43 protein-coding genes, 15 tRNA genes and 2 rRNA genes (2 of these 60 running past the window's edge) are annotated in these 57,671 nt (G+C 43.9%); 19 read left to right on the forward strand and 41 right to left on the reverse strand.

Translation table 11 applies throughout. The features are described 5' to 3' along the window. Positions 1-558: the 5' end (the start) of an arabinosylfuranosidase ArfA gene (gene arfA / locus MKY52_RS04895; RefSeq protein ID WP_445670979.1), read on the reverse strand. The gene continues 957 nt to the left of window position 1, outside the view; 558 of the gene's 1,515 nt are visible here — the first part of the coding sequence; its start codon is at positions 556-558; its stop codon lies off the left edge, out of view. A gap of 225 nt (positions 559-783) precedes the next feature. On the opposite strand from arfA, the gene MKY52_RS04900 reads away from it, so the two are divergent. After that, on the forward strand, positions 784-1,542 hold the full coding sequence (locus MKY52_RS04900; RefSeq protein WP_341050172.1) for a hypothetical protein: 759 nt from the start codon (positions 784-786) through the stop codon (positions 1,540-1,542). Positions 1,543-1,640: 98 nt separating this feature from the next. Here MKY52_RS04900 and MKY52_RS04905 read toward each other — a convergent pair whose 3' ends face one another. From MKY52_RS04905 to MKY52_RS04945, 9 genes are all read right to left on the reverse strand, one after another. After that, a complete protein-coding gene (locus MKY52_RS04905; RefSeq protein ID WP_341050174.1) occupies positions 1,641-3,710 on the reverse strand; it encodes a class I SAM-dependent methyltransferase in 2,070 nt (689 codons plus the stop codon). A 127-nt stretch (positions 3,711-3,837) separates the two neighbouring features. Then, positions 3,838-4,713 (reverse strand): radical SAM/SPASM domain-containing protein, encoded by an 876-nt coding sequence (locus MKY52_RS04910; RefSeq protein ID WP_341050176.1) that lies wholly within the window; start codon positions 4,711-4,713, stop codon positions 3,838-3,840. Between the two features lie 19 nt (positions 4,714-4,732). After that, complete coding sequence (locus tag MKY52_RS04915) at positions 4,733-5,719, reverse strand: Gfo/Idh/MocA family protein (protein ID WP_076299094.1); 987 nt, start codon at positions 5,717-5,719, stop codon at positions 4,733-4,735. A 337-nt stretch (positions 5,720-6,056) separates the two neighbouring features. Beyond that, positions 6,057-7,445 carry a threonine synthase gene (thrC, locus tag MKY52_RS04920; RefSeq protein WP_341050178.1) on the reverse strand — a complete coding sequence of 463 codons (1,389 nt, stop codon included), beginning with the start codon at positions 7,443-7,445 and terminating at the stop codon, positions 6,057-6,059. Positions 7,446-7,548: 103 nt separating this feature from the next. Continuing rightward, a complete protein-coding gene (locus tag MKY52_RS04925; RefSeq protein WP_341050179.1) occupies positions 7,549-8,052 on the reverse strand; it encodes a CYTH domain-containing protein in 504 nt (167 codons plus the stop codon). Positions 8,053-8,282: 230 nt separating this feature from the next. Then, the gene (locus MKY52_RS04930; protein WP_341050181.1) at positions 8,283-9,269 is read right to left on the reverse strand and encodes a phosphotransferase; all 987 of its coding nucleotides are present in this window, start codon (positions 9,267-9,269) and stop codon (positions 8,283-8,285) included. 104 nt (positions 9,270-9,373) lie between these two features. Further along, positions 9,374-9,922 (reverse strand): GNAT family N-acetyltransferase, encoded by a 549-nt coding sequence (locus tag MKY52_RS04935; protein ID WP_341050183.1) that lies wholly within the window; start codon positions 9,920-9,922, stop codon positions 9,374-9,376. Between the two features lie 90 nt (positions 9,923-10,012). After that, positions 10,013-10,987 (reverse strand): phosphotransferase enzyme family protein, encoded by a 975-nt coding sequence (locus tag MKY52_RS04940; RefSeq protein WP_341050186.1) that lies wholly within the window; start codon positions 10,985-10,987, stop codon positions 10,013-10,015. A 183-nt stretch (positions 10,988-11,170) separates the two neighbouring features. After that, entirely contained in the window at positions 11,171-13,222 is a 2,052-nt protein-coding gene (locus MKY52_RS04945; RefSeq protein WP_341050188.1) for a beta-galactosidase, read from the reverse strand. Positions 13,223-13,392: 170 nt separating this feature from the next. Between MKY52_RS04945 and MKY52_RS04950 the strand changes: the two genes are divergently transcribed. Next, the gene (locus MKY52_RS04950) at positions 13,393-14,226 is read left to right on the forward strand and encodes a helix-turn-helix transcriptional regulator (protein WP_076283833.1); all 834 of its coding nucleotides are present in this window, start codon (positions 13,393-13,395) and stop codon (positions 14,224-14,226) included. A 77-nt stretch (positions 14,227-14,303) separates the two neighbouring features. Here the strand turns inward: MKY52_RS04950 and MKY52_RS04955 are convergent, their stop codons facing one another. Together MKY52_RS04955 and MKY52_RS04960 are read right to left on the reverse strand one after the other, a co-directional pair. Further along, on the reverse strand, positions 14,304-15,287 hold the full coding sequence (locus tag MKY52_RS04955) for an alpha/beta fold hydrolase (RefSeq protein WP_445670980.1): 984 nt from the start codon (positions 15,285-15,287) through the stop codon (positions 14,304-14,306). A 679-nt stretch (positions 15,288-15,966) separates the two neighbouring features. Further along, on the reverse strand, positions 15,967-18,519 hold the full coding sequence (locus tag MKY52_RS04960; RefSeq protein WP_341050190.1) for a beta-mannosidase: 2,553 nt from the start codon (positions 18,517-18,519) through the stop codon (positions 15,967-15,969). A gap of 320 nt (positions 18,520-18,839) precedes the next feature. Here MKY52_RS04960 and MKY52_RS04965 point away from each other — a divergent pair, with 320 nt between their 5' ends. The 6 genes from MKY52_RS04965 (at position 18,840) to MKY52_RS04990 (ending at position 26,164) form a co-directional block, all read left to right on the forward strand. Continuing rightward, entirely contained in the window at positions 18,840-20,192 is a 1,353-nt protein-coding gene (locus MKY52_RS04965) for an ABC transporter substrate-binding protein (protein WP_341050191.1), read from the forward strand. Between the two features lie 107 nt (positions 20,193-20,299). After that, positions 20,300-21,193, forward strand: a complete 894-nt coding sequence (locus MKY52_RS04970) for a carbohydrate ABC transporter permease (RefSeq protein WP_042185025.1) — start codon at positions 20,300-20,302, stop codon at positions 21,191-21,193. Positions 21,194-21,195: 2 nt separating this feature from the next. Further along, positions 21,196-22,029: a carbohydrate ABC transporter permease gene (locus MKY52_RS04975; protein WP_042185023.1), complete on the forward strand. Its 834-nt coding sequence runs from the start codon at positions 21,196-21,198 to the stop codon at positions 22,027-22,029. Between the two features lie 30 nt (positions 22,030-22,059). After that, complete coding sequence (locus MKY52_RS04980; protein ID WP_341050192.1) at positions 22,060-23,913, forward strand: cache domain-containing sensor histidine kinase; 1,854 nt, start codon at positions 22,060-22,062, stop codon at positions 23,911-23,913. Next, positions 23,914-25,413: a response regulator transcription factor gene (locus MKY52_RS04985; RefSeq protein WP_341050193.1), complete on the forward strand. Its 1,500-nt coding sequence runs from the start codon at positions 23,914-23,916 to the stop codon at positions 25,411-25,413. Further along, entirely contained in the window at positions 25,385-26,164 is a 780-nt protein-coding gene (locus MKY52_RS04990) for a spermidine synthase (protein WP_445670981.1), read from the forward strand. Before MKY52_RS04985 ends, MKY52_RS04990 begins: the two co-directional genes overlap by 29 nt. Before the next feature lie 83 nt (positions 26,165-26,247). On the opposite strand, the gene MKY52_RS04995 is transcribed toward MKY52_RS04990, so the two are convergent. The 5 genes from MKY52_RS04995 to MKY52_RS05015 form a co-directional block, all read right to left on the reverse strand. Beyond that, a complete protein-coding gene (locus tag MKY52_RS04995; protein WP_076299082.1) occupies positions 26,248-27,135 on the reverse strand; it encodes a sugar phosphate isomerase/epimerase family protein in 888 nt (295 codons plus the stop codon). 37 nt (positions 27,136-27,172) lie between these two features. Continuing rightward, entirely contained in the window at positions 27,173-28,201 is a 1,029-nt protein-coding gene (locus MKY52_RS05000) for a LacI family DNA-binding transcriptional regulator (RefSeq protein ID WP_341050196.1), read from the reverse strand. A gap of 68 nt (positions 28,202-28,269) precedes the next feature. Then, on the reverse strand, positions 28,270-29,850 hold the full coding sequence (locus MKY52_RS05005) for a DUF3502 domain-containing protein (protein WP_341050197.1): 1,581 nt from the start codon (positions 29,848-29,850) through the stop codon (positions 28,270-28,272). Positions 29,851-29,927: 77 nt separating this feature from the next. Beyond that, a complete protein-coding gene (locus MKY52_RS05010; RefSeq protein ID WP_341050199.1) occupies positions 29,928-30,824 on the reverse strand; it encodes a carbohydrate ABC transporter permease in 897 nt (298 codons plus the stop codon). 28 nt (positions 30,825-30,852) lie between these two features. After that, a complete protein-coding gene (locus MKY52_RS05015) occupies positions 30,853-31,788 on the reverse strand; it encodes an ABC transporter permease (RefSeq protein WP_256716269.1) in 936 nt (311 codons plus the stop codon). 535 nt (positions 31,789-32,323) lie between these two features. Between MKY52_RS05015 and bglX the strand changes: the two genes are divergently transcribed. From bglX to MKY52_RS05030, 3 genes are all read left to right on the forward strand, one after another. Further along, complete coding sequence (gene bglX, locus MKY52_RS05020; protein WP_341050200.1) at positions 32,324-34,483, forward strand: beta-glucosidase BglX; 2,160 nt, start codon at positions 32,324-32,326, stop codon at positions 34,481-34,483. A gap of 30 nt (positions 34,484-34,513) precedes the next feature. Continuing rightward, positions 34,514-35,482, forward strand: coding sequence for a metallophosphoesterase family protein (locus tag MKY52_RS05025; RefSeq protein WP_341050202.1), 969 nt, complete (start codon positions 34,514-34,516; stop codon positions 35,480-35,482). Between the two features lie 194 nt (positions 35,483-35,676). Beyond that, on the forward strand, positions 35,677-36,438 hold the full coding sequence (locus tag MKY52_RS05030; RefSeq protein ID WP_341050204.1) for a 3'-5' exonuclease: 762 nt from the start codon (positions 35,677-35,679) through the stop codon (positions 36,436-36,438). A gap of 108 nt (positions 36,439-36,546) precedes the next feature. Here the strand turns inward: MKY52_RS05030 and MKY52_RS05035 are convergent, their stop codons facing one another. Further along, the gene (locus tag MKY52_RS05035) at positions 36,547-37,866 is read right to left on the reverse strand and encodes a 6-phospho-beta-glucosidase (protein WP_076283820.1); all 1,320 of its coding nucleotides are present in this window, start codon (positions 37,864-37,866) and stop codon (positions 36,547-36,549) included. A gap of 237 nt (positions 37,867-38,103) precedes the next feature. Here MKY52_RS05035 and MKY52_RS05040 point away from each other — a divergent pair, with 237 nt between their 5' ends. Further along, on the forward strand, positions 38,104-38,817 hold the full coding sequence (locus tag MKY52_RS05040; RefSeq protein WP_076283819.1) for a GntR family transcriptional regulator: 714 nt from the start codon (positions 38,104-38,106) through the stop codon (positions 38,815-38,817). Between the two features lie 88 nt (positions 38,818-38,905). Here MKY52_RS05040 and MKY52_RS05045 read toward each other — a convergent pair whose 3' ends face one another. Together MKY52_RS05045 and MKY52_RS05050 are read right to left on the reverse strand one after the other, a co-directional pair. After that, positions 38,906-41,458 carry a hypothetical protein gene (locus tag MKY52_RS05045; protein ID WP_341050206.1) on the reverse strand — a complete coding sequence of 851 codons (2,553 nt, stop codon included), beginning with the start codon at positions 41,456-41,458 and terminating at the stop codon, positions 38,906-38,908. 18 nt (positions 41,459-41,476) lie between these two features. Beyond that, on the reverse strand, positions 41,477-43,321 hold the full coding sequence (locus MKY52_RS05050; protein ID WP_341050210.1) for an S-layer homology domain-containing protein: 1,845 nt from the start codon (positions 43,319-43,321) through the stop codon (positions 41,477-41,479). A 548-nt stretch (positions 43,322-43,869) separates the two neighbouring features. Here MKY52_RS05050 and MKY52_RS05055 point away from each other — a divergent pair. From MKY52_RS05055 to MKY52_RS05070, 4 genes are all read left to right on the forward strand, one after another. Beyond that, positions 43,870-45,168: an ABC transporter substrate-binding protein gene (locus MKY52_RS05055; RefSeq protein ID WP_179085735.1), complete on the forward strand. Its 1,299-nt coding sequence runs from the start codon at positions 43,870-43,872 to the stop codon at positions 45,166-45,168. Positions 45,169-45,261: 93 nt separating this feature from the next. Further along, positions 45,262-46,146, forward strand: coding sequence for a carbohydrate ABC transporter permease (locus MKY52_RS05060; protein WP_076283815.1), 885 nt, complete (start codon positions 45,262-45,264; stop codon positions 46,144-46,146). 16 nt (positions 46,147-46,162) lie between these two features. Then, positions 46,163-47,050, forward strand: a complete 888-nt coding sequence (locus MKY52_RS05065; protein ID WP_081382815.1) for a carbohydrate ABC transporter permease — start codon at positions 46,163-46,165, stop codon at positions 47,048-47,050. 138 nt (positions 47,051-47,188) lie between these two features. Beyond that, positions 47,189-47,965 (forward strand): MerR family transcriptional regulator, encoded by a 777-nt coding sequence (locus MKY52_RS05070; RefSeq protein ID WP_076283814.1) that lies wholly within the window; start codon positions 47,189-47,191, stop codon positions 47,963-47,965. A 70-nt stretch (positions 47,966-48,035) separates the two neighbouring features. Here MKY52_RS05070 and aroD read toward each other — a convergent pair whose 3' ends face one another. Continuing rightward, positions 48,036-48,800: a type I 3-dehydroquinate dehydratase gene (aroD, locus tag MKY52_RS05075; protein ID WP_076283813.1), complete on the reverse strand. Its 765-nt coding sequence runs from the start codon at positions 48,798-48,800 to the stop codon at positions 48,036-48,038. Next, positions 48,797-49,747, reverse strand: coding sequence for a ribokinase (rbsK, locus tag MKY52_RS05080; protein ID WP_341053342.1), 951 nt, complete (start codon positions 49,745-49,747; stop codon positions 48,797-48,799). The genes aroD and rbsK overlap by 4 nt, the downstream gene beginning before the upstream one ends. Positions 49,748-50,000: 253 nt before the next feature. Here rbsK and glgP point away from each other — a divergent pair, with 253 nt between their 5' ends. Continuing rightward, the gene (gene glgP, locus MKY52_RS05085; RefSeq protein WP_341050213.1) at positions 50,001-51,617 is read left to right on the forward strand and encodes an alpha-glucan family phosphorylase; all 1,617 of its coding nucleotides are present in this window, start codon (positions 50,001-50,003) and stop codon (positions 51,615-51,617) included. Between the two features lie 250 nt (positions 51,618-51,867). Beyond that, entirely contained in the window at positions 51,868-53,325 is a 1,458-nt protein-coding gene (gene katA / locus MKY52_RS05090) for a catalase KatA (RefSeq protein WP_341050214.1), read from the forward strand. Between the two features lie 156 nt (positions 53,326-53,481). Here the strand turns inward: katA and MKY52_RS05095 are convergent, their stop codons facing one another. After that, positions 53,482-53,676 carry a sporulation protein Cse60 gene (locus MKY52_RS05095; protein ID WP_042184993.1) on the reverse strand — a complete coding sequence of 65 codons (195 nt, stop codon included), beginning with the start codon at positions 53,674-53,676 and terminating at the stop codon, positions 53,482-53,484. A 394-nt stretch (positions 53,677-54,070) separates the two neighbouring features. Between MKY52_RS05095 and MKY52_RS05100 the strand changes: the two genes are divergently transcribed. Beyond that, positions 54,071-54,526: a GreA/GreB family elongation factor gene (locus tag MKY52_RS05100; protein WP_060625163.1), complete on the forward strand. Its 456-nt coding sequence runs from the start codon at positions 54,071-54,073 to the stop codon at positions 54,524-54,526. 101 nt (positions 54,527-54,627) lie between these two features. Here the strand turns inward: MKY52_RS05100 and MKY52_RS05105 are convergent, their stop codons facing one another. The 18 genes from MKY52_RS05105 to MKY52_RS05190 all read right to left on the reverse strand — a co-directional run. Next, the gene (locus tag MKY52_RS05105; protein WP_341050217.1) at positions 54,628-55,092 is read right to left on the reverse strand and encodes a YdeI/OmpD-associated family protein; all 465 of its coding nucleotides are present in this window, start codon (positions 55,090-55,092) and stop codon (positions 54,628-54,630) included. A gap of 101 nt (positions 55,093-55,193) precedes the next feature. Further along, positions 55,194-55,264: transfer RNA gene (locus MKY52_RS05110), tRNA-Gly, on the reverse strand. A 12-nt stretch (positions 55,265-55,276) separates the two neighbouring features. Continuing rightward, a tRNA-Pro gene (locus MKY52_RS05115) sits at positions 55,277-55,350 on the reverse strand. A 30-nt stretch (positions 55,351-55,380) separates the two neighbouring features. Further along, positions 55,381-55,457 (reverse strand) — tRNA-Arg (locus MKY52_RS05120). A gap of 8 nt (positions 55,458-55,465) precedes the next feature. Continuing rightward, positions 55,466-55,540 (reverse strand) — tRNA-Gly (locus tag MKY52_RS05125). A gap of 6 nt (positions 55,541-55,546) precedes the next feature. Next, a tRNA-Leu gene (locus tag MKY52_RS05130) sits at positions 55,547-55,630 on the reverse strand. Positions 55,631-55,645: 15 nt separating this feature from the next. Then, positions 55,646-55,721 (reverse strand) — tRNA-Lys (locus tag MKY52_RS05135). 7 nt (positions 55,722-55,728) lie between these two features. Continuing rightward, positions 55,729-55,803, reverse strand: a tRNA-Gln gene (locus tag MKY52_RS05140). A 16-nt stretch (positions 55,804-55,819) separates the two neighbouring features. Continuing rightward, positions 55,820-55,897 (reverse strand) — tRNA-Asp (locus MKY52_RS05145). A 25-nt stretch (positions 55,898-55,922) separates the two neighbouring features. Beyond that, positions 55,923-55,999, reverse strand: a tRNA-Met gene (locus MKY52_RS05150). 72 nt (positions 56,000-56,071) lie between these two features. Continuing rightward, positions 56,072-56,148, reverse strand: a tRNA-Met gene (locus MKY52_RS05155). Positions 56,149-56,163: 15 nt separating this feature from the next. Continuing rightward, positions 56,164-56,239: transfer RNA gene (locus tag MKY52_RS05160), tRNA-Val, on the reverse strand. 6 nt (positions 56,240-56,245) lie between these two features. Continuing rightward, positions 56,246-56,317, reverse strand: a tRNA-Glu gene (locus tag MKY52_RS05165). 16 nt (positions 56,318-56,333) lie between these two features. Next, positions 56,334-56,426 (reverse strand) — tRNA-Ser (locus tag MKY52_RS05170). A 5-nt stretch (positions 56,427-56,431) separates the two neighbouring features. Continuing rightward, positions 56,432-56,507, reverse strand: a tRNA-Asn gene (locus MKY52_RS05175). Positions 56,508-56,510: 3 nt separating this feature from the next. Then, a tRNA-Ile gene (locus MKY52_RS05180) sits at positions 56,511-56,587 on the reverse strand. Positions 56,588-56,645: 58 nt separating this feature from the next. Further along, a 5S ribosomal RNA gene (gene rrf / locus MKY52_RS05185) occupies positions 56,646-56,762 on the reverse strand. A 73-nt stretch (positions 56,763-56,835) separates the two neighbouring features. Further along, positions 56,836-57,671, reverse strand: a 23S ribosomal RNA gene (locus MKY52_RS05190); it runs 2,091 nt beyond the window's last position.

The raw sequence follows: 57,671 nt of genomic DNA on the forward strand, positions 1-57,671 counted from the left end.
CTTCTGGCCAATTTGCCAAGGACCGTCCATCTCGTTGCCAAGACACCAAGTCTTAATGCCATGCGGCTCCTCGAAGCCATGAGATCTTCTCAAATCGCTATAATAAGAGCCAGAGGGATGATTGCAATATTCAAGCAGATTTCGTGCCGCATCTACGCCTCTCGTCCCTAGATTGACCGCCATCATAACATCCGAACGGATTCCTTTTGCCCAGCGAATAAATTCATTCGTGCCTACTTCATTGGGTTCTGTCGTTCGCCATGCTAATTCCAGTCTTCGAGGACGATCTGCTACTGGTCCTACTCCATCCTCCCAATTGTAACCGGATACAAAATTACCTCCAGGATAACGAATCATCGGCACACCAATCTCTCCGATCATTGAAGCTACATCTTGCCGAAATCCGTGTTCATCTGCTGAAGGATGGCCCGGATCATATATCCCTCCATATACCGCACGTCCCAAATGCTCAATGAACGAGCTATAAATTCTAGGATCTACCTCAGCCAGTTTGAATTCCTTTTCTATGGTCATCTTGGCCTTTTTCGACATGGTCATCACTCTCTCTCGTCTTCAGTTATGTTGATTAGTTCCACTACTTAAACAATTACAACCTACAAGTAAGCGTTATATTACTAATACTAACAACATCAGAGTGGAATGAATATCAAGATATTGAACTACTTTTTTAAAATTTCCAACCACTATTTCTTTATTAATTCTTCCTGTTCATCTACCGATATATTATAGATAGATCTTATCGTCGTAGGAGGAGAATGAGCTATGAATATAACGAATATGACCTCTGCTATGGGAACGAGACTTAATGTAGCTGTTAGTCACCAAACTAACGATAAAACCATAAATTCAAACAGCAAGACAAGTGGTAGCGGAGACCACTTATCGATAAGCAAATCTGCAAAAGCAGCTTTTCAAAATCAATCAAAAATGAGCGGAATGGTTGATTCTCTACTTAAACAAAAACAGAGTATCATCGATAGCAAGAACAGCCTAATTGAAAGAACCACCAAAAACTCACATAACCTTGATTCTATTCAAGATCAACTTAAGGAATTCGATAAACAGCTCCAAACCATTGACCAACAAATTGCGAAGTACACCTTTGAAGAGCAACAAAAGAACTTAGAAAAAGCTCAAAAAGAAGATCTATCGGATGAACCTAAAACCGAGCAAGAGATACAAAACGAAAGATTGAATACGATTGTTGCTATAAGCCAAAATGTTTCACAAATGGAGGTAGTTTCTTCTACCCATTCTAAGATGCATGGCGAGGCAAGAGTTCTGACCAAGGAAATCGAATCGGATGAAGCTCGTTCTACTCATTCTGCAACAGCCAAACGTGAGCAGCTATCCAAAATCGAAGATAGAATATCGGAAATGAATGAAACGTTAGGCGATACCATAAAAGACACCGGAGATAAAATTAAAGATCAGGAACGGACTGAGAAATTAGCCACCTACCAAGAAATTCAGCGTTTAGCCGAAGATTCTGATAAGTCGCAGCTAGAAATACTAATCTAACAAAGACAAAATCTCTATATAGAAAAAGCAATCGGACCCCTACCACATCAAAGGGGTTGCCGATTGCTTTTTTATATGCAGATGATGTTATCTTTCAACTATTCCTTCCGAATCACGATAAAGCAGGTGCTGTCTGGCAAGGCCACTTCCTGTCCGCTCTCATCCATGAACCTTACTCTATCGCGCAGCGCTTCGGTATAACCTTCTTGCAAGTAATGCCGGAAGACTTCAATCTTCGCCTGCTTTCCTAAAGTCTGTTCAATAAATGAGGCAAACTCCGTAGGGGTAAAGTAACCAAACTGTTCTTGGACCTCATGAATGTAAGCCTCCTCGCCCCAGGTATACGTATATAAAAATTCCATGGCATCATTAACAGGCATGAGTACTTCTTCTTCCCCTAATCTCTGATACTGAAGCTGACGTCCGGCAAAATCCTTCGCATAACGCTCCAGCCACGCCATACCGTCCTCCTCCAGAAAACGAACTTTCCGCAGCAATGCTGTGGGTTCAGTCATAATCCCATCACGGATAATGATAACCCCGCCCACTGACAATACATCAAAAGCACTTCGCAGGGCGGCCGAGACGGTGTCATGATTGAACTTTTTACCATTAAGCGGCACATAAGAATATAGCTCATGCAAAATCGAAGAAAAGATTACCGTACCCACCGTTCCAGCCTCTACGAAATCTTCAAGGTTCAACGCATCTCCCTGCAGGACCTCCCACTGACGACCTTCCCGTTGCTTGCGCTGCCGCAGAGCTTCCACTACATTGCTCGATATATCAATGCCGATAGGGGTAACCTCTGGCATCCGCTCTTCCAGCAAATCCAGCAGCACACCGCCGCCAGGGCCGATATCCAGCACTTTTTTCCCAATGACATGCTCCAGAATCACCGCCTTATAATCTGCGGTATTATTCATTTGACTTAAGTAGGTATCTTCATTATGAAAACGGTCGAAGGCGTCTCTGCGTAGCTCGAACAAGTCGAATAACAGCAACACAGCACGTTCATACAAGGGCGATTTTTCAGCTTCCATACAGAATTCGATCAGCTTCTCTGCCGCTGCCGAGAATTGGAACTGAAAAAACACCGTGTCTGGCAGATGCTCCTTAGCATATGGACGAAGCATTAGATGAGGATTCTCATCAGGTAAAATCCCTTTTTCGATATCCTCCCATGTAAGCTCTGATAAATATTTTTCTATAATCCGCTTCTTATAAACATTGATCTTCTTAACACCCTTGTAGTCATAGTAAATGCTGTTCATAACCTGCTCGAAGCTGATATGGCCTAGGGGTTCATTCTGAGCCCTTTGAGCTGCAAGCGACATCACCTTCAGAAATTGCTCTAACGAGAAGGTCTGCATTGCAGATTCCACATACCAGAAGATAGTGTTACTTAAAGACTCCAACCGTTCCGCATGGAAGCCTTCCTGTGTCAGCTTTGCCCATTCGGTAGTGAAATCCTCTCCTCTAGAGATCGGACCTAGCCGCATTCTGCGCAGTCTTTCTTTCATCGGCATTGGACTAGCAAGTTCACCGGATGCAATCAGAGTGATAAGCTGTTTCACTTCATGCTCTACATTCAGCCATAGCTCGGGAGATACAGCTCCGATGATGCAATGATTGAGTACGGTTAGCAAGCGTTCAAGTTCCTCGGCAGTCAGTAACTGTTCCTCCACAAGATCACGAAGCGGCTTATTTACTTCCGGAGGCACCTCCCCACGGATTTGCTGTCCTATCAGTCCATGGGTTTCAATAAGCCGATGAACCAGTGAACTTTTGTCAGAGACCGTACCGCTCAAATGTTTCCCGTATAACTGTGCGGAGCCAATGTTATGTACAAAACAGTTAATGCCTTCCTCCTGCCAAAGTAACCGCTCCTTCAATGTGCCACCCTTAGCTGCTTCTGACCAGATTAATGTTTCTTCCACAAGCTCTTTGATCCAAATCGAACGGGGAAGCTGGTCTAGCAGCTGCAAACTGCGTTCCACATAATCCAGCACGGGATTCCTGTGGTCCAACTCCTCCAGAGATTCCACACGCTCCAAATTTACAATCTGCTCCTCGGCTTGGACAATAAGCTTCAGCCAGAGGTTATCCTCCAAATGATCTTGTATTCCTTCACGGTATAAAGTGATGGCTTCCAACGATTTCAGCATATACTCCTCCTTCGCTCCAAAGTGGAGACTAAAAAGACTTATTATTATATATACACTCCCGTTAATTAAAAAACAGAACCAGGATTCATGAAATTGCCATGTCCCGATTCTGTTTATATTCCAATCCTCAAGTTCCGAACCGTTGCCGATATCCGCACTTGCGGCACAGCTCTTCTACTGCCTCTCTACGAGAGAACCCGTAAAACAGATTGTTCGCTCGCTCACCCTCTACGATTTCTGAGAAAGGAGTCTCATGAATGTTGCCGAGGTTAATGACTCCTTCACCATCCAGACAGCACGGTACAACGGTACCATCCACAAGGATTGCCGCTTGGCTGCGTAGTGCATGACAGAACCCTTTTCCGTCATCTTCCGGCTCGTTCAGTGCAGGCCAACGGAACTCATGGTCCTGATTGAGATATACCCGTGGGGCAACCTTGACGCCGCTGCCAGGTACAACCTTTTCTTCGATCTTGAAATCAAGGTTAAAGGCTTCCTCCAGCACAGCAAGAGTCTCACGGTTCCGATTCTTCTCCAGATTGGTCAGATTATCCTCTGTCAAATTCCACAGCCGGAAGGAAATAATGACCCCTTGCGCGGAGGCTTCCCGTACAAAAGAAATAATCTCCGACAAATACCCTTCGCGGTTCTCAGATCCTTCATGCCCATCAAAGCTATGCAGAGAGAAGTTCATCTGTCGAAGTGCAGGTTTGCCGAGAATCTTAGGGCCAGCCTTATGAATTAACGTACCATTGGTAGTAATATTGACCTTGAACCCTTTGGCATGTGCCGCATCCAGCAGCTCACCAATCTTGGGATGCAGCAATGGTTCACCTTTTACGTGAAGGTAAATATAATTACTATGTGGCTTAATTTCATCTAATATCGTATTAAAAGTATCGAGCTTCATAAAGTTCTTCGTTCGGGCGGTTGGTGGACAAAAGCTGCAGGATAGGTTGCAGACGCTTGTTATCTCAATGTATACCTTTTTAAAAGTCTTCAAGTGCTGCTCCCCATTCTATTTATAGATCTGCGGCATAGCGAAGGCCGATCTGTGCTCTGGCTTCCTCCATAACTTCTGCTACTGCCAAGGAATTCGCATGTGTATTAACTCTGCTTTCCCGTTCACCATTCTTAATTAAGTTGATAAATTCCTCAACCTCATAATACATAGACTCGAATACTTGAGGCTGCGTAAGCTCCTCGACGGTTCCATCGCGATAATGAATCTTCACTTGGTAGGGTTGGTTGATCTTATCGATCACCATTGTACCACTTTCCCCTTGAATCTCGGCTGGCAAATAGGAATCAGCGATCTTGGAATGCATCACAACTGCATCCATATCATCATATTGCATGACAATACTTCCTTCTCCATCCACTCCAGAAGAGAGCATTAGACCCACGGCCTTTACAGACTTCGGTTTCCCGAACAACACTACCATAGGATACAGGCAGTAAACGCCAAGATCCATCAACGAGCCATTAGAGAAGGCTGGGTTAAAAGCATTTAATACCGTTCCCTGTCTATAGGCGTCATATCTCGATGAGTATTGACAATAGCTCGCAAAATAACGACGTACTTGACCAATCTTATACAAATTGTCTCTGATCACTCCGAAATTCGGCATGAAGGTCGATTTCATTGCTTCTACCAACAACACATCATTGTTCTGAGCGGCTTCAATCATTGCTCTAAGCTCCGCACTGTTTGAGGCAGCTGGTTTCTCACAGAGCACATGTTTGCCATGATTTAAGCACATAATCGCCTGCTCAGCATGCATGGAGTTCGGGCTTGCAATGTAAATAGCATCGACATCTTTACTGGAAACCATATCTTCCAAATTCGTATAAATTGTAGCTCCAGCATATTTAGCAGCAAAGGCCTGACCTTTCTCCATTGTGCGGGAGTACACGGCTGTCAGGATAAAGTCCTCATTCTCCAAGCCGGCTTGCACGAAGCGGTCTGTAATAAAGTTTGTTCCAATGACCCCGAAACGAATTGTCATGATAATCCCGTCCTTTTTAGTTCTTACTAAAGCTCTATATGCTATTTTCTCACTCTCAGGGTAGTCATGTCTACTTTTCAGGACAAATTTCCGACAAATTCCGATAGATCCACCTTGTGAAAAAAAGCACCACTCCTTCATCTTTTGTCGATATCAAACTATTCATAGTAAACAGCGACACTTTTTGTCGAAGGATGCAGTAAAACATCCCCACAAAGTGGACCTTTGCTTCGATGCATAATCAGGTACTTTGCGGGGACCCCAAATATAAACGTTAAAAAAGGCTCCCATTCTTAACTTAAGAACAGGAGCCTGCTGAGCCATATGGATTTACAACTTATTTATAAAAAGCCTGCAATTGACGCACAATTTCATCCTTGTCATGATCCACTACGGTTTGGTGTTGTGGCATCTCGAACAACGCTTTAATTTGTGCCGGGAATTCCTGCTTAATGTCAATCAGAGTAATCGCCTCATCAAACTTAGCTGGATGTGCGGTCGCGAAGGTAATCCCAATCTCATCCGAGCCATTAAAAGCTTCGTAAGCTGCGATTCCACATGCAGTATGCGGATCAAGTAGGTAGCTATATTCTTTTTGATACTTAGCAATTGTATTCAAGCATTGATCATTCTTCACGCCAAGCGCTGCAAAATCCTTCTGCACCTGCTGAAGCGCCTCGCCTTCAACCGTAATCTTGCCCTCGGTTTGCAGCTTGGACATATACGCGGATAGTTTCTCGGAATCCTCGCCTACCAAATAATATAGATAACGCTCAAAATTGCTCGCCACTTGGATATCCATCGAAGGACTGTATGTGCTTGTGAAGCTGCCCGGTTTGTATTCACCCGTGTTCACGAAACGCTCCAAGATGTTATTTTCATTTGTAGCAATAATCAGTTTGTTAATTGGTAATCCCATTTGCTTCGCCAGATATCCGGAGAAAATATTACCGAAGTTGCCGGAAGGCACGCTGATGTTAATCTTCTTCTCGTTGCTGCCATCGACATGCAAATACGCATAGAAATAATAGACAGTCTGCGCCAGAATACGTACAAAGTTAATGGAGTTGATCGCACGCAGATGATAACGGCTCTTAAAGTCGAGATCCGCGAACAGATCCTTAATCACCTTTTGGCAATCATCAAAGTTACCATGAACAGATAGGTTCAGTACATTGCTGTCATCAACTGTAGTCATCTGCAGCTCCTGCACTTTACTAACCTTACCATGCGGATGAAGAATACAGATCTTGATTCCTTCTTTGCCGCGGACACCCTGAATCGCAGCCGCCCCAGTATCCCCCGAGGTTGCTCCGAGGATGTGGATGATCTTGTTCTGCTTTTTGGAAATATACGAGTACAGCTCACCCATAAACTGCAGTGCTACATCTTTGAAGGCAAAAGTAGGGCCATGGAACAATTCTAATACATACAGGGAATCATTCACTTGGTGAATAGGCGTTACTTCCGGCGTGCGGAAATTGCCATAACTAGTATTGACCATTTCCTGCAAATCTTCTAAAGGAATCTCATCATTAGTGTAATAGGCGAAAATCTTCAGGAACAATTCCTGGTAGCTAAGACTTCTCCACTCTTCTAAAGTAGCTGCTGAAACGACAGGAATCTCGGAAGGAACCATCAATCCGCCGTCATCGGCAAGTCCCATCAACACCGTATCGATAAAGCCTTTAGGTTCCACATTGCCTCTTGTGCTTATATACTTCATGCTCATCCTCCTGAACCCCTCTATATACTATATATAAATATAAGTTTCACTTTATCGTTGCCTGTTTTCCCTATATACTACCACGTTTACGCGCTAAAGTCCGTTAATTCTTTGTCTTATTTTGCAGCTCTTTCCAGACGGTTTTGTTGCTGTACTGCCGTTCCGTGCTGACATCCTTGCCGAACCATTCCGGCGCCTTGAAGCTTTCCGCTTCCTCCAAAGATTCAAATTCAACCTCCAGAACGGACAATTTCAGCTGAGAATAGACGTCGATCTCAACCGTTGTGTCATTCCACACCGCCGTAATCCGCTCTTTGACCAAGGCTACCGCATTTACTGCCTCAATCATCTGATTATATAAACCCTCCGAGATAAAATATTCGATCTCTTCGCGTTTGATCCCTTTGCCATCCTTAAACGTGTGTGTATACGTTACCTCACCTGAGTCCAGATCCGTAATTTTACGCACACGCAGCTCTTGTCCGCCGTCTATCGCCAGATACGTCTGATCGATATTATGCCGGGTCACAATCTTCAATTCGCCTTCTTGAATAAGCTGCTCCGGAAATTCCGGCAGCAGAAACTTGCGTTCGATCTCCAAAGCCATGATGTTTCGCTCCTCTTCGTGCCATTTATTTTATATTAATAATCATCATAGGGGTGAGACAAACCCAAGTCAATGTAGATTATGGGGAAAAAGGTCTTGTTCTTTTCGAATTACCTCAATAATAGAAACAGCGGCAGTCATGGACGTGGAGACAAAGCCTTAGACTGTCGCTGTTTAGTTGAGCTATAGTTACCCGTTAGCTTAACGAATAGTGGTTAATTTTACGTTATCTAAAGATTTCCTAACAAAGCGGACATATTTTTTTGATTTTCCGCAAGCCAAATCATTTCCTTCGCAAAGCGAGCTGGCGGTACACTATGTTGATCCATGTTAGCATTAATCCACCATGTGCTTTCCATATACCACAACAACTGTAATGAATGTGTTAAATAGCCCTCTACCACGTCGCGTTCCTCACTGTACCCTTCCATAAACGCCGAAGCCAGGGAGACATCTAAATTATCATCTAAGGCACATGACATCACAGCACGAGCTACATCAAGCTGCGGATAGTCATATTTTAGTCGATCAAAATCTAGAATTGCAGATAATCCGTTATCATTAAATAAAAGATTATCTACCCAAAGGTCACGATGTGCCCAGCCTGTTTGAAGTAATTCGAGTAGTTCTATATTCATTTCTTCAGTAGCTTTAAATTGAGTTTCTATATCAGCAAGCAGCTGAGGTTTACCAAGTTCCTTAGTCTTTTCCCAAACGGAGTTCCAATGTGCTAAACGCTCCTCACGACTTGGAGGAATAAATTGTGGACTATTTTTAATGCCAAGTGTCCCGTCATTTAACAATCGATGCATTTTTCCTGTTGCTCGACCTAAATCATATATTTGATGGACATTGATTTTACCTGGTGAAATTAGTTTCCCCCGGCAATACTCCATCACCAGGAAGCGTTCTCCATTATCAGATTCAAGCAAAATACTTTCATTCTGTGATAGCACTTTGGGGCAAGCTAGACCTTGGTCATACAATCTAATCTGTTGAGAGAGTGCTAACAATATCTCCTCTGACTTATATAATTTATATCTTTCTTTATTGTATTGTTTAAGTAACAATTCCCCTGCATCCGTCGTAACTTTCCACTTTAAGTTTAACCAGCCTCGTTTTATCGAAGTAGTTTCAATTACATTCATACCGAATAAACGATGAAATGTTTTTAGTAGGTCATCCAAGATCATTTCCTCTGTTAATATTGTCTCCATCTGGTCAACTCCTATATTTATAGTGTATAAGTTTTTATTCCTTATGGAGACCTATATAACCTCTGGGATAAATCTAAGTTTTTGCGTTAAACTGCCTTTAATAATCAATCTGTTATTAATTTTGAATACATATTGAGATCTATAAACTTCCCGTTTACTCTTTCATACCTTCTTAAGGTTCCCTCAAACATAAAGTTCAGTTTTCGCAAGACTTTTAATGAATTCACGTTTTCGGGTTCCACTTTTGCTTCGATTCGATTCAGCTTCAAAGTTGAGAATGCGTAATCTAACAAAGCACTTATAGCTTCTGAAGCATAGCCTCTTCCCCAAAATGCTCTAGCAATGTCATATCCAATCTCCGCTTTCTCATTTTCAAAGTCTAAGGAATTAAAACCACAAGAACCTATGATTTCATTGGATTCCATTTCAATTATAGAGAAACGAATAGCTTTGTTATCTAGAGAAAATTCATCAAGAAGTTTTATCATATCTTTTGCCTGATTTTCATCAGTAAAACTATCAATATTCATGAACTTGGTAACCTCTGGATCAGACCAAATTTTAAACAAACTTGGCGAATCCAATACCTTCATTTTTCTTAAATGTAATCGTTCTGTGTGTAACTCTGTAGTTAACATTATTTTTACCTCCATTAAATTTTAATAGTTGGTTTAAAAATAATGATCTCTGCGCATAGTTCAGTCCCTTCATTTTTCATTCCCCATTAGAATATCACACCATCGTTAAAACGAATAATATACCTCTTTTCCCTCAAGAAAATCGAGGCATAACGTGCTGCATATTTTGGAGGCGTGCTCTTTTATCCAACCGTTCCTCTCAGAGTCATGAATAAAAAATACGTAACTAATAAAAATATCCATAAATATTTGTCCTTCAATGTACCGAATCTCATCAAGCGAAAAGCTTGATATAGAAGCATAACCCTCCAAAAGCGTTTTGCGGAGCTCACTTTTCAACATGGAAGATGCAGAGCCCAAATCAAACAGGTAGTAACCATAACCAAATAAACAATAATCTATTAAGATAGGATTTTGTTCTGACACAACGACATTGCCCAGTTGAAAATCAGCATGAATGAATCCCCATGAGTTGTCCCTAGCGTCTAGCTCTGCTAATTGTTCTTTTACTACGAGTAGAACGCTACTAATAACTTCGTAATCCTCCTGAATAAGGGCTCCATTGTCTGTTCCCTTTCCAAGTTCTATTAAAGTTTCATCAATCTTTGTGACATTGTATACAGGTCTATGTAACTCCAAGGGCATTAGCGTTCGCGAGAATTCATGTAAACTGGCAAGATTTCTACCTAATCTATAAACAATCTGTTCAATGTTATCTTCATCTTGGGTTAGCGTGGAGCCTTCGATCCATTCTAAAAGAGTGGCCAAACTAGTACCCAATTGCTCTGAACTATATTCAGTAACCAGTTCCCCTTTTTGATTTAGAACAGGTCTTTGAACTTTTAGTATGTTCTTCTGATCGATTTCTCGCAGAAAAAACATTTCTGCCTGTAATCCATCTCGAGTATGTTGTAAGCCTGAGAACCCTTCAGATATTGGTTTATGTATACGTAACAAATAATTCTTGTTATCCGTTTTGTCGGTCACTTTAAATGTAATATTCTCATTATGTCTAATGAATTCAATGATGGGATCGATGAACGAATACTGCAACAATACTTTCTCAGCTTCAATGATCATAAGACTTCCCTCCTTCAAATCTAGAATATTCTTTATATTGTACCTGTTGCTCGTTGTATTTTGTTGGAATTAATAACTATATTTAAAAAGTATCCTGTTGAATAGCTCCTATAACAAAATAGAGTTACATATTAGATCTCTAATACGTAACTCTACTTATTTCATTAGCTTTTATTCATTCCATTAATGTAATACCAATACACCGAAGCCTTCCAGAGTAACCTCACCCGATAATGTTGTTCCGCTCAGTAAATCTGTTTTGGTCTCATGCAGATGTATGGAGGCAGGCAATTCACTATAATTAAGTAAAAAAGTGTAACTGGAAGAAGTCCCGTTACGAACTTGCAGCTCTACATCTTCAGGGAGCACCAGCCAATCTACTGGCGGCTGCAGACCGATTTGTTCTATGATTATGGACGCTGCTTGTTCATTAAAGACTGCTCCGTAATACCAAACCTCGCCTTTGCCGCGACGATTTCTTGTAACCGCCGGTTTTCCCGCGTAATAGTCCGAGGCATAGACTGCCATGACTTCGACCGAATCATCCCCAATCCGGAGAATATCATTAAAATCATCTGCCCCAGTAGCCCCTTCTGCCGCACCCGACCAGCTAATCGTCGTTGGCTGACGACTACCTTTAACCATGGTGAATTCTTCGACTGTGATCCCGCATAGATCCCTAGCAGCACCTGGGAATGGTCGCATATAACATTGACCACGTTCATCCTTATAACCGGTTCTACATCCGAAGATCAGTTTTCCACCTTGCTTAACGTATTCATCCAAAAGCGATGCTGTCTCATCTGTCATGATCGCCGGGTGAGGATAGATAAGCACGTCATACCGTGCGAGCTCTTCCAGCGTTGTCTTTTTGCGTAAATAGAGTACGTCATTCGGGATATGCTTCCGCTGAAGCGCCTTGTACCACTCCTTATTGCTCTTCCACATAAATGGGCCATGCCAAACATCGTATTCTCCATCCCACTCATTAGCATAATCACGAACAATAGCAACGTTAGCCTGATTACGGGTGCCGATAAGTGCTTGCCCTGCCCCCGCCAGCTCTTGACCGATCTGTCCCGCTTCCCGTACTCTTCGGTTCGGCTGGTTATGGTAGTCGTTAATGCCATGCCAATAAATTTCATTGCCCATCGTGGCTGTCCGCCAGCGGAAATACAGCACCATATCTGCGCCATGAGCGATCGATTGATAGGTCCATAACCGCATCTGTCCCGGCTTCGGAGATGGCATATCCATCCGGTTCACCCAGCCACCCGGTCCCGACTGCTGCTCCATAATACAGAAATTAGGGGAAATAGAACGGACAACAGATAATGAAAGTCCCCAGCCTCTGTCATTCAGCGGATTCCGCTCATTCGGATCATAAAAAATAGTCGAGAACTGCGGATAGGAATCATAGCTGAAGAAATCCAGTAATTCATCCGTCAATTCATGGCTGTCGAGATGCCCGAACAGACCGTTCGTTGTTACCCACTGCTTAGGGGCAAGTTTACGGATGATGTCCGCTTGGTTTTTGGCAAAAGAAATCGTATTATCCGATATAAACCGCTTTTCATCCAAAGCCTGATGGGGATTGGGCTGCTTGGGTGACGGGGTAGGACGCGGAAGATACACCTGAGACCAATCACTATAACTCTGATTCCAAAAAACAGCCCCCCAAGCCTCGTTTAGCCGCTCAAGCGTGACATATTTCTGCTGCAGCCATTCCCGGAAAGCCTTATGGTCACTCTCTGAATAAAATTCACTGATCTCGCAGTTGAGCTCATTATCAATTTGCCAACCGACCACACCTGGATGATTGCCATAATGTTCAGCCATCTGTTCTGTAATCCGAGCACACAGCTCACGATATTTGGGGCTACTGTAATTATAATGACGGCGCATGCCATGCTGTAGGGTAACACCTTCATACGTCACGTTTAATACTTCTGGATACTTATGGGTCAGCCAAGCTGGAGGTGTTGCCGTCGGCGTACCGAGCACAACCTGAAGACCATGTTTATGAGCTAAATCAATCGCCCGATCAAAGAGCCCAAACTGAAATTCACCCTGGACTGGTTCAAAAATAGACCAAGCAAACTCCCCAATCCGAATGATTGTAAAGCCTAGTTCCCGCATCCGGCGATAATCGTCCTCCCACATGCTTTCCGGCCAGTGTTCCGGATAATAACAGACGCCAAGCTCGAATTTTTCTGTTGCGACAGGTTTCTTCATGATTACCTCCAAAGTATTAAAAATATGCTTTCAGTATTTTATAATTCTATTGTAGTATCAGTATTAATAAGGCTTATATAACAAAATATTGCGATCATATAACTATCTTGCGTTAATTACCTTAATCCAACTAGCGCACTGATGCGCGACAGAAATGAGTGCCATATAACATGAAGAAACAATGGTATTTGCCGACACCAGCTTTTTCAAAATATGTCTGTTATCCTGAATTTTTGGGACATTACAGTCACTTTCCACAGCATACCGAGAGAAGAAGTGAAGGATTCCTGGGAAGCTATAACCTGCATTTAATCTTTGGTGGGGAGGGTTATGTATTCCATGAGGGCGAACGTATTCCAATGAGCAGAGGACGTGGGTTTCTTTACCCTAAAGGCGCCTACCAGCAGTACGGCTCTGATCCCGGAGAGCCTTGGGATGTTCGTTGGGTTCATTTTAGCACTCAAATTGTACTCCCCTTATTAGAAGAAGTGGACCAGTCTAGTGCATACCTGTTCACTTTTGATTTGGACGCTAAGCTGGATGAGCTATTCGAGGAAATGTATTTGCTGAGCGCTTCCTATGTAACACGTAGTGAACCAAGACTATCCGCGCTTCTGTACGAGCTTCTAGTGAAATTGCTGCAGAACTCCGAACCGCTTCACGGCTCAGTACCGCACGAGGTCAGGCAGTCTATCCGCAGTGCCGCAGATATCATTCATGTCGAATGTGCCCGTCCTTGGTCACTGGAGTCGATGGCAAGACTAACCGGGTACAGCAGCTATCATTTTCTACGGCTGTTCCGAATGGTTATGGGCAAAACACCAAACCGTTATTTAACGGATTGTCGACTGGCCAGAGCCAAGCTTCTACTGGTTTCTACTGGACTCTCCATTGCTCAGGTTGCGACTCAGTCCGGTTTTGCCCAGTCCAGCTATTTCATTAAAGTGTTCAGAACGTTCGAGGGGATGTCCCCCGTAAAGTACCGTCAGGCTTTTGGATCATAATTCCTTACACGTTGAACGAGAAAAAACCGAACGACAATCAGAGAAAACCCTGAAGTTCGTTCGGCTCAACGGCAAACTTATTTTATTTCTTTCATAAATGCCTGAAAATCTTCTACGATTTCTTTTGCTTTAGTGCGATATAAATAATGTCCCTCTTCAAACTTCACTATTTTTCCATGTACAGAGTCCTTGATTTGCTTTTCATGCTCTGGTATCCATCTATCCGTTGCTGGTTGATTCGCTTGTATAAAGAAAATAAGAGGAAGATTTTTAGGAAATGTTAAACTTTCAGCTGATTTAAAATTTGAATACATCATTCCAGCTTCATTTAATTGGGTGGGATTAAATATGTTTTTGCGATTGATCAATCTCATTTGTTCTTTTGTTTTTTCATCAAATGGTAGTTCAGCAATGGGGTCAGCACTAAGTTTCATTTGCAATCTGATTAGACCTGATTTTTTGAGCAGATTTATAGTTCTTAATTCCGAAGCTTCGATCTTCCTCTCGCTTATCGATGGAACACTACTATCAAGCCCGACAAATGCACTTACTTCATTTTCATATTTGTTAACATAATCAAGTCCGTAAATGCCTGAAATGGAGTGGCCCATTAGAATATAACGGTCAATATTAAGACCCTGTAAAGCTTCATGAATTTCACTTACAATATTCTCTGTGCTGCGCTCCTTTTTGGTCAGATCACTTAATCCATACCCAAAAGGCTCAATCATGACAACTTTGTAAAACGGCGACAGTTCATCTATTAATGCTTTAAAATCAAGAGCTGGCGCTGCTGTGCCATAACCCGGTAGTAGCACGACTGTTTCTTCACCTTTTCCTTGAATATAAACATTCATGTTTTTCCCATCTACGGGTACTAACTGACCATAGGGTTCTATTTTATTTTGTTCCGATTTATTGCTGATCAAATTAACTGTATAGACAATAGCGAGAAAAAGCATGATTGCGATGAGTATTGCGCCTATGGTTTTCAATAAAATGTTTAGTATTCTACTCGTTCTCGTGCCCGCCTTCACACTCATTACCTCTCTTAGTTTCACTCACATCTTCTCCTGTCATCCTCTGTCTATTGGACCACCATAACCGACTGCTACAGTAAGGTTAACCAATGAAGATGTACTCCTCATGTCTTCAATATGAACGGAATATGAATTAACGAAAAAACGATACAGCATCATACTTTTATGAGTCCTCGAATCACTCACACAATGAAAATATAACGTGCTCTAAATCATCCATATCCATGCCCTCCGCAGGACTAGAGACTGGAGACTAGAGACCAGAGGCCAGAAAAATCCTGCAATAATACAGTTTTTTGTTAAGAAATCCTGATCACTATGTCCAAAAGCTGCGAAAATACAGGAATATCCCTACATATGGCTCGAGGGCTTTTTCTAGAGCAAGAATAACTGCAGATTTGCAGGAATATATTACTTTTGCCAACTTAGTACCATTAAAAACTGTACTTTTGCAGGATTATACCCTTGACCAGTCCTTGCATCTACATTAAAAAGCCAAGAGCCGGGCTCTTGGCTTGCTTTTTATTGAAAAAATAAAATATCTATTGCCGCATCTTCAATTTAAAGCATCCGCTAACATAATCCTGCTGGACATCTGGCAGTGCCAGTCCTACCTGCCTTAGACCGTCACCGCCGAAGAAATAATCCCTCATCTTCCTGAATTGAAATCCCCATGCGATAGTCCTTCTCTCCTTAAGATTTACAGTAAATCTTCGCTCACAAAATCAACCATCGATTGAACCTTCAGCCCCTTAGGAGTGCCTGGAATCCAGTCCCTTCCATCGTTCCCGCGTTTCGAGAACGTTATCGTCTTGGGCTGCCCTGGGAGAAGATCAAAGTAATTGTCAGAGAATATCCCTTCATCTTCTGAGGTCAGGTATACGCCTCTAGCTAATACATCGCTTGTCACAGTGAAGCTTAGACCTCCGCTATCTGGAGTTTCCGTTATATTAATTACTGAACGCTGCAACCGAATTTCTTTTTCTGGGATAAAATAGTGCACCTTACGATCTATCATCTCGCCATTAGCCTGCAAGCTGATCTCAAGCAATACATCGTTCGATCCATGACCTTCTAACAATTCCGCCACTGGAGACGAGAATACGATAGCCGCTGAATCGGCTCCCAGCTCAACAGGATATGTCCACTCTCGCAGTACCGAACCGTTAAACTGATACAATTTAAGCCCCAAATCAGCGGTGACTGCTGTTCTTAAATCAGATACGACATGAACGTCTATCCGCTCGTGGTCGGTACCATCAATAGACAACAGAACATCTTGAAAGCTTGAGCGCACGGTATATTGCAATGCTTTCCAGCGTCCGTTGTAATCCATCCCCGCCCAAGAAGCGACTGGCCAGCAATCATTCATCTGCCAGTATAAAGTACCCATACAATAAGGTTTATTTCTTCTGTGACTTTCAATCGCGATTCGAATCGCTTCGGCCTGGAGGATTTGACTCATATACAGAAATGATTTAAAATCCTTCGGTTGCGGCAGATACATATCCATGTATTCCTTGATCAGCAAATTTCCGCGTCCATTCTTCTGATGAGCCAGCATCACCTCTGAGGTAAGCTCCAAATCCTGCTCTTCAGCATAGCTCATTACGGTCTTTAGTTCCGGGAACGACTGGAATCCGTATTCACTCATAAAGCGGCCAACCTTGGTATTATAATTCTCAAAAGGCTCAATTCCGTGCCACACGCCCCAGTAATGCACATCCCCATCGCCCACAATCCGCGTCGCGTGTTGATTCATATCTCCAGTCAAATTCCGCATCGGTGAAGACGGCCAATAGTCCACACCTGGATGGAACGCGGCTACAGCCTCCGGTAGAATCCGGTGGAATATTTCCTCATAATCAGCCCACATTGTAGCTCTTTGCTCCGCGCTGAGTTTTTCTTTCCAGCCCCAGCCCATATTTTCCTCGAACTGTGACCAGGCCGAATCAATTTCGTTATTGCCACACCATAGGGCGATGCAGGGATGATTGCGCAATCTTTTGACGTTATACTCAGCTTCTTTCTTCACATTCGCAAGAAACGCTTCATCCCCCGGATACATGCTGCAAGCGAACATGAAGTCCTGCCAGACCAACAGCCCGTATTCATCACAGAGCTTGTAAAATATCTCCTCTTCATAAAAACCGCCGCCCCACACTCGCAGCATATTCATGTTTGATTCTGCGGCCGTGGCAATTTCATGCCGATACCGCTCCTCAGTTACTTCTGTGATGAAGCTATCATTCGGAATATGATTGGCACCTTTGGCGAAGACCGACACACCATTCAGTACAAAAGAAAATGAAGTCCCTTTCGCATCCCGCTCCCGAATCAATTGAATGCTGCGGAGACCGGTTCTTACACTTTTGCTAACTTCAACTTCCTTACCTTTCACCAAATCCGCTTGGAATGTATATAAATGTGGCTCGCCCAGCCCTCTACACCACCAGAGCTGCGGCTGATCTACCACGATATCCATCTCTATTTGTTGCTTGCCACTCTTTAAGGAAACCGCTTGTATCGACTCTAAACCATCAGCACTCATTCGCAGCATTCCCTGCCATGCCGCAGGAGCATCTACTTCAATAATTGCGGTTAATTGAGCCTCTTCCTTTGTGATCACATTTTGGCGGATATAGAGATCTATGATTTGAACTGAATCACGTCCCTTAAGGGCCGCTTTACGCCATATTCCACTAGTCAAGAAACGCGGACCCCAATCCCAGCCGTAATGATAAGGTGCTTTGCGGGCAAAAACACTAATCCGCTGTTCCTCTAGTCCCCCAAGCTCGGATTGATCATTCGGTGCAGGTAACGCATACGCCAGCTTCTCTAGCTTAGGTAGATCCTCTTTAACTACAGAGCGGAATCTCACTAGTATATGGTTTTCACCAATCTTCAACTGATCTTTAACATCCACTCTCCACGCCAAAAACATATTGTCTGCAGCGAGCACATGTACATTATTCACATACACGTCAGCATATGTATCAAGACCTTCAAAAATCAGTTCTGTGCAAGTAAGCTCCAACCACTCTTCACCAAGCTGCAAAGTGGTTTGATATTCCCAATCCTTCTTGTCAATCCATTGTAGGTTATGTTCATTTGTTCCATAGAAGGGATCTTCAATCTTTCCGTTCTTCAGTAAATCCGTGTGGACCGTGCCTGGCACAGTAGCCGGAAGCCACTCCTCGTCACCACAGCTTCTAAATTCCCACTTCGCAAGATTCATCTCTAGATGTTTCATAATATCCTCCTAATTGCTAAAAGTTTTGTAGAGCATATGCTTCTCCAAGTGACTTCGTACAAAACTCACTTCGAAAGCGTCTGCTTAAGTTTTGTAAGCCTATTCATCTTTCAAAATAACATACCTCTTCTAGCATTTCATTGAATCCACTTGTTATTCTTGGTATTTTGTTATCCATTCGTTAGGTATACACTAATTATAATCGTTCAAACAAAACAAATAAAGACAATAAATAATAATACAATACATTTCTAAACGCTTTATTTAAAGCTATAATGTTCATGTAAACGCTAACAAAATAATGAAAAGGGGATTAAGTTATGAGAAATAAGTTATTTCCGTTATCTTTTGTTATGGTTATGTTTTTATCATCAACGCTGGCTGGCTGCGGCTCGAACAATGGCAACAGCACCAATAACGGGGCTTCTGCAACCGATAAGCCCGCAGCAACTAACACAGAGACTACCGGCGGTGACACGACAAGCAACGCAACAGCCGAACCTGCAGCAGGAGCTGACATTAGTGGCAAAATCACCTTCCTGACTAACAGAACAGACATGATTGGCAAAGAATACGATGAATATTTAAAGCGCTTTAATGAAAAATACCCGAACGTTAAAGTCGAATTCGAGGCTTCCCAGACCGACTATAATCAACAGGCTAAAGTCAGAATGGCCAGCGGCGAGCTTCCTGACGTTATGTTCATTCCTACCATTCCTAACTCCGACCTACCGAAATACTTCGCTTCACTGGATGATCTCGGCCTGAACGATCAAATCACCTTTAAAGACTTCAAATCCTTTGATGGCAAGCTGTACGGAATTACCACAGGGAACTCTACATCCGGGATTGTTTATAACAAAAAAGCATTTACGGATGCTGACATCACAGAAACCCCTAAGACTTGGGATGAATTCCTGGCTGCCTGCGAAAAGCTGAAAGCAAAGGGTGTCATTCCGCTGTCCTCTAACTTCAAAGATAAATGGCCACTGGGTACATGGGCTTATGACACTCCGCGCCTAATTGCAGGCAACCCCGACTTCCCTAATGAGAAGCTGAACTCTGAAACACCATTTACCATGGACAACGGCTATGGTAAAGCCTTTAGCCTGCTCAAGGAGCTCAACGAAAAAGGGTATCTGGAAAAAGACATCAACTCCACCAACTGGGAGCAATCGAAAAAAGACATCGCTTCTGGTAAGTTCGCCATGTACTATCTCGGCAACTGGGTCATTAACCAAGTTATTGGAGTAGGAGCTCCTTCAGACGATGTTGGCTTCTTCCCGTTCCCTTATGACAATTCAGGTAAACCATCCGCTACTCTTAGCCCTGACTTCTTCTATGCTGTTGCTAAAAACAGCAAAAATTTAGAAGCTGCCAAAGCTTTCGTAAAATGGATGATTGAGGATTCCGGCTATGAGGACTTCGCGGGCTTTATCTCCCCACTAAAAGGAAAAGAATCTAATCTGGCTCAGCTAAAAGAATTCCAAGCTACCGGAGTAGAGTTAGTAGAAGGAACTGTTGACGATGCGAAGGTTACAGAAATCGGCAACAAGGCACAATTAGATCTCCCTGCTGTTGTACAGGAATTTGTGCTTGCCAAAGATCCGCAAACTGTATTAGACAAATGGAATAAAGCCTGGGCTAAAGCTAAGAAAGATCTCGGCTATTAATTCAAACTTTTGACCAGAAGTACAACACGGTGCAAAATGGATTATCGCCCTTACGGATAGTCCATTTTGCCTTTCCATACCAAGCTTTTATGAAAGAAGGGCTAGCGATGTTCGGAACACTTTCCTATAACAAACAAAAAATGATAATCATTGTATCATTCCTTACGATCCCATTGTTGCTCCTTGCGACATTCACGTATTATCCAGCGCTTAAGCTGATCTATTACAGTTTCACCAATTGGGATGGCTATAGCCCAGAGAAACCATGGGTCGGACTTGCTAATTACCGCGAGGTCTTCTCTAATCCTGATATTTTCAAAGTATTTACACATAACTTTGCTTACTTCGCTATGGGAATTGTTCAGAACATAGTCGCCATTTATTTTGCGGTTGTTCTGAATAGTAAGCTCAAAGGGAAAAACGCATTCCGAATCTTACTTTTCCTTCCTTACATCATGAACGGAGTTGCCGTTGCTTTTATGTTTGGTTATGTCTTTGACACTACTAACGGATCTCTGAATATGTTCCTGAATAGCATCGGTCTAACCGGACTAGGACAGACCAGCTGGCTTGGAACAGAAGGACTGGTCAACTATTCTCTGGCATCCACAGGATTTTGGCGTTTCATGGGTTATAACATGGTCATCTACATCGCCTCCTTGCAGGCCATACCAAACGATATCTATGAGGCTTCAAAGATTGATGGTGCTGGACCTTTCCAAACCCTTTGGAGAATTACTTTACCGAATATGAAGCCAGTCATTCAGCTTAACTTATTTCTTACCGTTACAGGAGCACTGGAAGTCTTTGATCTCCCGTTCGTATTGACCAAGGGTGGTCCTGCAGGCGCCAGCGAAACTTACGTACAGAAAGTTGTAGACACTGCATTTGCTTACAACAACTATGGTCTCGCTTCTGCCATGAGTATTATCTTGCTCTTCTTTGTCGTCATCGTACTATTAGTACAGCAACTAGTTCTTAGCCGGGGAGGAGACAAATAGACATGACAAACTCCAAATTCCGCTTTACAGATGTTATTAAATACTTCTCGCTAATCATCGGCGTATTTGTCGTGCTTTTCCCTCCTTATGTAGTTATCGTAAATGCCTTCAAATCGACTGATGAATTTAACAGTAGTAGCTCCATGGCACTGCCAAAAAGCTTTTTTAATTTCGATAATTTCATTGCAGTGTTCCAGCGTGGAGGTTTACTTAACGGATTTGGTAACGTATTAATTATTATAGCTATTACTTTAATTCTGAACATTCTATTTGGAACTATGGTAGCATTTGTACTGGGACGCTTCTCTTTTAAATTAAAACCTGTTGTCTTTGGTGCTTATCTAATAGCCACTATCATTCCTAGCATCACGACGCAAGTAGCCACTTTTGGTATCATCAAAAGCATGGGGCTTTATAATACACTCGGCGCCCCTATCGTGCTATACATCGGAGCAGATGTGATTCAAATTATTCTTTATTTGCAATTTATCCGTAACATTCCCGTGGATCTAGATGAGAACGCGATGGTTGAAGGTGCATCTCTTTTTAAAATCTATCGCTCGATTATTTTTCCATTATTGACGCCGGCTACGGCTACTTTGATTATCTTGAAAACGATTAGTATCTATAATGACATGTACATCCCTTATCTATATATGCCAAAACAAAGCCTGGGCGTAGTTACGACGATCCTGATGCGTTTTCAAGGGGTCAATTCGGGCGAATGGAATTTGATCTGTGCGGCCATTCTGCTTATCCTGCTCCCCACAATAATTCTATATTTCTTCCTACAACGTTACATCTTTGAAGGCGTAACCAGCGGCGCAGTTAAATAAGGCAGTTCACTTTAAGAAAGGACAACGCAAATGGTATCATTCATCCGGCTAGCCTTACGAAAAATGTGGTTGTTCCTTGCCAATCTTCCGATGGAGCGAAAACTGATCGTCGTATTTGTCTTTCTGATCTCGCTTCCAATCACTTATGTTAGTTATTTGTCCTCCCGCTCCATGTTCAATTCTGTTCTTGTGAATGCAACGGAAGGCGCGAACCAAATGACATCGAATGCCTCTGATACCATTGACCGTTATGTTGCCGATCTAAAAAGATACACAGCGCTACCGCTGTATAACACCGATGTACAATTCTACCTAACCCAGCAAAATACCGACTGGGATAAAAGTACTGGCATGGCGATGTTCCTGAGCTACTTGAAGCATACGAAGGAAGAGATCATCGCCGTGTACATGGTGGATCAGTACGGTTCTGTTTTTTATGATAGAGTCCCCGGGATCCACGAGCTGTATCCTGAAGAACGAATAGCCGAATGGAGAACCTTAAGTGAAGAAGCTGGGGCCGCTCCTGTCATTCAAGGCAGACATACGATTCGTATAAACTCCAATGTCCATAGAGAGGTTTTCAGTGTACTTCGCACCATTAATTCTGTAAGCACGCTAGATAATATAGGAATTCTCGTATTTGATGTAGACATCAACTTGTTTAAGGGGATCATTGATCCCGTAAACGCAGTTACACAAGGCAACACACTAATTGTAGATAATAACGGAAAATTGATCTATGACGGTGAAGACGCCTCAAATTCGATGCAAACCGGTGAGGGGCAAAGTCTGAACACGCAGCTTTTGCTGCAGCATGTGAATCAGCAACAGGATCATTTTCAAATAGAAATGAATGGCCAGTCTTATCTTGCAGTGTATACCGTCTCGAAACAGACAGGTTGGACGACTATGGTTACGATTCCTTTGGCCCGGATCCTGTCACCTGTACAGAAGAATCGCAATGCTCTTATATTAACTACACTGATCATTATTGCTTTTGCACTTTGTGTTGCGACGTTCATCTCCCATGCGCTGACCAAACCCCTTAAATCTTTAGTCCGTCTAATGAAACGGGTACAGCACGGTAATCTAGATGTCTGGCAGCACTCCAAATATAATGATGAGATTGGAATGCTTGGCAGTCATTTTAATCGAATGATCATAAGGGTCAAGGATCTGCTACAGGAAGTATCCCTCACTGAGAAGCGTAAGCAGAAGGCTGATATGAGGGCACTTCAGAATCAGATCAATCCCCATTTTATTTATAATACGCTGGAGTCTATCCGTATGCTGGCAGAGAGCAATGATGACCCCCGTGTAGCGAAACTCACCTATTTGCTTGGACTTCAGATGCGTTACAGTATTGTCCGAAGCGAAGAAGCCGTTACGATCAGACAAGAGCTGGATCATGTACGAAATTATTATCATCTGCTACAAATCCGGTTTCCAGATAAGTTCAATCTACACATTGATGTGCCAGAGAAATTTCTACATCTTCCTGTAATCAAGCTTGTCTTCCAACCCATTGTGGAGAACGCAGTTTTTCATGGCTTAGATCAAAAAATAGGTCTCGGTACCTTAAGCATCACCGCATGGAGTGAGCATGGAAATGTCGTATTCTGTGTAGAAGATGATGGCATCGGTATGGATGCAGCTACCCTTCGTTCTTTAAATAATAGTCTGCAAAATGGGACTGAAAGTGAAATGTTTGGTATTGGCCTACGAAATGTGAATGAGAGAATCCGTCTGCATTACGGCAGCTCATTCGGGCTCCTTGTAGAGAGTAAGCTCGGAGTGGGTACTCGTGTTACGCTGCGCATTGAGGACATTACCTTCACTACTCCTAGTGAAGATGATATGAATTACAGAGAGGAGATGCTCTGATTGCTGCGTATTGCAATTGTTGACGATGAAATCCTGATCCGCGAAGGTCTGGCCCGAATGATCAGCAAAGAAAACACTGAATTTCTGGTCATCGGCACCTACTCCGACGGGAAACATCTACTTGACGAGTTACCTTCACTTCAACTTGATGTTGTGATTACTGATATTCGTATGCCGCAAATTAACGGCTTGGAATTAATTAAACAATTAAAAGCCAGTCACCCACAAATCCGCTCCATTCTAATGAGTGGATTTGTTGAATTTAATTATGCCAGAGAAGCCATACGTAGCTCTGCAGTAGACTATTTATTAAAGCCAATCGATAAGGAGCAATTATTCGAGCTGCTTTATCAATTAGAGGAAGAGCAGCAGTTCTCTCGTGACAAGGAGGTACGTCACCGTTCTGGTCTCTTACTAACCCTTCTTCAAGGCGACGAGCCCCCTTCACCCTTGCTTTTGTCGAGCCTTACTTTGCCCCAACCTTATTTCTCAGTCTTTGTGTTCAAAGGAAGATCAAGAGAACCCGTCTGTTTTTGTGTAGACAGTCTGCGGCAAGAGATGGCATTTAGTATCGACAGCTTAGAGATTCAAAATGGACTGCATGTCTGTGTCCTGTATTCTACAAAGCAACTCTCAGACAGCGATAGGAATGAAATCGGCGATAGAATCCGTATCTCTGCCAATGGTATTATACTGCATGTAGGTACTAGCAGTTCCTATAATGATACCGCCAAGCTTAGACAAGCATATCTAGATGCTAAGTTAGCCTGCAGCGTCGGCATTTATAATCCTGACCGACTGCACTATGCAAATATTCAGAACATTCAGCAGTCTGAGATAAATATCCTTGAGCCTTTTAATGCGATCAAGGAACCATTAATCCATGATCTGCAGATCCTGAATATGGAGGGTGCTTTAGAGCGCGTGCATAACTTATTCTCAGTTCTGAAATCACAACAAGCTGTGCCCGGTCAAATTCTCCGTGTCTGTCGATGGGTTATTGAATCTGCGCAAAAAGAATTGCAAGAATTTGAGGCCCTCTACAAAGGTGCACCCTATCTTGGGCTAGATGAAAGCATCGCGTCCAGTATGAGCTTCAGTGAAATCGAGCGTAGTTTCACTAACCATTTCTCATGCATTCTATTTGAGATCAGAGCCCAACGACTAGAGATGTCCGGTACAGCTGTAGAAACCATAAAGCGCTGGATATCAGCCAACTATAATCAACATGCAGATCTGAACACCTTAGCGAATATGGTTTTTTTGACACCCAGCTATTTAAGTAAGCTGTTCAAACAAGAGACTGGACTTACATTAACAGACTACATCACGGAAATCCGGCTACGCAAAGCCAAGCATCTGCTCAAGAATGCCCCTGACCTAAAGATTCACGAGATTGGAGCAGAAGTTGGATATGGCGATCCTGCCTATTTCAATAAGCTTTTTAAACGTGTAGTCGGCGTTACACCCAATGAATATAAACGAATTTCTATCGTATAAGGAGTTTGATCACTTGCAATCACAGATTCACACGAGCAGCGATAATCATGAAATCACCGTCTATGACACCACAGAACTATACGGTGAACAAGGTGCGTTCCGCGTCATGCAGTTTTCCAATCAGGCCATTCAAGGTGCGCTGGATCTCAATCACCCAGAACGAGTTGTGTTTGAATATCCGCGAGCCATCATTCACTTGATGGAATGCAACGCTCCCTCTTTCGAGGATGCCTTTCTTATTGGTCATGGGATTGGAACGATTGCTGGGCATTTTCTAGACAAAAGATTTAAAATAGCTGAGCTAGACAGTGTAGTAGTCGAATTAAGCCGCCGCTATTTTGGATACATGCAAGATAACGTAGTGATCGGTGACGGACGTCAGATCCTTGAAGGTGAAGAACCACAGAAATATGATTACATCATCTTGGATGCTTTCACCGCCGCGGGCACGCCGAGGCACTTAATCTCCAGTGAATTTTTCAGCATCGTGTATTCAAAACTGAATGCTGAAGGGTATCTCCTAATGAATCTAATGGGAAAAGGTGAAAATGACCCACATATTAACGCGATTCACACCACGCTCGCGGAAGAATTCACCTATATCAAATCCTTTTCACTACCTTCAGATGGGGCTGCGGATATCAAAAACATCATTATTATAGGTGGATTTAAGCCGATCCGCTTTCAAGCTCGCCACATGGCAGGCTTTAAAGAAATTCAGCTTGGGCAAGGATATCTTATTCGGGATTAAAGTTTTGCAAATAAAAATGACCTCATCCTCCACTTCACTGTGGGTTTTGAGGTCATTTTTAGGTTGTTACTATTTGATATCCTTTACACCGGATTAGGGACAAAACTGCCACCTCGGCAATACTTCAAATAATTTAGCGCATGTACTTGTCCAGTCATTTCTAGTTCACCCTGATAGACAGGATCATGCCAGCCTTCAATATCAATAGTTCCCTTATAGCCGGCTTGGCGCAGAATCGAGATGATATCCACCCAGTTCGTATCTCCGAAGCCAGGTGTCCGGTCCCACACATAAGACTTAGGTCCGTGAATTCCGTATTCCTTGACGATATCCCAGGCAATAGTGGCATCCTTACCATGTACATGGAATACCTTATTCACCCATTTGCGTAGCTGCGGAATCGGATCAATGAGACCTATGAGCTGGTGGCACGGTTCCCATTCCAGACCCAGATTGTCTGCTGGTACAGCATTGAACATTTTCTCCCAGGCTGAAGGATTGTGAGCGATGTTCCACTCTCCGGCCTGCCAGTTTCCACCCATAGAGCAATTTTCAAAAGCAATTCTTAAGCCACGATCGGCTGCCCTTTTGGACAATTCACTAAACACCTCTGCAAATCTCGGAATCGACTCGTCAATCGAAGAACCTGGAAGACGTCCGGTGAATCCGCCGATAATATCTGTGCCGAATAAATGGGCATGATCAATCAATCGCTCCCAGCTGGCGAGTGTGTCAGCGTTGTCGCCTGTTCCTGAAAGTGGATTGCCATAAATCCCAACAGAAGAGATGACAAAATCATGTTCAGCAGCCAGTTCCCTAAGTCGTGCAGCTGTTTCTACAAGATTGGTTTCACCTGTGGTCTGCCAAAAGTTCAGGTTAAAGGATTCAAAACCATGCTGAACGATTTGCGGAATCACGGTGACGGCCTCCCCGCCACGAACCAGAGTACCTATTCTCAATGTGTCTTGCATTTGGGTTACCACTCCAATGATAGCGTTTATAGTCAGTTTAAACCTTAAGTGTTTTGAGCATCTTGCAAGAGCCTCGCTTGAGCAATACCGCATCGTAGACAATATGCTGATGACCTGACCGTCCAGAAATTAGATCAAACAGAACGCCCACACTGGATAAAGCCATTTCTGTACCCGGTTGGCTGATCGTATCAAGTGAAGGATGAAAATATTCAGCCATTTCGATCCCGTCAAAGCCAATGATTGAAATATCATCCGGAATAGACAACCCCGCGGTAAGCACCGCTTTGGCAGCACCGATAGCAATCGTGTCGGAGGCTGCAAATATTGCGGTTACTCCCTTATCCCTTTTAAGCAATCTTCGCGCTGCATCAAATCCAGAGCTAGGACTGTATTCACAATCTTCCACAAGCTGTGCATCATAAGGCAGATTTTGTTCTTCCAGTGCCTTCTTGTAGCCCAAATAACGCCGGTTGCCTGTCGTTTCATCCAGTAATGGGGACTTGGCTAGAAAACCAATATTCTCATGCCCAAGAGATATCAAGTAATTGGTGGCCTTATAAGCTTCCTTCAATTCATTAATAGTGACACTGGAAAAGATATCAGGGTCCACCTCTTGTGTAGATGTGATCGTTGTCAGAACAAATGGGACCGTCAGCTGCTTGAATTTCTCTTCAGAATGATTGTAAGTTCCGCCCATGAAGATAATCCCGCATAGATTCTTTTCTTTAGTCAGCTGAATCGCCGCATTAATTTCATCCGTTCCATCCTCTACCTGATGAATGAGGAAGGGGTAACCTCGAAGATTAGCCTGCCGCTCGATTTCTTTGATCATATTGGAGAAAAACGGATTAGTAATCCCTTTAACCATGAGCGCAATATTCTTAGACTCCGTCGTTTTTAAATTTCTTGCATTGGAATTAGGAATGTAATTGTATTCCTTAACAACATTCAGAACCTTTTCCCGTGTAGCCTTGCTCACCAGCCCCTTATTGTTGATGACCCTGGAAACCGTCGAGATGCCCACTCCGGAAATCCGCGCGATATCCTTGATATTTACGTCCACTATACTCCCCCACTTATAAGTAAGGGAGCTATATGCTACTATAGCTCCCTCACACCTTTTAACGTTCTTTAGTTCACTGGAACAAACGCAGCCAATTGCTTTTCTACTTCGGCAATAACCTTGTCAATTCCTGCTTTTTTCAGTTGCTCACGGTAATCCGCTACAGCAGCTTTAGGATCTTTGCTTGTTTTACCAAGCATCAATTGAACACCAAGCTGGGAATTTACGTTGGAGATCGAAGCAATCTCTGTAGTAACATTCGCTGGATCGAAAGTAAAGCCGTTGTATGGATCATTGATAGCCACTTTATCCCACTCTGCGAACAGAGAGTTACGGATTGGGTTCTCTGTGTCCGTAGGAACTACGAATTTGTCATTACGAAGTGACCAAGCAGCGAAACCTCCGCCGTCTGTTTTTTCGTTGAAGCCTGCAGGCTGCTTTTTAACTCCATTTTCCATGACATATTGCTTACCTTCAATACCGTTTTGGATGAGGTTGTAGTAGCTTTCGTCAGTCATGAACTTCTCGATTACCATCAAAGAACGCTCTGGATTCTCAGAGTTGACACTAATTACGGTAGAGTTATCAACACCCATTTTACGTTTAATCTTCTTGTTAGCTTCTGCAAAAGTATAGAAATCAGTTTCTACCCCTGGTAGTGCCGTCTTATCCCCGCCATATTGACCGAGCCAGTCCTGAGTATGCGTCAAGTAACCCGCGGAGTTTGCTGCTCTGAAGTTATCCTTGCTTCCAAGTGATGAGGACAGTACATCTTTGCCCCAGTATCCCTTGTCTGCCCATTCACGCATCTTCACAGCCCAATCTTCGAATTCTTGGGTGTAGGCTGGAGAGAACACTGTTTTGTAGTCCTCTGCGCTCTTAGTCACTAAATTGATTTCATTTGTTGAGATCCCTGGTGCATTAAGCCACTGACCAGTAGTATCTACGAGCATTCTGAACATATTTTGTGCATCTTCTGCTTTACCATTAATAGGTGGGAATGATTCATTGGCAACTACATTGTCCATGTATTTAACCATATCGTCGATAGATGCAATTTTTTCCATGCCGTATTTTTTCAGCAAGTCTACACGATAAGCATAACCGCTTGGTGTATATTCGCTATAAAGACTCGGAACACCATAGATTTTACCTTTGACCTTCGTATTTTCCCACACACTTGCTGGAATTTCTGCCTTCAGCTTAGGAGCAACTTTGTCGAGCATGTCAGTAATGTCTACCAATGCACCTTCACTTGCTAATGTATAGTAGTTTACCGGTGCTCCAGGAGAAGCATGTGACAAATCAAATTTTTCACCAGAAGCAAATAGCAATGGATATTTCGTTGCAATATCTGGCCAGTCGATATATTTAATTTCTAAAGTTGTATTGATATCTGCCTTGAGTTTTTTGTTAATCTCAGCTAGAATCGCCTTATTTTGAACACCTTCACTGCCCCACAAGTAGTACGTCAGCTTAGCTTCTTTGGAAGTATCGACTCCTCCTGTATTGTTAGCAGATGTTTCTGGTGATTTAGTAGCTGCTGCATCATTGCTAGAAGCATTGTCTTTGGATGATGAGCAAGCTGTAAGTGCCCCCGTAAGCATTAGGACAGCTAGTAAAGAAGACGCCATTTTTTTACCTTTCATTAGGTAAACCTCCCTTTTTTTCTGTTAATAATGATTGCTTGATTTATAATAAACGCCCTATGAAAAGGAAACGTCCATTAACCCTTTACTGCCCCGATTGTGAGGCCTGTTACGAAGTAACGCTGCACAAATGGATATAGAAGAATAATAGGTCCAGTAGCTAGCACAGCTGTAGCCATTTTAATGGATTGCGTCGGAAGATCAGCAGTATTGATTACCGCCCCCGAATTGACTAGCGCTCCGAGATTCGCCTGATTGACCATTCGCTGCAAGAAGTATTGAAGCGGATACTTCGTCGGATCGTCGATATACAACATTCCGTTATACCATTCATTCCAAAAGCCCAGTGCCGAGAACAATCCAATCGTAGCTAAGGATGGAACTGCTAGTGGAATGAATATCCGCCAATAGATGCGGAAGTCACCGGCGCCGTCAATTGTAGCGGATTCATATAGGGAATCCGGAATAGCTTTCATAAAGTTACGCATTAGGAAGATGGACCAAGCGCCCACTACACCCGGAAGGATCATGGAGAATAAGCTGTCCTTCATATGAAGATGTTTGACCATCAGGATATACGTTGGAATCAAACCACCGCTGAAAAGCGTTGTAAAGTAAATCATAAAGGAGAAGAAATTACGATATTTGAAATCTTTTCGGTTAAGTACGAACCCAGCCATTGACATCATGAATAGTCCAAGTACCGTACCTACTACGGTGATAAAAATCGTAACCTGATAAGCACTTACTAGTTTGCCAGAGTTGTTTAACAGCAATTCATAAGCCTTTATTGAGAATTCCTTTGGCCAGAGCTTATAGCCTTCACGGACAATTTCCTGTTCATTCATGAACGAGGAAGAGATCATTAATGCAAAAGGAAATACACAAAATAGTGCAAAGATTGTAATGCAGAGATAGCTGACCGCTTTAATGAGAATACTGCCAGAATCCTGCTTGATTTTTGATTGTTCCACTGATATCACCCCTATTTCGTTTCTGAATTTAGAATAAAGCGCTGTCTGGTTCGACCTTACGAACAATAAAGTTTATCACCAATACCAGAATCAGACCGAATAAGGATTGATAGAAGCCGACTGCCGCACCCATGGAGAAGTTGAATTGCCCCACTAATGAACGGAAGACATAGGTATCAATGATATCCGTCTGCGGATACAGCACGGAGTTAGTACCAATCAGGTTGTAGAATAGGTCGAAGGAGCCTTTAAGAATGCCACCCAATCCGAACAACAGCAATAGAATAAAAGTAGGCTTCAGAATTGGAAGAGTCATGTAGCGAATCCGCTGCCAGGTCGTAGCCCCATCCATATAGGCCGCCTCATACAAATCATGATTAATTCCTGTAATGGTTGCCAAATAGACAATCATACCGTATCCAGTTCCAGCCCAAATCTTAAAGGCAACAATGATATACTTCCAAATCCCAGGGTCAGAGTAAAATTCATAACGATCTAACCCCAAGCTTACAAACATCGTATTAATAAAACCTGAGTTGAAGTTGAACAAGTTGTAGGCAAATACACCGACGATAACCATTGAGATAAAGTTTGGAAGAAGAATGACGGACTGCGTTATCTTCTTGAACCACTTACCTGCTATTTCAGATAACATAATGGCGAAAACGATTTGAATAATATTCCCCAAGGCAAGAAATACAACATTGTAGAGTAGTGTATTTTTGGTAATATTCCAGAGATCACCGTTTTGAAACAGGAACTCAAAGTTCTTAAGGCCAATGAAATTACTACCGAAAATTCCCTTGTTTAGTTTGTAGTCCACAAATGCGACGTAAGCGCCAGGCATTACGGCATAGTGAAAAATAATGAAGTATAGGATTACAGGCAGCAACATTAGAAAAAGCACTTTGTTCTTAATGACTTCCCGGACAATATTTCCACCTGCAAGCTTAATTCTTGACAATGAGCCCACCTCCAATTTGAAAGATGCATTTCATCACATGCATAACTTAGCTTCCTTTCTTGTCCCGCAACCAGCTTAAAACTGATTGCTCATCCTTTATGATAAAGCGTATCGGATGATATAGAAACGTTTCCATAATTTCTTTGAAACTCCCTGTACGAAAATCATACTCCCTAGATGTATGCGCTGTCAATTCATTTTATTTTTGTTTTTCTAGTAATAAAAATCACATTTTACAACCTAAATATAATGAATCGGCCGATTTCGCGAAGATAATTGACTTTTTATGGTCTTCGGACTAAGATCGATATGTATCGTTAATGGAAACGTTTCTATCTGTTCTTTCACAGACATGTCAGTCTTATATATGATGTCTGACAATGAACTCCCCGTTCTTATCTATATCATGTCTCATCCAATTATATTTATCTGCGTGTGCACAGCGGCGAACTCAAATAGCAAGCGCTTTCTTATTGGTATAGCACATCTATTTGTCACAATAACTTTCAATGCGCTCACGAGGAAGGTGTTAACCATGACTAAACTGTTTATCCAAGATCTTGTGAACGATATGACTCTAGAAGAGAAGCTGGCCCAATTAACCCAGCTAGGCCCTCACTATTGGGGTTTGGATGATACCGTAGATTTAACCGGTCCATTCAAGGAACTGAACATTAAGCCGCAGGTAATGCAGAACATCGGAAGCGTTCTGAACGGCATTGGAGCCCGGAATGTGATTGATCTACAGACCCGGCATTTGCAAGCCAGCCGTCAGAAAATCCCCTTACTCTTCATGGCGGATGTGATTCATGGTTACAGAACGATCCTACCGATCCCGCTTGCGATAGGTTGTAGCTTTGACATGGAGGCCTGTGAAAGGTTCGCTGAAATTGCAGCCAAGGAGAGCGCGGCTGCCGGTATTCACCTCACTTTCTCGCCTATGACGGATCTTGTACGCGATCCGCGCTGGGGACGGGTGATGGAGACATCCGGTGAGGACCCTTATCTGAATGCTCGTGTAACTGAGAGCATGGTACGGGGCTATCAAGGCAAAGACCTAAAAGAAAAAGGTCGTATCGCTGCCTGTGTGAAGCACTTCGCCGGTTATGGCGCTCCCGAAGGCGGTAGAGAATACAATACGGTGGATATGTCCCTCGGCGTATTACGTGAGTTCTATCTACCAGCCTATAAAGCTGCTGTTGATGCTGGTGTAGCCATGGTGATGGCCGCATTCAATACGATTGATCGTATACCTGCAAGCGGTAATTCCAAACTTCTCCGCGGGATTCTGCGTGAGGAATGGGGCTTCAATGGCGTTACCATCGCCGATTTCAATTCCGTAAATGAACTAATCCCTCATGGCGCTGCCGAAGATGGCCGTGAAGCAGCGGAGAAAAGTCTGGCTGCCGGACTAGATATTGAAATGATGTCCACCCATTATCTAAACCACGGCGCTGCTCTCGTCGAGGAAGGCAAGCTTGATATCTCCTTGATTGATGAAGCCGTTATCCGGGTGCTAGAACTCAAGGACGCTCTCGGCTTGTTTGACAATCCATTCAAGGATGCAGATCCACTAGTAGATGAGGCGCCCACGCCGAGCGCGGAGAATTTACAAGCTGCGAGAGAGCTGGGTGCCAGCTCAGTGGTGCTGCTGAAGAATGACAATGACACTCTGCCCCTTAAACGCGGCATGAAGATTGGTATGGCCGGTCCCTTCGCCACCTCCATTCATGTGCTAGGCGGCTGGTCTGGAACGGAAAAAGATCCTGCCGTATCACTCTACAACGGCATTTCTCAAAAAACATCTGCTGCGGATATTATTACGGCTATGACTGGTGAGCTGGGAAGCATGCTAGAGGGTGTTTTTGATGTGGAGGATGAAATCGAAGAAGCCTTTCAGCGCCTAAAAGATTGCGATGTAATTCTCGCTGCTGTCGGTGAGAATCAGCAGGATACCGGGGAAGGTGGAAGCAAAACCAATTTGCGCTTGTCGACCAATCAGGAGAAGCTGATCTGGCGTCTAAAAGATACCGGCAAAAAGATTGTTACCATTGTATTTAGCGGCCGACCGCTGGAACTAAAGCCTGTTCTTGAGGCCAGCGATGCTTTGCTGCAAGCCTGGTTTCTGGGTACGGAATCCGGAAATTCATTAGCTGATGTGCTGTTCGGAGATTATAATCCGTCCGCTCGTTTATCTATGAGCTTCCCTTACTCGGTTGGGCAAATTCCTGTTTATTACAATGCCTATCAGACGGGACGTCCCTATGATCCCCTATATCCCAATGTGCGTTATGTAACCCGATATCTGGATTGCCCTAATGACCCTCTTTTCTGTTTTGGCTATGGTCTGAGCTATTCCAGTTTTGATTACAGCAACTTCAAGGTTGATGCTGCCGAGCGGGTTGTTGCCTCCATTGAGGTGGAGAATACTTCAGACATCACCGGCAAGGAAACCGTTCAACTCTATATCCACGATGTCAGCGCAAGTGTCGTCCGCCCGGTCAAAGAGCTAAAAGGATTCCGACAAATTACACTCGCAGCGCATGAGAAACAAGTAGTTTCTTTCGAGATCACTAGAGATATGCTGATGTTCTACGGAAAAGACGATCAATTGGTCTTTGAACCCGGGGAATTTGATATTATGATTGGTAGAAGCTCCGGAGACCATTTCACCCAGCGGATCTGGATCGGCTAACTATATTAGACAGTAAGGGAGATAACCCCAATGAGACACAGCTTATCATTTCAGCAAGATGGAACCTTGAAAATTGTACAGTTCACTGATCTTCACTGGATGGATGGAAGAGCCGAAGATCAGCGTACCCGGGAACTGATGGAACGTGTTCTAGAAGCAGAACAACCTGATCTTGTGGTCTTCACGGGAGATCTAATTTACACTGCCCCTGTCTCTCCTGGCGAAAAGGCGTGTGAAGACCCTGCCCAAGCATTTCGGGATGCTGTCGCTGCTGTAGAAAAAACAGGTACCCCTTGGGCCTTCGTATTTGGTAACCATGATACAGAAACCCTGATTTCCCGTAGTGAATTGATGCAGATTGCCTTAGAACATCCCCACTGTCTGGCCGAAGCCGGTCCAGAGGATCTTGAAGGTTCAGGCAATTACACGCTTGAAATAAAAGATCAGGATGGCCAAGCAGCCGCTGTCCTTTATTTTGTTGACTCGGGCAGTTACTCCGAGATGGAGCATATCCCTGGCTACAATTGGGTTAGCCGGAATCAGATTAACTGGCTAACTGCTGAATCCGCTCGGTTGAATCCTAAAACTGCTGAGAACAGGCTGCCTGCATTGGCTTTCTTCCATATCCCGATTCCGGAATATCGTGAGGTCTGGTCTACACAAGTCTGTCATGGGCATAAGTATGAGCGTGTATGCTCACCTGAGGTTAACTCGGGATTATTCTCGGCTTTGCTTGAAATGGGTGATGTGCTTGGCACCTTCTGCGGACATGACCATATCAATGATTTTACGGGCAGCCTGTATGGCATACGTCTTTCCTATGGCCGTGCTACCGGCTACAATACTTATGGAAAAGAAGGCTTTATGCGGGGCGCACGCGTCATCAGACTGACCCAAGGCACCCAAGACTTCGATACCTGGCTTCGTCTTGAAGACGGATCTGTCCTGCTGGAACAGCCAATTCATCAGCCTGAACCTGCTGCCGGTTCAGAACATTAATCGTCTTACTTTATTGTCTGCAATCTTTTTGCTCATTAATAGTTATAAAAAAGAACCCGCATAGTGCTGGTTCTTTTTTATGTTCCAATATTAGCTTGTTCCCATACTCCCCATTACATCGCTTTTTTTGTTAAAATAGAGTAGTCGACGTATTAAGCACTACAGCGTCAGTCATGGAACGGAGGCAAGTACCTGTGGATTATATTATTCTGGACATCGAATTCAACGGCCGTAAGTTTGCCAGCGAGCACCCTATGGAGGTCATTGAGATTGGAGCTGTCCGGTTAGACTCTTCATTGCAGTATAAGGATGAATTTTCTTCCTTGATCAAACCCATATATTTCTCCACCCTTAATTCTTTCATTAAGAAAAAAACCGGTATTCCTCAAGAGGAAATCGATATCGCAGCCCGCTTTCCGAAAGTCATCACTGCGTTTAGAGAGTGGCTCGATCTAAGTACAAACGGAGTTCTGCTGCTTACTTGGGGTGGCGAGGATATGAAGCGAATCATTCAGGATGTGCGCATGCACAAGATGGACGATTCCTACTGGATGTCTGCTACGTATTTGGATTTGTTAAAAGGTGTGCTGCGAGCACGTGGGCTTAGCAATGATATTAGTGTCGAAGGCGCTATGGCATTGTTCGAGCTTGAGCCTTCCGGCTCCGCTCACCGGGCACTGGATGATGCACGAATGACATCGGAGATTTTCCGTGCGGTGTTTAACGAGCTAGATTTCGAGCGCTCCCAGCATTATGTAGATACCTTCTCCAACGCAAAGGAACGCAAAACGGTCAAAGCTGCCATCAAAGCCATAACCGCGCAAAAAATAGTACCTACCTGGGAGCTTGTTGTTGAGCATTACTTCTCAGACCCAGCAACCCTCGCCGATCCACGTAAACTAGAGGAATTGCATAACTATTTCGCAGCACAAATGGGACTTAAAAAGGTTCAATAGTCTACTAAAACAGCATGTAGGACAACCTAAACAGCGGCAGTCTTCCCAATGAGCACTCAGAGGATGGCTGCCGCTATTTTGAGTTAATATAACAAAGTACTAAGGAACTTATCTCTGAAACTGTGGTAGAAAGTCGGCATTCTGCTCTAGAATATCAGCTAACACCGCCTTGGCAATTCGTTCATCGCCGACCAGCGGGTGGAGCGTCAATGCCTGAAGAGCAGAAGCATAATCGCCTTTCACCGCAGCTTCAATCGTCAGCTCTTCATAGGACTTCACCACCTGAAGCAATCCTCTGATCTGTGGAGGCAGTGGCTTAACTAGTCCCAAAGCATGTGGGCCATCCGATTTAATGACACAATTGATCTCAATGGATACATCATCCGGAAGACAAGGTATTGCCCCTTGATTGCGAACATTTACAGTCTGAATATCGCCTGTATCATTATAAATAGACTTCATGAGCTGAACGGCCGCTTCAGAATAATAAGCTCCGCCACGTTTCTCCAGCTGGGCAGGCTTTTCATGTAGTTCCGGCTGTTTATACAGCTCAAACAGCTCCGCCTCTACTTCCTTCACATCATCTGCACGAGTTTTGCCTGTCGCCTGATAATATTCTAGCATCTCGCCGTACATTTCTTCCTTCATATAATAGTAACGGTGATAAGCGCAGGGAAGGGCACCTACCGAATGAATAAACTCAGCATCCCATTCCAGATCGGGAATATTGGCTGGCGAAGATTGACCGATGCTGCCAAGTCGGGTCATGAAATCCTCTGTCACATCATCACCATCAAGCACTACCCGGGTCGTCCAATTCAAATGATTAATTCCGACAATCTCAATGAACATCCGCGTTTGCTCCACCCCGTATAGCTCGGCAATCTGCATTTTTGTACCAATAGGTAGATTGCATAACCCAACGGACTTAACCTTAGAATACTTGGAGACAGCTTCTGTAATAATACCGGCAGGGTTAGTGAAGTTAATCATGAAGGCATTGGGCGCTAGCTCTTCAATATCACGGCAAATACCAAGAATGACTGGAATGGTACGGAGAGCTTTGGCGAAGCCACCTGCTCCTGTCGTCTCCTGACCGATCAGCTGATGAGACAACGGTATCTTCTCATCTCTTGAACGTGCGTCTAACATCCCTACCCGAATTTGTGTCGCTACAAAATCAGCATCTCTGATCGCTTCGCGCCGATCCAAAGTCGTATACAATGTAATCAGCTTTCCACTCGCATTAATCATCCGCTGAGCCAGTTCGCCAATAATCCGTAACTTCTCTGCCCCTTGCTCGATATCGGCTAAATACAGCTCAGTGACCGGAAACACTTCATGATAACGGATCAGCCCCTCAACCAGCTCCGGTGTATAGGAGGAACCTCCCCCAATAACTGCAATCTTTAAGTGTGACTTCTTCATTTATTGTTCTCTCCCTCTTGCACTCAATTAGTTTATAGTAACATCGTCATATCTTGTTCCTACAATTTTTTCTTTTGTCTTCTAATAAAATACTTTGAACAAGGTTAGGACCATTCACTATTCCAATATTAGTAATTTATTCGTCGTTTTCTTAGTTAAACCGCATTTATTTTATGTTTCCTCCGATTCTTCATCCGTGATATAATATAACAAATATGTAATCGGAGGATGTTTGTAATGACAAAGAGAATAAATAACTCATTATATTCCATCATAAAAGAACAACTTCTGAAACAAATTCAGTCTGGAGTATACGCAGTTGGAGACAAGCTTCCTACTGAGGCTGAGCTATGTGAGATGTTCTCCGCGAGTCGAACAACAATCCGCCTTGCCCTTAGCGAGCTTGAAAATCAAGATATTTTGGAGCGGTATCAAGGGAAGGGAACTTTCGTCAAACGTAAGGAGCTTCAGCTCAACCAGGCGCGCAGCTTCACTGAGGATGTGCTGATGAGTGGCAAAGAGCCCACCAGCAAAATTATCGAAGCCAAAGTAATACCAGCCGAAATGCCGATTAATGAATATCTTAATATCCCTTTAAAGGCACCCGTGAACCACTTGCTGCGGATACGTTATGCCGACAATGAGCCATTACTTTATGAAAATACTTATATCGCTTGGGATCTGGCACCTGGTCTTATCAATGACTACAAGGAGGGTTCGCTGTTTTCCTTTTTAGAGACAGAGCATAATCTAAAAGCCCACCGTTCCGTTGAACAGTTGAAACCCGTTCTAGCCAATAGTACCGCCAGCAAGCTGCTTGGAGTTAAGGAAGGCTCGCCCTCTCTGCAGGTAAGGACATTTACTTATTTAGCTGATAACTCCCCACTGGAGTACAGCTTTGGCGTATTCCGTGGTGATTTTCCCATCTATACAATTGAACGACAATTTTGAGGCTCATCACTGGCATCAGCTAATAATTAGCTAGAAGTAACCTGCCTTGAAGAATGCGAAGCGCCCTTGCGGGCGCTTCTTTCTGTACTCACTCTTTTATAATTTCAAAGTAGCGTCCCATCCAGTATGGCAGGGTGAATACCGACCCGGCTTCTATGCTACCCGTGCGATAGTTGTAGTTTGGATTGACGCCAGTGGATTGGCTCTCATTAGCAAACGGATTGGAATTGTGCTTAATAATCCGACGCTCATCAGGAGCGAGTGCGTAATTTGTCTGTTTGGCTTTATCGCGGTCTCCAGGTTCAATATAAAATACATCCTGGCGATCCCATTCAACAGGAAACTCAATCTGGAATTCAGGGAACCGGTAGAGGAATCGAACGGCCGACTGTAAATCTACATCTGTTTTGTCAGGATGCGCGAGCTGATACAGGAAGGTATAGAACGGATTCTCCTCCCGGACTTCGTTAGAGTACCACTGATCATAAGCCTCTACGATCTTGGCGTGTCTAAGCTCATCCTGTTCCAGTGTGACAAGTATAAATACCGGGAACCATCCAAGCTCTTCATCGGAATAGTTGATATATTGGGTCCAGTCATTGTGCAGCGTAGCATTGGCGTTGGTACTGTCGCCTGCATTGTCCATGGTTACCACCTCATTGCCGTTATCACTGTAAGCATTGGTAGCTTGGCGCACAATTCTCCGTTCAACATATTCCAACGCCATATCTATATAGCCCAGACCGTTCACATACGGATCTTCCTTACTATAGCTGCTAGCAAAAGCCTGTTCATATGCCATCTCGTATTTGAGCGAGTCCGCCGGATATCTTTTTTCAGTGACGAAGCTAGCTGTTTTCAGTACACCCATTACCTCGAGAGCATTGAGCGGTGCATCTTCATAGCCATAGGACAGTGCATCGTTCCCATCCTTATCGACACCAACACTGAATTCCCACTGTTTCTGCTTCTCCATAGTGCTAAGACTGTCGTTAAAATACTTCCCGAGCCATCTCGACCACTGTGTCGATTTGCCAGTAGCATCCTCAATATAGTAATGGTCATCCTTCAGAATCAGCTCTGTCATACGGTGCGTAGTTTCTTCAATAAAGGATTTCAGCTCTAACAATTCGGGATCATTACTGTCCCCTACCAGATATTTGAAGGCTGTATAGAACATAGCATAGTGGCCAATCACTTCATCTGATGAAGTATCCGCTTTATAGACGATCTGATTCATATCAATATGACCATCTACAATTACGCTACTAGGGAACAAATCATTGAAGAAATCAGGAATTTGCTCATACACAGGTGCTGTCAGCTGAAACAAAGGTTTATTCGTTTCGCTCGTTGTCTTATCTTCCTTTGCGGTGCTGTTGTTGGTGGCCGCCGTAATCACTGGAAGCACTTGATATACCGGACCGCTTTCCGTTGTTTCAACGACGGTTTTAATATCAATGCCTAGCTTCTGCCCCTCGGGACGTGTCAGGTTGAGCTCATCGATTGATGCTTGACTAAGACCGAGCCCATTATAATTCATTACATCAGTACCACCACTCGGGAATAACGTCGAGCCTTTTTTGTTCTCCGCATCCTTAGTCACCCTGACCATCGAATAGCCTATGGGTTCTACACCGTCATCGCGTTGCATGCTTGGAATAATCCCATTTGGATTATTCTTATCCGGACCGACGAAATTCTGGAACCAAAAACCATTCGTCGATTGATACCCATACACTGTATTTCCCACCGTAGCTGCAGTCGCCTCGCTAGTTAGCATATAGGAACGAACTGGGAAGCCATTTCCGCGGCCCGACACATAATCTAGTAGCAGCACTGCTTTGGTGGCACGGAGTGCAGCAGCCTTTGCGTCATTTATTTCCGCCACCTGCTCTGAGGTCGGATTGGTGCCGTATTGCTCCTGCAGCGCCTTATAGCGGAAGACCTCGCCCATCGCATACATTGTCGTCCATAAGCCATCATTATCACTGGTCGTAGGTGTTGAATTGAAAACACCAGTTGCCGAATTGTAGTTTACAGCATCTGTTGTGTTGTCCGTGTCAGTAAAGGTAAAGCTTGTGCCATGAACCATACCGCGTCTGTCCAGAATAGTCTGAACTAAATCCTCATAAATGAATGATTTCTCATGCAATGTTTGCTCCGGCATAGCAATATGCGTCACACCACTTGCTGTCCGCGCCCAAATACCTCCCGCTTCGTCACTAGCTAAACCAGTAACATGATTATCTCCGCCATACAAATATCTTGGACCTGCCATGTATTGAACGATATCCTTTGTATCACTTGCATTAAAATCGACCCGCTGTAGTCCATTCTGCGTACCAATCCAATAGACGCCTTCCTTATCGAGAACGACACTTGTCACATCACCGATCACTGACAGCGGCAAAAATTTCAACGCACTTGCGTCCGTAATCCAGTCAAGCGTATTCGGAATGGAAGCTGAGCCATTTTTATAGTAGGTCATTTTCTTTGACTGCACGGCCTCCAGCTGAACAGGTGAATAGCTAGCTCCAGGCAGCTTTGCTGCCCCTACAGGTATTGCCGACAGTGTGAATAACGTAACAGCAAGCAATGCGCCTGTTATTTTTCGAGCGCGTTTCTTCATCATTTGCATAAATTCATTCCCCTTCCCTTATTGATAAATATGCGATACACCTGTTTCCGTAATGGCCAAAACACCTGTGCTGCCGTCAGAGATTAGCAGAAGCACTTTATTATCCGTTAACTGCTTAGTCTCAGCTGTATAAGCTAGCATTTCATTGGTGGAAAGCTTAATTCGAGTAACCCCACTATCGGTCCCAATCCATAGGTACGTCCGATTTTTATCTAAAACTGAGCTGTTAATTCCTCGAAGGGAGGCAAAAATAGAAGGCTTAGCGTTGAATTGGTAGTTTACGAAGGTAATAGCGTTGGTGAGATCAGGCATAACTACTGCTGAGTTAGCGATTGAAGGTTTATACGAAGGATCTTGAAGAAAAGTTATATATTGCTTAGCCGTTCCTTCTGCCCCAGTAGAGCTAAAGGATTTAAGTACCTCTTCATAGCTGTACAGTACGGTAGCTTTTGGTTCGGGATCAACCGTACCAGGTTCTCCCGTTCCAGGATTTCCTGTACCCGGGTTTCCTGTACCGGGATTCTCTGTTCCCGAGCTACCGGAACCAGAACCGCCAGAACTACTCGACGTATTAGGCACCCCATTACCGCTGCCTTTATAATCGTGACCGTTTATTGTCACTTTACTAGCATTCACCGTCAGCTTGTTCGGCATCGATGCCAAGGAAACTCCCTCAGCATTCACTTCAGCTTCTGCAATTGTTCCTTCACCAGTTACTTCAGCCCCACCGTTAAAGAACAACTTCTTAATGCTCGCACCTTTCACAAGCTGAATTCTTGACTCTGCTGCTAAAGAGGCGACCTTAAAACTAGTGATTTCGCCACCATTAAAGACAAAACGTGTCTTTCCGGCAAGATTTAGCTGATTTACATTTCCATTCAATGAGACATCCGCAAGCCCATTTGTTAGTACATTAATTGTATCAATTGGGTTATTGGATTCATTAACAACCTGCGATCCCGAGAGGACATCTATAAGTGGGAGTGTCGTTGTCCCTTTAAGTACAACTCTTATTGGAGAGGACGGTTTATTGATTACAATTCTTTTTATTTTACTGTCCGTAATTGTGATACTGTTCGCACCCCCGCCGTTTATGTAAACGACGCCTCCGATTACTGCACTTTGCAGACTCAAATCTCCTTCCCCAACACCCGGAGTTATATATAAATTGCCTGTAAGGTTCAGATTGGATAGGACTGCTCCGGGCCTGTTGACAATCATACTGCTGCTAGAGATACCGGAATGTTCTCCGCCATCGGTGATCAGAATCCCCATAGCTCTATTAATCATCTTCACTGCCTCTGCACGAGTCAGCTCCTTCTTCGGCTGAAAGGTAGCCTCTGGTGTGCCTTCCACATAGCCGGCTGCCTTCATCGCATAGACCGCTTCCTTAGCCCAACTGGAGATTGCTGCATCATCAGCAAATGCGACACCACTGCTTGCCGAAGTCGCAACATTAAACACTCTGCTAAGAATAAGAGCAGCCTTCTCCCGGGTAAGTACCTCTAGCGGTTCAATGCCTCCCTCCCCATTGCCGAGAATTGCCCCAGCAGCAACCGACTTGCTAATTTCTGGCGCATACCAAGCAGTCAAAGGTACATCCTTAAAGGTTTCACTACTCACTGCACTGAAATTAAAGATGCGATTGATCAAGGTAACGAATTCTGTCTTTCGAATTCCTTCGTTAGGCAATACCTTGCCGTCTTTATCACCTTTGAGTAGCCCCATTTCCTTCCACGAGGCAATTTCTGTTGCAGCCCATTTTGGAATAACCTCCGTCGTGTCTGCGAATGCGGCTGACGTGTACGCCATAGATGATGTAACAGCAAGTATAGCGAGTGCCTGCTTCAAGCTGAACTTCATATGCGCTCCTCCTTCATATTTTTGCTTTTAGTTTCACCATATAGAAAACTCAAATGCTAATATTATGTCACCTCCATGTAATATTCTCATAATTTGTAGTAACGTTTAATCACATTCTATTTTTAATCATAACAAATTGTCAATAGCTTATTTAGAGTGCATTCATTTTAATTTTATTCAGCATAATTCAAAACCCTTTAGAATATAAACCCTTATACATCCACTTTTGTTTGCGCTTTCATTTACTAATGTTAATTTTTAAAGCCCCCGGATTACAGTTAGCATCCCTGCATTATTTTTCTTATTAAAATCTCAAAAGTGATTGACATCACATTAAATATAATCAATAATGAGAACTAAGTTGTTACTACATTTATTTCATCCAATTTATTACTCCTCTTAGCTCATGCCAACATCGCCCTCCTGTGTCAACTTAAATCACACGAAAGCTAATGGAAGAAGAAACTTAGGCACTCTTAGCAGTATAGGAAGTAAGCACGATGTCAATTTCATTATTGTTTCTATTAAACTCAAGGAGAGATGATCGATTGAGAAAATGGATGATTGGACTAGTTGCATCAATGCTGATTACTACTTTGGCAGGCTGTTCCTCCACCTCAAACAAAGAGAGCACAGCAGTAAACACAGGCACTACTGAGGGAAAAACGCAGACACTTCGCATTGCCATGGGTTCACCAGGTGAAGGTTTAATTAAAGTCTGGGAGGACATTGGAAAGGAATTCGAAAGCCAACATGCGGGGATTAAAGTTGAGTTCAACTATCAGGATGATGATACATACCAGACCATCGGGCTACCCAATCTACTCAGCGGCAAAAATGCTCCCGACCTCTATTTCGAGTGGGCTGGACAACGGCTACAGACAAGAGTAAGCGATGGTTATGCCGCAGATATTACCGAACAACTACAAAGCTCAGGCCTGAAGGATATGTTTGCTGACGGCACCTTCAACGGTATGATTGTCGACGGCAAGACGTATATGATTCCAACAGCAGGCGATGTGACAAATGTGATCTTTTACAATAAAGAAATCTTCAGTAAGCAAGGTCTTGAACCGCCTACCACCTGGGAGGAGTTCCTTACAGTGTGCCAGAAGCTTAAGGATGCCGGCATTACGCCGCTTGTTATCGGTAACTCCGATCTATGGACAGCCGGCAACTGGATTGCCCATGTCATTTCTAGAGTAGTAGGAGAAGATGCTTACAGTGAAGCGCTGCAGTTAAAGCAACCGTTTCATTCAAAAGATTTCATTAAAGCATACACCTATGTACAGGAGCTATGGGATAAAGGCTACATCAACGACAATGTGAATGCCCTCAACGACAGTGAAGGTGACATGATGTTCCTGAACGGTAGCGCGGCCATGCACCCCATTGGTAGTTGGCTTGTCCCAACCGCTGTTGAAGAAAACCCTGATCTTCAGCTAGGCTACTTCAATACTCCAGTCATGCCGGAAGGTAAAGGCAATCAGGATAGTGTAATCGGCGTACTTAATGGTATGGTCGTCAACAAGAACTCTAAGCTGATCGACGAAGCCATTGATTTTATGAAATTATATAGTTCAGCTGAATCGTCTAAAAAGCTATCCGATGCCGGGGCTGTACCGATCACTAAAGATGGTATTAATACCGAAACGACCCACCCGCTCTCGTTAAGCTTAAATGATCTGATGGAAAATGCACCTGCTCTAGTATCGCCTCCTGATACCGGCTATTCCATCGAGGTTGCAAATGCCTTAAATATGGCTACATCTCAAATCATTGGTGGAGCCAAATCCCCGGAAGACGCTTTATCCGAATTGGAAACAACCATAGCCCCACTTAAATAAACATTCCTCATCCTTTATATAAGTCTCATCAGACCGCTCATCAGCAGTATACCTTGGGCGGTCTCCCCATACTTATGAACTGGAGGTATTGTCATGTCCGGCAAGAGTAATAAGCTTTCCCCTTACTTGTTCACAGCCCCCGCTGTATTGATATTTGCCTTTGTCGTGCTTGTGCCTGTTCTCATGACCTTCGTATTCAGCTTCTATGACTGGAACGGGATCGGCGCAATGACCTTCACAGGCTTCGACAACTATATTCGGGCTTTTCATGACCGTATTTATATTAGCTCCTATGGACATACACTTATCTATATTGTTGCTACGGTATTTGTGGAAGTATTAGTCGGACTTGGACTTGCAGGTTTAATAACAATGGGTCGCAAAGGCAGCGGACTATTCCGACTCGCCTTCTTTGTTCCTGTCATGTTACCAATGATTGTTATCTCCTACCTGTGGAAATTTGTTTACAATTCCGATTTTGGGATCGTCAATATGCTGCTGGACACAATCGGCCTGGAGAGCTGGACACGCGTCTGGCTAGGCAACCCTGATACCGCACTATACGCAATTTGTATTGTCTCCGGATGGGTATATGCTGGATTCTATATGACTATCTTTTATTCTGGCATACAGCGTATTTCCAAGGAGGTCTATGAATCTGCTTATCTGGATGGTGCAGGAGAAAGACATATTTTTTTCAAAATTAAAATTCCAATGATTCGTAATTTGGTGGAAACGGGAATCCTGCTATGTGTGTTAACTGGGTTTCAAGCCTTCGACCTGTTCTATGTTATGACCAATGGTGGTCCTTATAACTCAACGGAAATTGTTACTACCTATCTCGTCAAAGTCGTGTTTACTCATATGAGCATCGGCTATGGCTCCGCGCTGGCTGTCATCATGACGATTGTTATCGCTGTGATCGGACTCGTTACCGGCAAATTAACTAAGAAGGACTCCGACGCGCTGGAGTATTGAGAAAGGAGAACTGTATATGCCCCCACTAACCACCACTGTCATTCCTATTAAAAAAAACAGCAACTCCGTCAAAGCTACGTCCAACAATAAATGGTTCTCGCATATTGGATACTATATCTTCATGATCGTGCTCTCGTGCTTCTATTTCTATCCGATTGTTTGGCTGATCCTTTCATCCTTCCGTGAAAATAATAAGATCTTCTCAACTCCGTTTGCACTACCGGAAACGATTAATCTACAGAACTGGTCAAAAGCCTGGAATATCGGCAATATGAGTACCTACGCTAAGAACAGCATCATTGTCACGATATTAACTGTCATTGGCATTCTGCTATTCGCAAGCCTCGCAGCCTTCGCCTTTAGCAAGCTTCGCTTCCGTGGAAGCAGCCTCCTAATGCTGATGTTCGTATTCGGTCTGTTTATGCCTCTGCAATCGTTTTTTATTGCACAGAGCTATATTTTTGAGCAACTGAATTTGAAGGATTCTTATTGGGCACTGATTATACCTTATATTGGAACTGGGCTGCCACTTGCGGTCATCCTGCTTAAAGCCTATTTAGACTCCGTTCCCAGAGAGCTTATGGAGGCTGCACGCATGGATGGCTGTGGTGACTGGTTGCTCTACCGAAAGATCATTTTCCCTCTGTTGATCCCTAGCATGGCTACGGTTGGCATTTTCTCGGCGTTAAATTCCTGGAATGAACTATTGCTTGCCATGCTGTACATCCAGAATGATGCCTTAAAAACCATCCCAGTCGGACTCTTGGCGTTCTCCAGCAGGTATATGACCGATTACAAGCTACTGTTCTCCGCACTCGCTATCATTACACTGCCGATGATTATTGTGTATATCTTCTTTCACCGCTATATCGTTGCGGGTCTGACCGAAGGTGCACTTAAATAGTCTCCTATCACAACATAAATAATATAATTAAGCAGCGGTAGTCTTCCCAATGATCATTCAGAGGGTAGCTGCCGCTGTTTTTGGTAACTATAAAATAATATTTGACCTTTACGCTACGTAAAGGTGTACAGTGAATTTGTGGGAGGTGATACTACGGAATACACAGTGCAGAAGCTTGCGGAGTTAGCTGGTGTTAGTACACGGACCTTGCGATATTACGATGAGTTTGGCATTCTTAAGCCGGCTAGAATCAACTCTTCCGGGTATCGTATTTACGGTCAGCGTGAAGTAGATTTGCTGCAGCAAATTCTATTTTATCGAGAGCTTGGTTTAAGTCTAGAGAACATCAGAGAGATTGTTACACAACCGTCCTTTGACGGAACGAGAGCACTACGAAAGCATCATGATAAGCTACTGGAAAAGAGACAACAGCTAGATCTATTAATTGCTAACGTCGAACAGACGCTGGCTCATAAGGAAGGACAAATTATAATGAGTGATAAAGAGAAATTCGAGGGCTTTAAGCAAAAGCTGATTGAGGATAACGAGAAGAAATATGGTCAGGAGATTCGGGAAAAATACGGAGACAGCACGGTAGATCAGTCCAACAAGAAGCTGAAGGGTATGACTGAAGAACAGTATGCGGCTATACAGCAGATCGAGTCGGAAATGTTCGAGTTCCTGTTGCAGGCGATGGAAGCTGGAGATCCTGCTAGCGTATTGGCACAAAAGAGTGCTGACTTGCATCGCCAATGGCTCTCCTTCTACTGGAATTCTTATACCAAAGAAGCACATGCGGGTGTAGCTCAAATGTACGTGGATGATGAGCGTTTCACAGCTTACTATGACAAGCACCGTCCTGGACTTGCAGCGTTCTTAAGAGATGCAGTGCATGTGTATACAGGAGCAAAATAATGAGATAAAAATAGAGCAGTGCCGGAATTCCGGTCCCTGCTCTATTTTTTCGAATCTCTGCTGATACCTCTTACAAGCTACGATGCAGCAGCGATAAAACATTCCGAAGCTCAGCTACAGCGACCTGGCCTGGTGCAGACGGCTTATGCGCGGCCCCAAACGTTAATGCTGAACCGAAGATTTCACCCGACAGACGGCTGACTACTCCTGCTCCTGCCATGGACATCGTAATAATCGGGCGATCTGCATGTTTAGTTTTCATAATATGAGTGGCTTCTAGCAAGGTCAGAACGTCACCTGCATCTTGAGGCATAACTGCAATCTTAGGCAAGTCCCCACCAAGCTCCTGCATCTTACATAGACGCGAGATTAGCTCCTCTTTGGGAGGTGTTTTATGAAAATCATGATTCGATATGATAACAGCTACGTTATGAGCGTGAGCAGCCTCAACTAATCCTCGTACATCCTGTTCCTCATTAAACAATTCAACATCAATAATATCTACTAGCCCACTCTCAGCAGCAGCAACATTAAGAGCTATGTAATATTCTATACTGACCTGCTTCTCTCCACCTTCCTTCGCACTACGGAACGTAAAGATCAGCGGAAGATCCGGAATGATCGCGTGAATATCACTTAACGCTGACTTCACTGCTTCTAAATCCTCCACTTTTTCAAAAAAATCCGTACGCCACTCCACCAAATCAGGATTTAGCTCTTTTAAGGCTTCAGCTTCCTGCTTCAGTTCAGTAAGGGTAGCACCAATTAACGGGACGCATATTTTAGGTATTCCTTCACCGATCACTACATTTTTAACGATTAATGTTCTGCTCATGATTTTAGCTCCTTATCATCCGATACATGCTTTATAAAATTTTCAACCTCAGGCAAATACGGCAGTGACGGTATTGCACCTGCTTTCCCAACAGCCAAAGCACCGACAGCATTCGCGAAGCGTAACGCTTCCTCCAATGACTTACCTGAGACTAACTGCTGTGCGAGTGCACCATTAAAGGAATCTCCCGCAGCAACTGTATCTATTGCCTTTACCGGGAACCCAGGAACTAACTTGGTCCCCTCAGCATTAACTAACAATGTGCCTTTAGCACCTAAAGTTACAATAACGTTCTTAACACCCTTTTGTAGCAAAATACGGGCAGCCTGCTCAGCCGTCTCTATACTATCGACAGTCATCCCAGCTAGAATTCCTGCTTCCGTCTCATTTGGCGTCAAATAGGTTACTTGACTTAACATCTCATCCTTAAGCCTTCTGGCTGGTGCAGGATTTAAAATGATTGGAATCCCATAACCATGGGCAATAGCAACAGCCTGTTCGGTCATTGCTAAATCCATTTCAAGCTGTAGCACGATTAACTTAGCTTGTTGAATTACAGGCGCCAACATCTGAATATCTTCCGCAGAAAGCTCCATATTCGCCCCAGAAACAACGATAATCCGATTCTCTCCATCTTCTTCAATAACGATTGAAGCTACACCTGTTGCCTCCGTTTCACTCACTGAGATATGTTCTATATGAATACCTTCTTGCTTAATAATCTCCAGCATTTCGCTTCCAAAGGTATCTTTTCCGACGCTGCCGATCATACTAACCTCAGCACCCAGACGTGCTGCGGCAACGGCTTGATTCGCTCCCTTTCCACCGGGAGATAGAGCAAATGCTTGTCCCATAAGCGTTTCTCCTGCATTCGGTGCTCGGTTCGTACGTACTACCATATCCATATTTAAGCTTCCAATCACAACTATACCCAACTTAAACACCACCAATAATTATTTCTTCAATCTCTTTATCTTAGGGTCTTCCCTTCACTTTATCAATCACTTCCGTTGATTTTGCCCCTTATTGGCTATTTTCACCAAATTGACGTTATGCTTTTGTAGATAAAGTGTGCTAGAATGATGGTGCAATCGCTTCCACAACGATTGATGACTGTTTTTTGGGCAAACGTTTGCATCGTAGATAATGCCAGCAGCTTTACTGCAATTCAATCTAATCCGCGATTAGGAGGCTTATCAAGTGAACGAACAAAAATTACCATCAGTAGCTTATTTCAGTATGGAGTATGGGTTACATTCCGATTTTAAAATGTATGCCGGAGGGCTTGGAATTCTCGCCGGAGACTACATTAAGGGAGCTAAAGACATCAATGCTCCTATCATCCCTATCGGGCTGAAGTGGAAACAAGGTTATACGGATCAAAAAATTGATGCGAACGGTAATCCATACGACTCCTATCACAATTATGTTTATGATTTTCTTGAAGATACAGGGGTGAAGGTAACCGTAAAAGTCAGAAAGACCGATGTGGTGTGCAAAGTATGGAAGACTGATTATTTTGGCAACAGCACGTTGTATTTACTGGATACGGATATCCCCGAAAATAATGATGCTTGGATTACTGGACAATTGTACGGCTGGTTCGGTGAGGAACGGATCGCTCAAGAGATCGTACTCGGGATCGGCGGAGTAAAAGCTATGCGTGCTCTGGGCATTTCGATTGATGTCTATCATTTCAATGAAGGCCATGCAGCCTTAGCAGCCATCGAGCTCATTCGTGAGAAGATGTCCGGAGGCAGCACCTTTGAGGAAGCTTGGAAAGCTACTCGGGAAGAGGTTGTGTTCACTACACATACACCGATAAAAGAAGGCAACGAAACCCATCCGCTCGACCGCTTAGAGTATATGAGTGCATTCAATGGCTTAACCCGCGACCAGATGGAGCGTATCGGTGGTGAGCCGTTCAACATGACGGTTGCCGGTCTGCGACTCTCCCGTATTTCCAATGCAGTGGCTCAGCTTCATGCGGATACAGCCAATAAGATGTGGAAAGAGGTTGCCGGAAGATCGGACATCATTGGCATTACTAATGCCATTCATACCCCTACCTGGGTAGATGAAAGAATGACACAAGCCTATGAACAAAATGGCGATTTATGGGCAGTGCATAAGGAAATTAAGGGTGAACTGATTGATTTCATCAAAGAACGGTCCGGCATTAGTCTAAATGCTGACAATCTACTCATTGGCTTCTCACGCAGAGCTGCTCCTTATAAACGCAGTGACCTGATCTTCTCGCAGCCGGAAATTATTGAGCCTTATCTGGAGTCCGGCAAAATACAAATCGTCTTCTCTGGCAAAGCCCATCCACTCGATGATAACGGCAAAAAAATCGTCAGCAATTTAGTGGCGATGATGAAAAAATATCCGAAGAGTGTTGTCTTCCTGGAGAATTACGATATGACTATCGGCGCACAGCTGACACGCGGTTCTGATATTTGGCTCAACAATCCGCGTAGACCACTGGAAGCAAGTGGTACCTCCGGGATGAAGGCAGCCATGAACGGCGTATTGAACTGCTCTATTCTAGATGGCTGGTGGCCGGAAGCCTGTATAGATGGCGAGAATGGCTGGCAGATCGGAGACGGCTTCGAGACTACTGACTTCGAGGTTCTGGATAAGCATGATAGTGATGCGCTATACGACACCCTATTGAATCGAGTACTCCCAACCTATTATGAGAATCGTGAACAGTGGGTACAAATGATGAAGAAGAGTATCGAAACCACTCGCACCGAATTTGCCACCAAAAGAATGCTGGATGAATACTATAACAGAATGTACATTAAAAACTAAGTACAGAAAATGGATATTCCTATATCAAAATAGAACAGCGCACCCTCCAGTGATGGTAGAGGTGCGCTATTTCTTTTTTAACTCTGCTTAGTAATTAATCACTCTATCTATCATATATATCTGAATGGGACGACGATTACCACATACTGTAATGTGTCAATTATTCAAAAAGTGTTGCATTTTCCCCAAAAAACATTAATATAGAACTTATACTAAATCTAAAATCAAATCTTACGAGGTGATTCTATTAATGAGCTCCAATAATAATAATCTTACGACCAGCTGGGGTGCTCCAGTAGGCGACAATCAAAATTCAATGACAGCCGGTGATCGTGGTCCTACTTTGCTGCAAGATGTCCATCTGCTTGAAAAATTAGCCCACTTTAACAGAGAACGTGTTCCTGAACGTGTCGTTCATGCTAAGGGTGCTGGCGCTCATGGGTATTTTGAGGTCACTCAGGATTTAACTCAATATACAAAAGCTAATTTTTTATCTGCGGTAGGCAAGCGTACCCCACTGTTCATCCGTTTCTCAACGGTAGCTGGGGAGCTAGGTTCTGCTGATACTGTAAGAGACCCACGTGGTTTTGCTGTGAAGTTCTATACCGAAGAAGGAAACTATGATCTCGTAGGTAACAATACACCTGTATTCTTCGTTCGTGATGCAATCAAGTTCCCTGACTTTATTCATACACAGAAGCGTGATCCACAGACACACTTAAAGAACCCTAATGCGGTTTGGGACTTCTGGTCTTTATCACCGGAATCTCTACATCAGGTTACGATTTTGATGTCAGATCGCGGAATCCCAGCTACGTTGAGACATATGCACGGGTTCGGAAGCCACACCTTCAAATGGGTAAATGCCGAAGGCATTGCCGTCTGGGTGAAATATCATTTCAAAACAGAACAAGGCATTAAGAACCTTGCTCCAGATCTTGCCGCCAAAATAGCTGGGGAGAACCCAGATTATCATACAGAAGACTTGTTCAATGCTATTGATAAAGGAGATTTCCCAGCGTGGAAGCTCTACGTGCAGATTATGCCGATCGAAGATGCGAACACTTACCGCTTTGATCCATTCGATGTAACCAAAGTATGGTCGCAAAAAGATTATCCATTAATTGAGGTTGGCCGCATGGTACTGGATCGAAATCCAGAGAATTACTTCGCAGAAGTAGAGCAAGTTACGTTTTCTCCTGGCTCGTTCGTCCCTGGTATTGAAGCTTCTCCTGATAAATTGCTACAGGGTCGACTGTTTGCTTACGGCGATGCTCACCGTCACCGTGTAGGTCCCAACCATAACAGCCTGCCTATCAACCGACCAAAAGTAGAAGTGAAGAACTATCAACGTGACGGTGGCATGGCACTCGGCAACAATGGCGGATCCGGTGCCTATTACGAACCTAACAGCTTAGGTGGACCTAAAGAAGCACCACAGTACAAAACATCACCTTTCGAAGTATCTGGAAATGCCGACAGTGTCTCCTACAATAGTGATGACCATTATACACAACCTGGTGACTTGTATCGCCTGATGAGTGAAGAAGAACGTACCCGTCTTGTTCAAAATATCGTAGGCGCTATGACACCAGTTGAAAGTAACGATATTAAACTTCGTCAAATTGTTCATTTCTATAAAGCTGATCCGGAATTGGGACAGCGTGTTGCATCCGGCTTAGGATTATCCGTTCCAGACGTAATATAAGACTGTAATTGCACTTATACAATCAAAGAGGACCTTTACCCGTAAATGGGAAAGGTCCTCTTTGTTCATAAGAAAAGCTAAAACATATAATATATAAGAACGATCACGATGCATAGCGTGGAGACAACAGATAAGCACGAAAAAAAAGTATTCCAGTTATTGCCCTTCATTTGTCTTATACACGACCAGTATACTGCTTCTTTGATGCTCTGCCCCATCACGTGAAGATTTGACTACCGAACCGTAACAGATATTCACAACCTGTTCCTCACGCAGCCCTGCCAAGAACTCATTCGCCTTATTCTCAGCATACGAATTATCAGCATCTACAAACTCTTTTACTTGAATCATCCTGATCTCTCCTTTAATAAATTATAGTTACTTTTTATGTCTAGATTCTATAGGTGAACTCAACGAAATGTACATGGCGTATCACTCCCCTGGTAACATTTAATGTAAAATTATCTTCGAAATATAGTATAGGCATTCCGCAGTTTTCTACGAAATGCCTATAACATCAGCCTATCATAGCACCCAACTATGCAATAGTCAAACGTTTTAAATACAATATTTAGTAAGAACTTATTGCCTTTTCAAAATGGATTGGATTTACATATAGAAGCTGTTATACTGATCAGAAGGTTCCCTCTAGGGGACCTCTATTTGTATAGGAGGGATTTTAATATGGCAACGCGTCATAACAAATTTGCAAAGAATGTGCTACTTAGAGGGGGTGAAATCTACTATGAACCATAGTCTAATTTATGAAGGCTCAAGGACACAACTGGTCCAGCAGCTTATTTATTTTGATGAGGAAAAAATCGCATTTCTAAATCAGTATTTCCCTGAACGAAGCAAACAAAGAAGTAATGCTGAAACGCTGTTGTCCCGTTATTGCTCCGAGCTGGAACAATTACTTTCCCGTTTCAATGGTGAAGAATTGAATTCACTCGTATTGATTGGAAGTCAGCTTCAGCTACGCTACTTAGACGACAATACTACAGATACCTACACCATCGTATTTCCAAACCAGGCAGAACCCAATGATAACAAGATTTCAATGTTCTCGCCTATTGGCATGCAGTTGCTGTTAGCTCAGATCGGCAGTACATGTCAGCTAGCTATTCCTTCAGGTGAGTTATCAGTAAAAATCGAAAGTATTAAGTTTGTGAATTGTGGTGAGGTGGCCGTTCTTATTTAAGCCCACTCGCACATATCACCAACATTAACAGCGTCCCTTTCCAATCTTATGGAAGAGGACGCTGTTCATCTATTCAGCCTGTTAAGCACTTCTTCATACTTTTATTTGAGCCTCAATCCTTCACCCAGTTTACTGACTGATTTTTCGATGCGAGATGCTCTGGTTTCAGGTCTTTTCGCCGCTTCGATCCAAGATACATATTCCTTCTGATAAGAATAAGCCAGACCGTTATAATAAGCTTCTGCCTGCTCATGGCTACTCAGCGCATCAAGGAAATCCTCTGGGGCTTCTACCTCCCGTAATTGATGATCTTGCTCCATCGTCACACGCACAATATCACCAGGTTGAGCTTTGGCTAGATCCCGTAGTTCTTTCTTTACCACCATAAAATGCTTTCCGTTTCCCTGGGGCATAAGCGTTCCTCTATAGGGGATTCCATTTACATTTCCTTTTACCTGTATTCTGGACTTTGTTTCAAATATTTGTTCGGCATCAAAAGGGACGTTAAGATAAGTCCAGCTCCCACTTGCATCAGGTCGCACTAATTTAGCTTCAAATTCGAACATAGTTACCTCCTCAACTAAAATCCCTAGTTCTATTGTATACATACAAATGTAACTATACAAAAAAACACCTGCCTATAATAGACAGATGTTTCTTAATTATAAGCGGGTGATGGGAATCGAACCCACGCTATCAGCTTGGAAGGCTGAAGTTCTACCATTGAACTACACCCGCAAAGGTATAAAATCGGGATGACACGATTTGAACATGCGACCCCCTGGTCCCAAACCAGGTGCTCTACCAAGCTGAGCTACATCCCGTCAAAACATGTAATTACTTAGTAATAAAAATGGCGCGCCCTGAGAGATTCGAACTCCCGGCCTTTTGATTCGTAGTCAAACGCTCTATCCAGCTGAGCTAAGGGCGCAAAAATTATGGAGCGGAAGACGGGAATCGAACCCGCGACCCTCGCCTTGGCAAGGCGATGCTCTACCGCTGAGCCACTTCCGCAAAATATGGTGCGCGTGAAGGGACTTGAACCCCCACGTCGTGAAACGCCAGATCCTAAGTCTGGTGCGTCTGCCATTCCGCCACACGCGCACACTTTAAAAATAATGGTGAGCCATGAAGGACTCGAACCTTCGACACCCTGATTAAAAGTCAGGTGCTCTACCAACTGAGCTAATGGCTCTCATAAATGGCTGGGGATATAGGATTTGAACCTATGCATGACGGAGTCAAAGTCCGTTGCCTTACCGCTTGGCTAATCCCCAACAATAATTAACTAAATGGCGGAACCGACGAGATTCGAACTCGCGATCTCCTGCGTGACAGGCAGGCATGTTAGGCCAACTACACCACGGTTCCATAGACATAATGCATAAGAGTAAATTGGTTGCGGGGGCAGGATTTGAACCTGCGGCCTTCGGGTTATGAGCCCGACGAGCTACCGGGCTGCTCCACCCCGCGTCATTTAATAATTATATACTATTCATTTACACTACGCCAGCTAGTCCCAAAACATCATGCTTAAGGAAAATTTGGTTGCGGGGGCAGGATTTGAACCTGCGGCCTTCGGGTTATGAGCCCGACGAGCTACCGGGCTGCTCCACCCCGCGTCGTTTAAATGAATATGGTGGAGGCTGAGGGGATCGAACCCCCGACCCTCTGCTTGTAAGGCAGATGCTCTCCCAGCTGAGCTAAGCCTCCATGTTATGACCCGTATGGGATTCGAACCCATGTTACCTCCGTGAAAGGGAGGTGTCTTAACCCCTTGACCAACGGGCCATGCTAATAAACTTTGTGGCGGAGAGAGAGGGATTCGAACCCTCGAGACGCTTGTGGCGCCTACACGATTTCCAATCGTGCTCCTTCGGCCAAACTCGGACACCTCTCCATAAATGGCTCCCCGAACAGGACTCGAACCTGTGACAACTCGATTAACAGTCGAGTGCTCTACCAACTGAGCTATCAGGGAATATGGTGGGCCTTAGTGGACTCGAACCACCGACCTCACCCTTATCAGGGGTGCGCTCTAACCAGCTGAGCTAAAGGCCCTTTTTAAGACACATCAATATTAAGGGCAAAAAAAATACCACGGGTAATGTGGTTGTCCGCTTGGCGACGTCCTACTCTCCCAGAACCCTTCGGTCCAAGTACCATCGGCGCTGGAGGGCTTAACGGTCGTGTTCGGGATGGGTACGCGTGGAACCCCTCCGCTATCGCCACCAAACGGGCATTTACATCGTAAATGCTCAGGCTTGATGCCTGAAAACTGAATCCGAATTGAATTTGCGTCTTAAGTATAGGATAAGCCCTCGACCGATTAGTATTGGTCAGCTCCATGCATTACTGCACTTCCACCTCCAACCTATCTACCTCGTCGTCTTCAAGGGGTCTTACTATTTGGGAAATCTCATCTTGAGGGGGCTTCACGCTTAGATGCTTTCAGCGCTTATCCCGTCCGTACGTAGCTACCCAGCCATGCTTCTGGCGAAACAACTGGTGCACCAGCGGTACGTCCATCCCGGTCCTCTCGTACTAAGGACAGCTCCTCTCAAATTTCCTGCGCCCACGACAGATAGGGACCGAACTGTCTCACGACGTTCTGAACCCAGCTCGCGTACCGCTTTAATGGGCGAACAGCCCAACCCTTGGGACCTACTTCAGCCCCAGGATGCGATGAGCCGACATCGAGGTGCCAAACCTCCCCGTCGATGTGGACTCTTGGGGGAGATAAGCCTGTTATCCCCAGGGTAGCTTTTATCCGTTGAGCGATGGCCCTTCCATGCGGTACCACCGGATCACTAAGTCCGACTTTTCGTCCCTGCTCGACTTGTAGGTCTCGCAGTCAAGCTCCCTTATGCCTTTGCACTCTTCGAATGATTTCCAACCATTCTGAGGGAACCTTGGAACGCCTCCGTTACTCTTTAGAGGCGACCGCCCCAGTCAAACTGCCCGCCTGACACGGTCCCCGTACCCGGTAAGGGTACTAGGTTAGAACCTAGATACGATCAGGGTGGTATCCCAACGGCGCCTCCACCGAAGCTTGCGCTCCGATTTCTACGGCTCCCACCTATCCTGTACAGATCGTACCCAAATTCAATATCAAGCTGCAGTAAAGCTCCATGGGGTCTTTCCG

The sequence above is a fragment of the Paenibacillus sp. FSL P4-0184 genome (genome assembly GCF_038004625.1).
GTDB lineage: Bacteria > Bacillota > Bacilli > Paenibacillales > Paenibacillaceae > Paenibacillus_AQ.

Excerpts from the sequence above, each read along its gene's own strand:
- MKY52_RS04900 (WP_341050172.1), top strand. The coding sequence starts at position 784 with ATGAATATAACGAATATGACCTCTGCTATGGGAACGAGACTTAATGTA.
- MKY52_RS04905 (WP_341050174.1), bottom strand. The coding sequence starts at position 3,710 with ATGCTGAAATCGTTGGAAGCCATCACTTTATACCGTGAAGGAATACAA.
- MKY52_RS04915 (WP_076299094.1), bottom strand. The coding sequence starts at position 5,719 with ATGACAATTCGTTTCGGGGTCATTGGAACAAACTTTATTACAGACCGC.
- thrC (WP_341050178.1), bottom strand. The coding sequence starts at position 7,445 with ATGAAGTATATAAGCACAAGAGGCAATGTGGAACCTAAAGGCTTTATC.
- MKY52_RS04925 (WP_341050179.1), bottom strand. The coding sequence starts at position 8,052 with ATGGCTTTGGAGATCGAACGCAAGTTTCTGCTGCCGGAATTTCCGGAG.
- MKY52_RS04930 (WP_341050181.1), bottom strand. The coding sequence starts at position 9,269 with ATGGAGACAATATTAACAGAGGAAATGATCTTGGATGACCTACTAAAA.
- MKY52_RS04935 (WP_341050183.1), bottom strand. The coding sequence starts at position 9,922 with ATGGAGGTAAAAATAATGTTAACTACAGAGTTACACACAGAACGATTA.
- MKY52_RS04940 (WP_341050186.1), bottom strand. The coding sequence starts at position 10,987 with ATGATCATTGAAGCTGAGAAAGTATTGTTGCAGTATTCGTTCATCGAT.
- MKY52_RS04945 (WP_341050188.1), bottom strand. The coding sequence starts at position 13,222 with ATGAAGAAACCTGTCGCAACAGAAAAATTCGAGCTTGGCGTCTGTTAT.
- MKY52_RS04950 (WP_076283833.1), top strand. The coding sequence starts at position 13,393 with ATGAAGAAACAATGGTATTTGCCGACACCAGCTTTTTCAAAATATGTC.
- MKY52_RS04960 (WP_341050190.1), bottom strand. The coding sequence starts at position 18,519 with ATGAAACATCTAGAGATGAATCTTGCGAAGTGGGAATTTAGAAGCTGT.
- MKY52_RS04965 (WP_341050191.1), top strand. The coding sequence starts at position 18,840 with ATGAGAAATAAGTTATTTCCGTTATCTTTTGTTATGGTTATGTTTTTA.
- MKY52_RS04970 (WP_042185025.1), top strand. The coding sequence starts at position 20,300 with ATGTTCGGAACACTTTCCTATAACAAACAAAAAATGATAATCATTGTA.
- MKY52_RS04975 (WP_042185023.1), top strand. The coding sequence starts at position 21,196 with ATGACAAACTCCAAATTCCGCTTTACAGATGTTATTAAATACTTCTCG.
- MKY52_RS04980 (WP_341050192.1), top strand. The coding sequence starts at position 22,060 with ATGGTATCATTCATCCGGCTAGCCTTACGAAAAATGTGGTTGTTCCTT.
- MKY52_RS04990 (WP_445670981.1), top strand. The coding sequence starts at position 25,385 with ATGAATATAAACGAATTTCTATCGTATAAGGAGTTTGATCACTTGCAA.
- MKY52_RS04995 (WP_076299082.1), bottom strand. The coding sequence starts at position 27,135 with ATGCAAGACACATTGAGAATAGGTACTCTGGTTCGTGGCGGGGAGGCC.
- MKY52_RS05005 (WP_341050197.1), bottom strand. The coding sequence starts at position 29,850 with ATGAAAGGTAAAAAAATGGCGTCTTCTTTACTAGCTGTCCTAATGCTT.
- bglX (WP_341050200.1), top strand. The coding sequence starts at position 32,324 with ATGACTAAACTGTTTATCCAAGATCTTGTGAACGATATGACTCTAGAA.
- MKY52_RS05025 (WP_341050202.1), top strand. The coding sequence starts at position 34,514 with ATGAGACACAGCTTATCATTTCAGCAAGATGGAACCTTGAAAATTGTA.
- MKY52_RS05035 (WP_076283820.1), bottom strand. The coding sequence starts at position 37,866 with ATGAAGAAGTCACACTTAAAGATTGCAGTTATTGGGGGAGGTTCCTCC.
- MKY52_RS05040 (WP_076283819.1), top strand. The coding sequence starts at position 38,104 with ATGACAAAGAGAATAAATAACTCATTATATTCCATCATAAAAGAACAA.
- MKY52_RS05045 (WP_341050206.1), bottom strand. The coding sequence starts at position 41,458 with ATGCAAATGATGAAGAAACGCGCTCGAAAAATAACAGGCGCATTGCTT.
- MKY52_RS05050 (WP_341050210.1), bottom strand. The coding sequence starts at position 43,321 with ATGAAGTTCAGCTTGAAGCAGGCACTCGCTATACTTGCTGTTACATCA.
- MKY52_RS05060 (WP_076283815.1), top strand. The coding sequence starts at position 45,262 with ATGTCCGGCAAGAGTAATAAGCTTTCCCCTTACTTGTTCACAGCCCCC.
- MKY52_RS05065 (WP_081382815.1), top strand. The coding sequence starts at position 46,163 with ATGCCCCCACTAACCACCACTGTCATTCCTATTAAAAAAAACAGCAAC.
- aroD (WP_076283813.1), bottom strand. The coding sequence starts at position 48,800 with ATGAGCAGAACATTAATCGTTAAAAATGTAGTGATCGGTGAAGGAATA.
- katA (WP_341050214.1), top strand. The coding sequence starts at position 51,868 with ATGAGCTCCAATAATAATAATCTTACGACCAGCTGGGGTGCTCCAGTA.
- MKY52_RS05095 (WP_042184993.1), bottom strand. The coding sequence starts at position 53,676 with ATGATTCAAGTAAAAGAGTTTGTAGATGCTGATAATTCGTATGCTGAG.
- MKY52_RS05100 (WP_060625163.1), top strand. The coding sequence starts at position 54,071 with ATGAACCATAGTCTAATTTATGAAGGCTCAAGGACACAACTGGTCCAG.
- MKY52_RS05105 (WP_341050217.1), bottom strand. The coding sequence starts at position 55,092 with ATGTTCGAATTTGAAGCTAAATTAGTGCGACCTGATGCAAGTGGGAGC.